The following is a 56,379-nucleotide window of genomic DNA, read 5'->3' as shown; positions in this document are numbered from 1 at the left end:
AATGGTGACGATGCGGGCGCCGAGCGGAATGGCCTCGCCGTGCAGGCCATCGGGATAGCCGCTGCCATCGAACGCTTCATGATGGGCACGGATCAGTCGCGCGACGGGCGCGGCATCACTGCGGCCGGTGGCCAGGAAAATGTGCTCGCCGCGCACCGGGTGCTCGCGCATGATCGCGCGCTCTTCGTCGCTGTGCCGGCGCGGGCTCAGCAGGACCTCGTCGGGGATGCCGATCTTGCCGATGTCGTGGAAGCGCGCGGCCAGGCCGACCTGCGCACAGGCGTCCTCATCCAGGTCGCAGTGCAGGGCAAGATGCTGCGCAAGAAGGCCCACGCGGTCACAGTGGTGGCGGGTATAGGCATCACGCATCTGCAGCGACATCGACAGGGCGTCGATCAGGCAGGCCTGCGCGTGCAGGAGGTCGGGAGGTCTGGGCTGGGGCATCGGAACTGGCGGCGCGGCGAAGCTGCGCAGAAAACGGAAAGGCCCGCGAGAGCGGGCCGGGGCGGCGCATAGGGTACCCGCATCGGTGTCACGCGGGGGGCATCGACGGTCCCGCGTGGGGCTGTGCGTTCAGTCGCATGCAGCATTTGGCCCCGGCCGCATCGCAACCGGGGCTGCGCGGATCAGCCGGTGGTCTGCAGGTGGATGCGATGGGCTTTGGCGAAGGCGTCCTGCGCGTCGCTCAGGGTCTGCATGTCTTCGTCCATTCTGGTCACGGCCTCGTCCAGCGTCTGCAGCAGCGGGGTGACCTGTTCTTCGCTGTAGCCATCGGGCAGGGCGGCCAGCTGTTCCATCACGGCGAACATGTGTTCGGTGCTCTTCAGGGAATCGAGCAGGTTCTGGTGCAGTGCGTCGGCGTCCTTGCCATGGGTGAACTGCTGGACGAAGACCAGCCGGTCGGCGATTTCCTTGTGCGCGTTCTTCAGGCCGAAGCGATGCTGCTGCATGCTCTTGCCGTCCTGCAGCGACGCATGGAAGGACTCGCCGTTCGGGCCGTTGGTCCATTGCTCGACCATGCTGACCGTGCCGTTCCAGCTGGCGACATTCTCATGCAGGTAATCGCGGTTGCTCATGCCGCTGTGGCAGGCCGCAAGCAGGCCCAGGCTGGTGGCGAGCAGAAGGGGGGCGAAACGATTCACGGCAACACTCCTTGTCGCGGGCGCAGGAAACGGAAAGAGTGCCGGTCTGCCGCCCGCGGCGGACCGGCACCCTGCAGATCGATCAGCGCAGGGCCAGGGTCAACAGCAGTGCCCGCGCGGCATTGAAGCGGTCTTCGGGCAGCGGCAGCGGATGCTTGACGCGCAGCTTGTCCGGACCGTCCATGGCATAGAGGTTCGGTTGTTTCTGGATCAGCTGGATCACCGCCATCGGATCGATGTTCGGCTTGGATTCGAACACGATGCGGCCACCGTTCTCGCCCAGGTCCAGCTTGCGGATGCCCAGCGAGCTGGCCTGCAGCTTCAGCTCGGCAATGGCGAACAGGTTCTTGGCCGCATCCGGCAGCAGGCCGAAGCGGTCGATCATCTCCACCTGCAGTTCGCGCAGCGCATCGCTGTCGCGCGCGCTGGAAATGCGCTTGTACAGCGTCAGGCGGGTGTGCACGTCCGGCAGGTAGTCGTCCGGAATCAGCGCCGGCACGTGCAGCTCGACCTCGGCGCCCCGCGCTTCTTCGCCGGCATCGATGTCGGGCAGATGGCCCTGCTTGATGCTGCGCACTGCGCGTTCCAGCAGCTCGGTGTACAGGCTGAAGCCCACTTCGGCCATCTGCCCGCTCTGGTCCTCGCCCAGCAGTTCGCCGGCGCCGCGGATTTCCAGATCGTGGGTGGCCAGGGTGAAGCCGGCGCCCAGTTCGTCCATCGAGGCGATCGCTTCCAGGCGCTTTTCCGCATCCGGCGTGATCGAACGACGGTCGGGCACGACCAGGTAGGCATAGGCGCGGTGGTGCGATCGACCGACGCGGCCACGCAGCTGGTGCAGCTGGGCCAGGCCGAAGCGGTCGGCACGGTTGATGATGATGGTGTTGGCGTTGGGGATGTCGATGCCCGATTCGATGATCGTGGTCGACAGCAGCACGTTGAAGCGCTGCTTCTGGAAGTCCAGCATCACCTTTTCCAGCTCGCGCTCGGGCATCTGCCCATGGGCGATGCCGATGCGCGCTTCGGGCACCAGCTCGGACAGCTCGCGCTGCATGCGGCCGATGCTTTCCACGTCGTTGTGCAGGAAATACAGCTGGCCACCGCGTGCCAGCTCGCGCTGGAAGGCTTCGCGCAGCAGCGCGTTGTCCCACTGGGTGATGAAGGTCTGCACCGCCAGCCGGTTCGGCGGCGGGGTGGCGATGATCGACAGGTCGCGCAGGCCGGCCATGGCCATGTTCAGCGTACGCGGAATCGGCGTAGCGGTCAGGGTCAGCAGGTGCACGTTGGCGCGCAGTGCCTTCAGCGCCTCCTTCTGGCGCACGCCGAAGCGCTGCTCCTCGTCGACGACGACCATGCCCAGGTCCTTGAACTTCACGTCCGGCTGCAGCAGGCGATGGGTACCGACGATGACGTCGATGGTGCCGGCGGCGACCTTTTCCAGCTCGGCCTTGATCTCCTTGGTGCTCTTGAAGCGCGACAGCACCTCGACCTTCATCGGATAGTCGGCGAAGCGGTCGCGGAAATTGCGGTAATGCTGTTCGGCCAGCAGCGTGGTCGGCACCAGCACCGCCACCTGCTTGCCAGCGCTGGCGGCAGCAAATGCGGCACGCACGGCAACTTCGGTCTTGCCGAAGCCCACGTCGCCGCAGACCACGCGGTCCATCGGCTGGCTGCTGGCCAGGTCACGCAGGGTGGCGTCGATGGCGGCCAGCTGGTCCGGGGTTTCCTCGAACGGGAAACCGGCGGCGAACGGCTCGTACATCGCGCGGTCCACCTGCAGTGCCAGTCCGGCACGCGCCTGGCGGCGGGCCTGGATCTCCAGCAGTTCGGCGGCCACATCGCGCACCTTCTCGGCGGCCTTGCGCTTGGCCTTGCTCCACTGCTCGCCACCCAGTGAATGCAGTGGCGCGGTTTCGGCGGAGGCGCCGGAATAGCGGCTGATCAGGTGCAGCTGTGCGACCGGCACGTACAGGCGGTCGCCCTTGGCGTACTCGATTTCGAGGAACTCGCCGGGCATGCCGCCGACGTCCATCGCGATCAGTCCGCGGTAGCGGCCGACGCCATGGTCCTCGTGCACAATCGGCGCGCCTTCGGTCAGTTCGCCCAGATCGCGGATGATTGCTTCCGGCTCTCGTCCGGCGCGGCGCGTGCGACGGGTGCTGCCGGCGCGCTCGGGGAACAGCTGGCGTTCGGTCAGCACCGCGATGTGCGGCGCATCCAGGGCGAAGCCGTCTTCCAGCGGCGCCACGGCAATGGCGAAGCGTTCGTCGCTGGCCAGGAAGGACAGCAGGTCGGCCACCACCGGTGGCTTCAGCTCGGCGGCCTGCAGCACTTCCAGCAGGGCCTCGCGACGGCCCGGCGAATCGGCGGCGATCAGCACCCGGCCAGGGTAATGGCCAAGGAAGGATTTCAGCGCGTCACCGGCCGGTGCTTCGCGCGCGGCCACCGGCAGCGGCGGCAACGGCTGGTCGCCCAGCGCATGCGCCTCGGCGATGCGGGCGTGATCGGCGGCCCAAACCTCGATGCGCGGTGCGTCGTTCAAACGCTCGCGCAGCAGGTCCGGCGACAGGTACAGCGCCGACGGTGGCAGCAGCGGCCGTTCAACGTCATGGCGGCGTTGCTCGTAGCGCTCGCCGGTCTGCGTCCAGAACGTCTCTGCCGCTTCAGCGGCGCCCACGCAGACGACCGGCAGGCTGCCGGCAGGCAGGTAGTCGAACAGGGTGGCGGTGCGCTCGAAGAACAGCGGCAGGTAGTACTCGATGCCGGCCGGGGCCAGGCCCGATTTCAGGTCCTGGTACAGCGAGCTGCGTCGGGTATCGACGTCGAAGCGCTCGCGCAGGGTCGCCAGCACCCGGGCGATGCTGGCGTCGTCCATCGGTACTTCGCGGCCGGGCAGCATGTGCACCGCCTCGACCTTGTCCAGCGAGCGCTGGCTTTCCGGATCGAACGCACGGATCGAATCGATGTCCTCGTCCAGCAGTTCCACCCGCAGCGGCTCGTCGGCGCCCATCGGGTAGACGTCAAGCAGGCCGCCACGCACGGCGAAATCACCCGGGTCCATCACCTGCGGCACGTTGCGGTAGCCGGCGCTTTCCAGGCGACGCTTCTCCGCTTCCAGGTCCAGGCGCTGGCCGACTTCAAGATTGAAGCTGCCGCCGATGACATAGCTGCGGGGAGCCAGCTGCTGCAGCAGGGTCTGCACCGGCACCACCACCAGGCCGCGCTTCAGCGTGGGCAGGCGGTGCAGGGCCGACAGGCGCTGCGAAATGATGTCCGGGTGCGGGCTGAAGCGATCGTAGGGCAGCGTCTCCCAGTCCGGGAACGCCACCACCGGCAGGCTCGGGTCGCCTCCCAGCAGGGTATGCAGATCCGCTTCGATCTGGTTGGCACCGTGGTTGTCACGGGCCACCACCAGCAGCGGTGCGTCATGCGTGCGCGCTGCCTGGGCCAGATACCAGGCCAGGGCAGTGGGCGAGGCGGGGGCGCGCCACCAGGCGCGAAGCTGGCCGGCACGTGGCAGCGGCGGGGCGGGGTATTGAGTACGCGACATGAACCGCGGATTTTAGCAGAAGCCCCCGCCTGGCCCATGATCGTTACGTGACCGGGGCAGCGCCGGGCCATGCCCGGCGAGCGCAGCGGCCGGATCAACATCGCCGGGCAGGGCCCGGCGCTGCCGTCAGTTGTCCAGTTCCAGCACCATCCGCACCAGGCCTTCGGCCCCGTTCGGATGGGGGACCGGCTTGAAGCCCAGCGAGGCGGCCAGCTGCTTCATCGGCTCGTTCTCGGCGGCGACATCGCCATACAGGCGATCCAGGTACTTGCCGCGGCCCCATTTCACCAGCTTGCGCATCAGCTGGCGGCCCAGGCCCTGGCCGATCAGGAAGCGGCTGATCAGGATCGCGTACTCGGCTTCGCGGGTACCGGGGATGATCGAGGCACGGGCCACCGCGCCGACCACGGCCTCACCGGCCGGCAGCGACTCGGCGGCGACCAGGGTGATCTCGGTCTTCGGGTTGGGATGGGTCAGGCGCTGGGTGGTTTCCGGTGACAGCTCGGTCACCGATTGCAGGAAACGGTCGCGGATTTCTTCCGGCCCGAACAGGCTGAAGGCGGCCTGCAGCGGCGCGCCATCTTCGGGGCGGATGGGGCGGATCAGCAGCTCGTGGCCGCTGGGAGCCTTGAAGATCTCATGCCAGGGCGGCATGCGGTTGCGAGTGGCCATACCGGGTGATTCCTTGGTGGTCCATCGATTGTGTCATCACCGGGGCTGCATTCCGTGAACGAAAGGCTCACGGTCGTACAGCCTCGTGAAGGCCCCTATTCGGCCGTCTTCAGCCAGTCCAGGCGGGTGCTGGCACCGGGCTCGCCCAGATGCTGGCGCAGGGCCGGCAGGGCCGGGCCGACCACGCGGTCGAACTGCCAGGGGGCATTGAGCACCAGCATGCCGCTGCCGTTGAGGCGCAGCGGGGAGTCGTCCGGGCGGACCAGGAACTCGATGGTCATCGCCGACTTCACCGGCAGTGCGGTGGCCTTGCGCAGGAAATGCAGGATGGTGCGGCGCTGCTTGATCGGGAACCAGACCGCACAGGTGGCCTGCGGCCAGCGCGCCAAGGTCTCGGCCAGCGCGGCAAGGATCGCCTGGTACTCGGCGTCCTGGGCTTCGTAGGGCGGGTCGATCAGGACCAGACCGCGGCCGATCTTGGCACCGTTGGACTTGGGCGGCAGCAGCGAGCGCAGCAGCGCATAGCCGTCACCGGGGTGCACGCCGACGCGGCTGTCATGGGCGAACAGGGTCTTCAGCGAAGCGGCCTCATCCTCCTGCAGCTCGCACACCGCCATGCGGTCCTGCGGGCGCATGGCCTGCGCGCTGAGCAGCGGCGAGCCGGGGTAGGCGATCATCGCGCCGACCGGATTGTCGGCCTGCACCGCCTTGAGGTAGCGCTCGACCACCTCCGGCAGCTTGGGCTGGGCCATCAGCCGCATGACCCCGGATTCGACTTCCAGGGTCTTGCGGCTTTCTTCGCTGGCCAGCAGGTAACGGCCGGCACCGCCGTGGGTGTCGAGCACGAAGAACGGGCTGTCCTTGCGCTTGAAGCTGTCGATCAGGGCCAGCTGCACGATGTGCTTGAGGACATCGGCGTGGTTGCCGGCGTGGAAGGCGTGGCGATAGTTCATGGGCGGCAGTGTACGGGGCAAGGGCCGCAGCGGCTATGCTGCGCGCCATGACAGCCCCTGTTACCCATGTCCTGGTGGTCGAAGACGAAGCGGCCATCGCCGAAACCGTGCTCTATGCGCTGCGCAGCGAAGGCTACGCCGCCAGCCATTGCCTGCTGGGCGGGCAGGCGCTGCAGCAGCTGCAGGCCGGCGATATCGACCTGGTGGTGCTGGATGTCGGCCTGCCGGACCTCAGTGGTTTCGAGGTCTGCCGCCGGCTGCGGGCCCTGCCGGGGCCGGTGGCGCAGGTGCCGGTGATCTTCCTGACCGCCCGCAACGACGAACTCGACCGCGTACTGGGCCTGGAGCTGGGGGCGGACGACTACATGGCCAAGCCGTTCTCGCCGCGCGAGCTGGTGGCGCGGGTGCGTGCCCGGCTGCGGCGTGCCACGCCCGCTGCGGTGGCGCCGTCCGTCGAGAGCGGCTGGCAGGAACACGGTGCCTTCGCCATCGATCGCGATGGCCGCCGCATCCGCTTCCAGGGCCATGCGCTGGACCTGACCCGCTACGAATATGCGTTGCTGGAGGCGCTGCTGCAGCGCCCCGGCGCGATCCTCAGCCGTGCCCAGTTGATGGACCGTGGCTGGGACAGCGCCGCCGACAGCGCCGACCGCACCGTCGACACCCACGTCAAGACACTGCGCGCCAAGCTGCGTGCGGCCGGCGCCAGCGGTGAACCGATCCGCACCCATCGCGGCCTCGGCTACGCCCTGGAGGTCTGACGCGTGCGTCTGGTCCTGAAACTGTTCCTGGGCTTCTTCCTGATCGTTGGCATCGCCGCGTTCTTCGTGATGCGCGTGTTCGTCAACGAAGTGAAGCCGGGCGTGCGCCAGGCGATGGAATCGACCCTGGTGGATGCGGCCAACGTGCTGGCGGAAATGGCCGCCGCCGACGTCAAGGCCGGCACCATCCGCAACGGCACCTTCACCCGCAACCTGGCCAAGGCCCGGCAGCGCGACCTGAAGGCGATGGTCTGGCGCTTCCCCAAGCGTGCGCTGGACTACCGGGTGACGATCACCGACGCCAAGGGCATCGTGATCTACGATTCGCTGGGCCGCGACGTGGGCCGCGACAATTCGCGCTGGAACGATGTCTACCGCACCCTGCGCGGCGAATACGGTGCGCGCTCCAGCCCGGAAACGCCGGGCGATGACAGCAACACGGTGATGCACGTGGCCGCGCCGGTGTACGACCCGGCCGATGGCAGCACGCTGATCGGCGTGCTCAGCCTGGCCCAGCCCAACCGCAGCATCGATCCGTTCATCGCCGCCAGCCAGCGCGCCATCATCGAGCGCGGTGCGTGGCTGATCGGTCTGTCGGCGCTGGTGGGCGTGCTGGTGACGATGTGGCTGACCAACGGCCTGGGCCAGCTCAGCCGCTATGCGCGCGCGGTCAGCGCCGGTGAACCGGTGCCGCCGCCGAAGCGGCGCAGCGACGAGATCGGCGATCTTGGCCAGGCGCTGGAGACCATGCGGCGCAAGCTGGAAGGCAAAGCGTACGTCGAGCAGTACGTGCAATCGCTGACCCACGAGATGAAAAGCCCGTTGGCGGCGATCCGCGGTGCCGCCGAACTGCTGCAGGAGCCGATGGCCGACGCCGACCGTGCGCATTTCGCACGCAGCATCGTCGACCAGCAGGAACGGCTGACCGAAACCATCGACAAGCTGCTGGCGCTGGCCGAGGTCGAGCAGCACGGCTGGTTGCAGACCCGTGATCCGATCGCCTTGCCGGTGCTGCTGCAGGAAGCCGCGGCGGCGGCGCAGGTACGCGCGCAGGCCGCAGGTGTCCAGCTGCATATCGAGCAGGTGCCCGACCTGCGCGTGCAGGGCGATGGCTATCTGCTGCGGCAAGCGCTGCACAACCTGATCGACAACGCCATTGCGTTCTCGCCGCCCGGGGCACAGGTGCAACTGGATGCCCAACTGGACGGGCAGGGCGTACGCCTGCAGGTTGCCGACCGTGGCGCGGGCATTCCCGACTACGCACGCGAGCGCGTGTTCGAGCGCTTCTATTCGCTGGCCCGACCCGGCACCGGCCGCCGCAGTTCCGGCCTCGGCCTGCCCTTCGTGCAGGAAGTGGTGCGCCTGCATGACGGCCGCGCCAGCCTGCAGCCGCGCGAAGGCGGCGGCACCGTGGCCAGCCTGTGGCTGCCGCTGGCGATACCGGGCCAACGTCTGCGGCGCTGACTTCACACCCACTTCAAATTCGCCACAAACCCTGCTCACCGCAGCCGTCCATCCTGCAGTCCTCTCCAACGAGGACGGACGATGAAATCCCTGAAGATGCTGCTGCGGTTCGCCATTGTCGGCGGCCTGATCCTGCTGCTGCTGATCCCGCTGTTCCTGATCCGCAGCGTCATCACCGAGCGCAGCGCCTATCGCGAAGAGGCCTACTCGCGGGTGGCCGAAAGCCGTGCCGGTACCCAGCGCGTGGTCGGGCCGGTGCGCGTGGTGCCGTGGTCCAAGCGCGAGCAGGTGGAAGTGGTCGATGCGCAGGGCAACAAGAAGACCGAGCTGCAGACCACCCAGGGTTACTGGTTGCAGCCGCCGGCCACCCTGCAGATCAGTGGCGAGCTGCTGCCCAGCCAGCGCTCGGTCGGCCTGTTCAAGGTGCCGGTGTACAGCTGGAATGGCCAGCTCAAGGCGACCTTCAGCGAGGACGACTACCCGGAGCACGATGGCATGACCTATGGCGAGGCCTACATCGCGCTGGGCGTGTCCGATGCCCGTGGCCTGGTTGGTACGCCGAACCTGCGGGTTGATGGGCAGCAGGTCAAGCTGCTGCCGGGCGTGGCCGGCGCATCCGCACTGGGCCGTGGGCTGCATGCACCGATCGCCGGCATCGCCCGCACCGGAGGCACCCTGGCGACCAGCAGCGTGGAACTGGAACTGCAGCTCGATGGCAGCCGCTCGCTGTCGGTGGTGCCGGTGGGCGATGACAACCAGATCGCGCTGCGGTCCAGCTGGCCGCACCCGTCGTTTGCCGGTGCGTTCCTGCCGAACGAGCGGCGTGTGGATGCGCAGGGCTTCGATGCACGCTGGGCCGTGTCCTCGCTGGCATCGGACGCACAGCAGCGACTGCGCGAGGGCGATGACCTGGATGCGCAGGCGGTGCAGGTTTCGCTGGTCGACCCGGTCGATACCTATACCCAGGCCGACCGCGCGTCCAAGTACGGCGTGCTGTTCGTGGTGCTGACCTTCGTTGGTTTCATCCTGTTCGAACTGATCAAGTCGCTGCGCATCCACCCGCTGCAGTACCTGATGGTCGGCCTGGCGCTGGCGATCTTCTTCCTGCTGCTGATCAGCCTGTCCGAGCACATCGCCTTCTGGCAGGCCTACCTGGTTTCCGCGCTGGCCTGCATCAGCCTGCAGGCGGTGTACCTGGCCAATGTGCTGGGTCACTGGAAGCGGGGCCTGGGCTTCGCCGCGATGCTGACGGTGCTGTACGGCGCGCTGTATGGGCTGCTGGTCTCGGAAAACAATGCACTGCTGATGGGCTCGCTGCTGCTGTTCGTGATCCTCGCGCTGGCGATGTGGGTGACCCGTCGGGTTGACTGGTACGCCCTGGCCGAACAGAAGTAAGGAGCACGCCATGGGCTGGCGCCAAGGATTGCAGCAACGGGCACGACAGGGCATTCCCGCGCTGTTGGAGGTGGATGCACTGCTGCAGGCCCATGGGGTACTGGCGGCCTTGCCGGGGGCACGGATCGCGCCCGGCCTGGTCCGCTTCCAGCTGGCCGCCGTCACCTGCGAAGGATTGCAGCGGCGCGGGCTGGACTGGTTGCGGGAGGCGCGGCACGGACGCGGCGCGCTCGCCGGCAAGGTGCCCCGTTACCGGCCATGGAAGGCCGGGGCGGGGGCATTGTCGGAGATCGGCATCGATGGGCTGCCAGCAGACTGGCCGGAACATGCGGCGGTGTTTGGTTGCAGCAGCATCGACCAGCGGCACTGGCTGCTGCTGTTGCCCGAACGCGCGCAGCTGTGGCTGGGGTGGAAGGGGTGACAGCGGAAGGCCCATCCACGCGTGGCCTGGATCTACGGGGCCTCTGGTGGGTGCGGACCTTGGTCCGCACCGCTCTTCGGTGGGAAGGCGCCATCCACGCATGGCGTGGATCTACCAGATGCCCATGACCGATGGGACGGGGGCCGGGCGCCGCGGCTGGCTAGACTCGAGCGGATGATGATCGAGCCGAAGGGCAGGGGTGCGGCGTGTTGACGTGGAGCGGGCTGAAGTGGGGCGTGCTGGCAGTAGCGCTGGCGATGGGTGGCAATGCGGTGGCGCAGCAGCGCGAGCCGGTGGACCTGGACATGGTCGGCAAGATCCGCCAGCAGGCGTTCCACAAGTCGCAGGTGATGGATACCTTCAGCTACCTCACCGAACGCATCGGGCCGCGCCTGACCAATTCGCCGGCGATGGGGCGTGCCAACGCCTGGACCCGCGGCAAGTTCAGCGAATGGAAGCTGGACAATGTCCATGACGAAGCCTTCGACGAATTCGGCCGTGGCTGGGAATTCACCTCGGCCAGCGTCGAGATGCTGGGCGATCGCGTGCAGCCACTGCATGCGCTGCCCAAGGCGTGGACGCCGGGCACCAATGGCCCGGTCGAGGGCGACCTGCTGCAGGTGGACATCAAGAAGCCCGAGGACATCGAGAAATATCGCGGCAAGCTGCGTGGAAAGATCCTGCTGCTGGGCGAGGCACGCGAATACAAGCGCGGCACCGACGCCGATTCGCACCGGCACGACGCCACCTCGCTGGAAGGCCTGCAGGAATTCACCCTGCCCAAGGACAAGGACGTGGCCGCCGACCGCGCCAAGCGGGTCAAGGAATACCAGGAGAAGCAGGCGCTGGCGGCGAAGGTCAACGCATTCTTCGTTGAAGAAGGCGCGCTGGCCTCGATCAGCATCAGCAGCTGGGACAACGGCATCATCCGCGTGGCCGGTGGCGGCTCGCGCAAGGCCGGTGAAGCGGTCGGCATTCCCGAACTGGCGATGATCGCCGAGCACTTCAATCCGCTGGTACGCGCGCTGGAAGCCAAGCAGAGCGTGCGCCTGCGCGTGGATGTAGCCGCACGCTTCACCGACGAGGCCGACCAGCCCGGCTACAACACCCTGGCCGAGATCCGTGGCAGCAGCAGGCCGGACGAGGTGGTGATGATCGGCGCGCACCTGGATTCCTGGCACAGCGGCACCGGCGCGGCCGACAACGCCGCCGGCGTGGCGGTGATGATGGAGGCCATGCGCATTCTCAAGGCCAGCGGCGCCAAGCCCAAGCGCACCATCCGGGTTGCGCTGTGGAGTGGCGAGGAACAGGGACTGATCGGTTCGCAGGCGTACGTGGCCAAGCACTTCGGTCGATTCCCCGAGCCTACCGACCCGGCGCAGAAGGCGCTGCCGGCCTCGCTGCGTGAACCGACCGGTGCCCTGCAGAAGACCCGCGACTACGGCAAGTTCCAGGTCTACTTCAACATGGACAACGGCTCGGGCCGCTTCCGTGGCATCTACGCACAGGAAAACCTGGCGGCGATGCCGATCTTCGAAGCCTGGCTCGCCCCGTTCCATGACGTGGGTGCAACCACCGTGGCCACCCGCAACACCGGCAGCACCGACCACATCAGCTTCGACCGCATCGGCCTGCCGGGCTTCCAGTTCATCCAGGACAAGCTGGACTATTTCAGCAACGTCCACCACAGCCACCTGGACACCTGGGACCACGCCGAACCGGAAGACCTGAAGCAGGCCGCCGCCATCGTCGCCTCCTTCGCCTACCACGCTGCCATGCGCGAGCAGCCGTTCCCGCGCAAGCCCGAGCCCTGAAGAAGGGACGGAGGGGATCAAGTCGTGTTTCCCCTCCGCTGCATCGGCGTTCTCCCGGGAGCGCGGCAATAGTGACTTGCCCCCCTCCGTCCCCTTTTTCCGCAGGGGGCGGAGGGCTGGTAAAATCGGGGGATACCCGTTCCTCGAGCCCTCCATGACCTGCCGCACCCGCTTCGCCCCCAGTCCCACCGGCTACCTGCATATCGGTGGCGCCCGCACCGCGCTGTACTGCTGGCTGGAGGCCCGCCATCGTGGCGGCGAGTTCGTGCTGCGCATCGAGGACACCGACCGTGAACGCAGCACCCAGGGTGCGATCGATGCGATCCTGGAGGCGATGGAGTGGCTGGGCCTGGACTACGACGAAGGCCCGTTCTACCAGACCGAGCGCGTCGCCCGGTACAAGGAAGTGGCCGAGCAGCTGATCGCCGACGGCAAGGCGTACTACGCCTACGAAACCCGCGAAGAGCTGGACGCCATGCGCGAGGCCGCGATGGCCAGGCAGGAAAAGCCGCGCTACAACGGCGCTGCCCGCGAGCAGGGCCTGCCGTACAGGGACGACCCGAACCGCGTCATCCGCTTCAAGAACCCGCTTGAAGGCACGGTGGTGTTCGATGATCTGATCAAGGGCCGGATCGAGATCGCCAACAGCGAGCTGGATGACATGGTCATCTTCCGTCCGGACGGCTACCCCACCTACAACTTCGCGGTGGTGGTGGACGACTGGGACATGAAGATCTCCGAAGTCATCCGTGGCGACGACCACATCAACAACACCCCGCGCCAGATCAACCTGTACGAAGGCATCGGCGCACCGGTGCCGAAGTTCGGCCACATGCCGATGATCCTGGACGAGCAGGGCGCCAAGCTGTCCAAGCGCACCGGCGCGGCCGACGTGATGCAGTACAAGGACGCCGGCTACCTGCCTGATGCGCTGCTGAGCTACCTGGCCCGGCTGGGCTGGTCGCACGGTGACCAGGAACTGTTCAGCCGCCAGGAACTGATCGACCTGTTCGATGTGAAGGACTGCAATTCCAAGGCCTCGCGCCTGGACATGGCCAAGCTGGGCTGGGTCAACCAGCACTTCCTGAAGACCGAGGAGCCGGCCGCGATCGTGCCGCACCTGGTCTATCAGCTGCAGAAGCTGGGCCTGGATGTGGCCGCTGGCCCGGCGCCGGTGGACGTGGTGATCGCCCTGCGCGAGCGCGTGCAGACCCTGAAGGAAATGGCCGAGAAGGCCGTGGTCTGGTACCAGCCGCTGAACGAATACGATGAAGCGGCCGTGGCCAAGCACTTCAAGGCCGGTGCGGAACTGCCGCTGGGCAAGGCCCGCGAGCTGCTGGCGGCCCTGCCGGAGTGGACCGCCGAGGCCGTTGGCGTGGCCCTGCACGATGCAGCCGCCGCGCTGGAAATGGGCATGGGCAAGGTCGCCCAGCCGCTGCGCGTGGCCATCACCGGCACCCAGGTCAGCCCTGACATTTCCCATACCGTGTACCTGGCCGGCCGCGAGCAGGCCTTGAAACGCATCGATGTGGCCATCACCAAGGTAGCAACGGCCTGAGCCCTGCGGCCCACGCCCGAACTGGAGAACGCGCATGTCCGCCAAAACCGCCTGTACGGCCCCGCACCACCATGTCCACGACGCTTCGGATTTCGTGGCGGTGGTCGAGCGTGTCTCGCGCGAGCGCGGGCTGCGCCTTACCCCCATCCGCGCCAACGTGCTCAAGCTGATCGCCGAGGCCGGCAAGCCGGTCAAGGCCTACGAGCTGCTGGAGTGGGTGCGCAACGGCAAGGGTGTGGGCGCTGACGCCCCGCCCACCGTGTACCGCGCGCTCGACTTCCTCATGGCCAATGGCTTCGTGCACAAGCTGGAATCGGTCAATGCCTTCGTGGCCTGCCACCACCCCAGCAGTGCGGCCCATTCGGTGCCGTTCCTGATCTGCAACAGCTGCCACAGCGCGGTGGAACTGGAAGACCGTGAGATCGTGACCCAGCTCGAAAAGCGGGCCAAGGAGCTCGGCTTCCAACCGCAGGCTCAGACATTGGAAGTACACGGACTCTGCGCCCGCTGCGCAGGCTGATGCGAGGGTAGTGCCGGCCGCTGGTCGGCTTCCTCGGGTTTGGGGTCAGATCCCTTTGCCACTGGCAAAGGGATCTGACCCCATTTCATAACAATGCAGCCGAGCATGGAGCATGGCTCGACTCCACCGGGCCGGCGCCCTAGTCCATCGGCTTGGTCGCCGTATCCACCCGCACGATCACCGACATGCCCGGCCGCAACCGCGCCGCGAGCTCCTGGTCCCCGTTGATCGAGATACGCACCGGCAGCCGCTGCACCACCTTGGTGAAATTGCCGCTGGCATTGTCCGGGCGCAGCACGCTGAACTCCGATCCGGTGGCCGGCGCGATCTGCTCCACGCGTCCGCGCAGCACCTGGCCCTGGAACGCATCCACCGAGAACGAGGCGGGCTGCCCGATCTTCATCTGCCAGGTCTGGCCTTCCTTGTAGTTGGCCACCACCCACAATGCGTCGGGCACCAGGAACAGCAGCTGCGAACCGGCGGCTACGTACTGTCCCACGCGCACGCTGGCTTCGCTGATCTGCCCATCGCGCGGCGCATGGATCACCGTATTGGCCAGGTCGATGCGGGCCAGCTCAAGCTGTGCCTGCGCGCTTTCCACCTGCGCTTCCAGGCTCTTGCGCGAGACCTGGGTCGAGACCAGGGTTTCTTCGGCGATGCGGATCTGCGCCTGCGACTGCTGCACGCTGGCCTGCGCCGAGGCCTGGCTGGTGCGGAACTTGTCGCGGTCGTTGATCGACACCAGCTGCTGCGCCGCCAGTTCCTCGTAGCGCTTGGCCTCGTTGCGGGAGCGCTGCAGCTCGGCCTGGCCGGCCGACAGCGTGGCCCGCGCCGCAGCAATCTGCGCGCGGTTCTGCGCCTGCGACTGGTCCGAATTGGCCAGGGCCGCGCGCGCGCTGTCCAACGTGGCCTGCGCCTGCGCCACCCGCTGCGCGTAGATGCGGTCGTCGATGCGCAGCAGCGGCTCGCCCTGCTTCACGTGCTGGAAGTCCTTCACCAGCACGTCGGTCACATAGCCGTTCACCTGCGGCGCCATCACCGTGATCTGACCGCGCACGTAGGCGTTGTCGGTCACCATCACGGTGCTGGTGAACGGCCACAGGTGCCAGGCGCGCAGGATCAGCGCGATGCCCAGCAGGGCCACCACCACCATCACCACCACGCTGCGCGAACTCGGCTTGAGGTACTTCGGCGCGGCGGCGGGCGCGGCAGGCGTCGCCGCCGGTGCCGCATCGGTGGGCGGCGGCGGGGTGACGTTCTCGGCAGCGTCGGTGTCGTCTGGACGGGGCGGGACGGGAGGCATGACGGTGGACTCAGCGCGGTGCCGCGGTCGCAGCCGCAGCGGGGGAGGAAGGATGGCGCTTGCGCCATTGTTTGCGTACGGCGGTACGCAGCGACAGCAGCAGCAACCAGCACAGGAAACCGATTGCCAGCCAGCCGCTCAGGGTGAACACATCGTTGAAGCCACGCACGTTGGCTTCGCGGCGGGTGGTCTGTGCCAGCTGCGCGCTGCCCTGGGCACTGCGCAGCACCGGGTCGGTGATCTGCGCTGCGTACAGCTGCTGCTGTATGCGCAGGCGCTGTGCCACCACCGGGTCGGCTGGATCGAGCTGGCTGGTCAGCGCGCTGGAATACAGCTGCTCTCGATGCAGCTGGAATGTTCCCAGCACGGCCGAGCCGGCCAGTCCGCCCAGCGTCTGCGTGATCGACAATGTCACCAGGAAGGTGATCATGTGGTCCACGCCCTGTTTCAACGCGGCGGAAATGCCGAGCATGATCAGCGGGCCCATGAACATGCCGGCGCCCACCGACGCCAGGAACTGGCTGATGTAGAAGTCGTGCGGGCGATCCAGGCTGGTGCGGTGCTGGTCGAAGAACGCGGCGGCACCCAGCAGCAGGATCGCCATCAGCAGCTGCGCGATCAGGCGCTTCGGGCCGAAGGTCAGTGACGCACCGGCGATGCCGGTGACCACGCCGGCCAGGATCACCACGAACAGCGGCCGCATCTGGTCCGGTCCCATGCCCAGCGTGCGCATCAGGTTGACCACGCCGTAGGACTGTTCAGTGGTCAGGAAGCGGATCAGGAAGGCGCCGACGATGAAGTGCATCACCGGCAGGGTCGACAGCCAACGGATCTGCAGCAGCGGGTTGCGCCGGTAGTGTTCGATGATCAGTGCGGTGGTGGTCAGCACGATGGAGGCGATCAGCGCCCAGCCCAGCCACGGTGTGTTCAACCACCAGCGCGTGTAGCCCTGGGCCAGCACCACCACCAGCAGGGCGACGGCAGGCGCGAGCAGGGCGAAGGTGAGGAAATCCAGCGGTTCGAAGGCCTTGACCTGGATGCCCGGCGGCAGCTTCAGCACGACCACGGCGGCAAACGCGCACAGCGCCAGCCCCGCTTCGAACGAATACAGCTGGTGCCATTGGCCGGTATCGACCAGGCCGGGTGAGACGATCCAGGCAATCGGTACCGCCAGCTGCGACAGGCCGACGCCGATCACCAGCAGGTTGCCGGTGAATCGCCGCGGCAGCGCCTGCAGCATGTACAGCGTCCCCAGCGTCGAACAGGCCGCGCCGGCGAAACCGCTGGCGGCGCGGGTCAGCATGGTGGTCTCGAAACTGCCGACGAACAGGTGCAGCACCGCCAGCGCCGCGTACAGCCCCAGGCCGATCTCGGCAAACAGGCGGATGCCGTATTGCTGTCGGAACTTGAAGGCCAGCAGGTTGGCGGTCACGTTGACCATGGCGTAGGCAGCCACCAGCCAGCTGCCCTGGGTGGGGGTGAGCGCCAGTTGCCCCTGCAGGAAGGGCAGGTTGGCCGTTACCAGCGCATTGCCGAGGCCACCGGTGATGGCCACCAGCAGCGACACCAGTGCATAGGCTGCACGCCGATAAGGCGGGTGCCAGGGCATCGACGCCGAACCAGGCATGGTCGGCTTCTCGTGCTCCTCCCAATCCGGAACCGGCTTGAGGTACGGCTGCACCATCAGCGTTCCCCGCTGGCTGCTCCCTGGAGTCCCCCGCGCAGCAGCTGCAGGGCACGCCCGGCCAGCTGGGCGCGCTCATCGCGGGTCTTGCCGCGCAGGGCCGCGCCCAGCATGCCCGAGATCAGTGAAATATCCGTCTTCTCCAGGTCGGGCCGGCACAGGCCAGCGGCCTTGGCGCGGGCGATGGGGGCTTCCAGCAGGTCGCGCACGGTCTCGCGTGCGGTGCGCATGGCTGGCACGTCCGAATCGACCGCGCGCCAGTAATCGGCCAGTGCCGGCGAATCGACGATGCGCTGGGCCATGCCTTCGAACACCTCGAACAGGGCGTCGTCGCGGTCGCCAAGCTGCTCGACCTGGCGGCGGATGCGGTCGACCGTGCGCTGCAGCAGCGCCTGGATCAGCGCGGTGCGGTCAGGGAAATTCCGATACAGGGTGGCGCGGCCGACTTCGGCACGCTCGACCACCAGGTCCAGCGGCGCGGTGACGCCGTGTTGGCCGAACACATGGTCGGCAGCATCGAGGATGAGGGCTCGGCGGGCAGCGGCATCGGCACGTTGGGTGGTCATGGCTTCATTTTCGGACACAAATGTCCGGATGGCGAGAGACGAATGGCGACGGGATTGTCCGCTTGTTGTCGTACGCACATCTTTGTGACGGATGCGTGAGGGTCGATCGAGGTCATCAAAAAAGACGGGGGGCCAACCTGGCCCCCCGGGAGAGAACGACAGCATGCCGCCGTCAAAGTCAGTAGATCCACACCACGCGTGGATGCACGTCAGTAGATCCACGCCATGCGTGGATGCACGTCAGTAGATCCACGCCATGCGTGGATGCACTTCAGTAGATCCACGCCATGCGTGGATGCACTTCAGTAGATCCACGCCATGCGTGGATGCCTCATCAGAAGAACGCGCGGATCCCGAAGGCGACACCACGACCCGGCAGCGGCGAGTAATCCTTCAGCAGCGAGGTATGCGGACGCACTTCGCGGTTGGTCAGGTTGCTGCCATCCAGGAACAACTCGTAGCTGTTGCTGTCGCTGCGGTCCCAGCGGTAGGCCAGGTGCGCATCGACCAGGGTGTAGCCGTTGCTCGGCTCCTCGTTCTGCGCAACGTCCTTCTGCCGGCTGTAACGCACCGCGCCCACCGAGGCACGCCAGCCATCCTTCGCCCAGCGCAGGTCGGCGCCGATACGGGCCGGGGCGATGCGCGGCAGGTAACCGGTGTTGGCCAGTTCCACGCTGTAGTTGTGGTTGTGGTCACCGTGCGGCACGGCGATGTCCAGGGTGCGGCTGCCGTTGCCGTCCAGCTTGGCCTGCACGTAATCGCCGAACACGCGCAGGTCCCAATCGCCGGCGCCGCCTTCGAACAGGTGCACCAGCGCTTCAGCTTCGGCGCCCTTGAACACCGCGTCCTGCTGGGTCCAGGTGCGCACCGGCAGGCTCTCGGTGATGCCGGTGTCGGCCAGGTAGATGAAGTCCTTGAACCTGGTCTGGTAGATCGCGGCAGAGAAGTCCAGGCGCTCGCTGTGGGTGTGGATGCCCAGTTCGATGCGCTGGCCGCGCTCGGTCTTCAGGTTGGCATCACCGATTTCCAGCGAACGGGTGGCGATGTGCGCACCGGCGGCGTACAGCTCCTCATTGGTCGGTGCACGCTCGGAGCTGTCCACGCCGATGCGCAGGTCGACCGCATCGTTGAGCTTCCAGATACCGGCGGCCGACAGGTTGGTGGCGTCGAACTTGCGGCGGCGGTAGTCGCCGGTCGGGTCCAGCTTGACCTGGTCGTGGCGACCGCCCAGTTCCAGCTTGAACGGGCCGAACTGCTTTTCCTGCAGAACGAACAGGCCGATGTTCTTGGTTCCGGTATCGGGCACGAACGCTTCTTCGCCCTTGGCGCCGAAATCGCTGTTGCCGAACTGCAGGCCGAAGGCGCCGTCCCAGCCGCCGATCTGCTGCTGCACCGCTTCCAGGCGGCCTTCGATGCCGCGGTTGGTGAAGCGGGTGGACGGCGTGCCGGCTTCCAGCTCCACGTGTTCGTAGTCGGTGTAGGCCACGCGCGCGTTGACGTTCTTCAGGAACGATACCGGGTTGTAGATGCCGGCCTTGGTCTCGAAACGGTTCTGCACCATGTCGATGCGCACGTCGTGCTCTTCACCTTCCTCCTCCTCGCCATGGTCGTGGTCGTGATCATGGTCGTGGCCATCGCCGTCGGCATGCACGTGGGCGCCGTTGGGGATGCCGTAGTTGGTGCGGTAGGTGCTGGCCGAGGCGCCGAAGTAGCCGCCTTCGCCCAGCCAGGTGGCGCCGACGCCACCGGCGCGGGTGCGGATGGAACTGTTGTCCAGGCGGCCGCGACGCGGCTCTTCGCCTTCCTCGCCCGCGTGGTCGTGGTCATCGTGGTGGTCTTCCAGGCCGTCGATCACCGCGTAGCCGGGAATGCGGAAATCATCGCCATTGCGCACCAGGCCATCCACGTGCAGCACGACATTGCCGCTCACGCCGTCCAGGCGGAACATGCCGCTGCGTTCGTCGTTGACCGAATTGCCACGCAGCTCGGCACGGCCGCTGAGCGGTCGATCCGGCAGTTCGCGCGCAATGCGCCCATCGACCACGTTCACCGCACCGCCGATCGCGCCGCTGCCGAACAGCAGGGTAGCCGGGCCTTTCAGTACTTCGATCTGGTCGGCCAGGAACGGCTCGATGCTGGTGGCATGGTCGGCGCTGACGGTGGAGGCGTCCATGTTGCCCATGCCGTTGGACAGCACGGCCACGCGCGGACCTTCCTGGCCACGGATGATCGGGCGGCCGACGCCGGGGCCGAAGAAGGTGCTCTGCACGCCGGGCAGCTTGGCGACGGTGTCACCGAGGGTGCCGGCCTTCTGCTCATCGAGGCGCTCACCGGCCAGCACTTCAACCGGGCGCGCCAGCGATTCGGCATCACCCTGCAGTGGCGATGCCGTGACCTGCACTGAGGACAGCTCGGTCAGGTGGCGGTCACGATGCGAATCATCGTCGGAGGCCGCAAAGGCGACGGAGGGCAGCAGCGCAGCAAGCGCCAGGGCCAGGGAATGCGGCTTGAGGCGAGGGTGACGGGAGGGCATGGGCGGTCCTTTGTTACATTGTATCAATCGGGTGGCGCACGAATCCCGTCGGCGGGACAGGGGGAGGGGAACCGTGCGGGTCGGGAAACGATGTTATATTATTCCATAACGATTCGCCGCCCTGCTGGAAGTCATGCCCTTGCCCTCACGCCTGCGCCACCTGCTCGATCGCTTCGGCGCCACCGGTTCGATGCTGTGCGCGGTGCACTGCGCGGTCATTCCGCTGCTGCTGGCCGCTGCCCCCTCGCTTGGCCTGTCCTTCTGGCTCAGCGATGGCGTGGAGAAGGCGCTGGTGGTGTTCGTGACCCTGCTGGGCTTGTTCAGCCTGGTCTGGGGCTATCGGCGGCACGGTGCGCTGCGTGCGCTGGCGTTCCTGATTCCCGGCCTGGTCGCGTTGTGGGCCGGCGTGCTGTACGACCCGCTGCACCACAACGCGGTGCCGCATGCGGTGGTGATGACCCTGGGCGGCCTGCTGGTCGGCATCGCACACCTGGTCAACCTGCGCCTGAACCACGGCCACGTGCATGACGCCAGCTGCGCGCACTAGGCGCTCCGTGGTAGGCTTTCCGATCGTGCGCGGGGGCGCCCAGCAAGGCGGCCCCGCCGAACCCGTGTCAGTACGGGGTAACCAGATTTCACATTTGAGGAGTTGAAGACATGGGTAAGGGTGACCGCAAGACCGCCAAGGGCAAGCGCTACAACGCCAGCTACGGCAACGCCCGTTCGCACACCGCGAGCAAGGTCGCCGTAGGCGCCGCCGCCCCGGTTGCCAAGAAGACCGTGGCCAAGGCTCCGGCGAAGAAGGCTGTGGCCAAGAAGGCAGTGGCCAAGGCCGGCTGATCCGCCGACCGACCGGTCCAAAGAAAAACGCGGCGCTCGGCGCCGCGTTTTTTTTTGACCATGGCCAGGGCATGGCGCCGCGATCAGCGCAGGGTTTTCTGCAGCGTCTGCGCGTTGGCATCGTTGGCCGCTTCCGGCACCTGCAGCAGGTGCGCCAGCAGCGGGTAGACGTCGACATTGTCGAAACCGTCGATCACCAGGCCTTGCCGGAATGAAGGGCCACGGGCGACGAACACCGCGCGCATCGACGGCAACGCGTTGTCGTAGCCATGTGAGCCGCGATCGGCGTGCTCGCGCTTGGCGATCTTCTCGCGCGTCAGCGCGTCCCAGCCTTCATCCATCTGGCAGACGATGGCCGGCACGCGCGGATGGGTGCCGTAATGCCAGCGGGCCGGAAGGTTCTCCTTCTTCCAGCATTCGTAGTGTGCGTGGCGACCGAGCAGGGCACGCTCGGCCTCTGCTTCGCGTCCCACCACCGGCGCGAAGCCGACCGACTGGCCTGCGCTGACGTTGCGCGCGATGGCAGGGTCAACCATCGATTCGAGGGCGATCACCTGGCCCTCCGGCACCGACGCCATGCCGTGATCGGAGACCACGATCACGTTGGTGCTGTCGGCCAGGCCGTGCTGCTGCAGGCCATCGAGCACCTGGCCGATGACCTGGTCGGCATACACGATGGCCTCGGTGTACTGCCTGGATTCGGGGCCAAAGTTGTGGCCGGCCTTGTCCACGTGCTCCATGTACAGCGTGGTCAGGCGCGGCGCATCGGCATCGGTCTGCGACAGCCAGTCGAGCACCGTCTGCGCACGCTGTTCCAGCGGTTCCTTGGCGTCGTAAATGCGCCATTGGCTGGGCCGTGTGCCCTGGATCTCGGCTTCGCTGCCCGGCCATGAGGTGGTGGCGGTGCGCACACCGACCTTCTCGGCACCGACCCAGATCGGTTCGCCGCCCCACCATCCGCTGGTTGTCACCGCAGCGCGGTCGTGCAGCGCGAAGCGACCGAGCGCGGCATCGTCCATGCTGTTGTTGATGATGCCGTGGTGGTCCGGACGCAGGCCGGTGACCAGTGTGTAGTGGTTGGGGAAGGTGAGCGAGGGATAGGAGGGCGTCATCCAGCGCGCACGCACACCACCGTCGATGATCCGCTGAAGGTTCGGGGTTAGGCCGCGATCCAACGCATCGGCGCGCAGGCCGTCGATGGAGATCAGCAGCAGCTTCGGCGGGCTGGCGGGCGGCGTATTCGCCTCCGCAGCAGGTGCAGCGATGGTTGTCGAAGGCGAAGGCGTGGTGGTGCATGCGGCCAGGGGCAGCAGCAGCGCCAGCGTGCAGGTCAGGCGTACGGAAGTCATCCGCCCATGATAATCCGCAGCAATGACGTACCCAAGACACGCCAGCGCGCCTGTGGCGCGCTGGCGTGTCCGCGCATTTCACCTTATCTCCGCGCCTTTGGCGCGCCCCCTTGAACACGCCATCCCGCCGTTGGCGTGCTGGCATGTCCGCGCATTTCACCTTATCCCCGCGCCTTTGGCGCGCCCCCTTGAACAACAAGGGGGCTTCTTCTCCAGACAGATTACGGATGCTTCCATCCACGCATGGCGTGGATCTACCGGAACGAATCAATCCGACACCGCCCGACCACCCACGGATAGCCCGCTTTGGACGTTGATGTTGACGTTGATGTTGACGTTGACGTTGACGTTGCTCTGGCTTGTAGCGGGTGCAGGGCGCAGCCCTGCCTCCAACCCTCATGCAAACAGCGGTGCCTGTCGCTGCTCCAGTCGCAACAACGCCGCTTTGGTTTCCAGGCCGCCACCGAAGCCGGTCAACGTACCGTTGCTGCCGATCACGCGATGGCACGGCAGCACGATCGGCAACGGATTGCGGCCATTGGCCGCGCCGACCGCACGGGTCGCCGTCGGCTGACCCAGCTGCTGCGCCAGCTGCAGGTAGCTCCAGGTCTGGCCGAAGGGAATCAACGCCAGCGCGTGCCAGACGCGCAGTTGGAACGGCGTGCCATGCGGTGCCAGCGCCAGGTCGAAACCGCTGCGCTCACCGTGCAGGTACTGCAGCAACTGTTCGCGCGCCTCCGGCAATGCGCCGGGCGCGTAATGCCAGTGCTCGCGGCCGCGCGCAGGATGGCGGTTTTCCGGGAACAGAACGTGGGCCAGGCCATTCTCATCCCCGGCGATGGTCAGTTCACCGATCGGTGTATCGAAGCGATCGAACAACAGGTTCATGAGGGTTCTCCAACGAAAGTGCCGGACAGGTGCCACAGATGCAGCACGGCATAGGCGCGCCACGGGCGCCATGATTGCGAACGGGCCTCGGTGGCACGTTCGCTGAGGCGCTGGCCCTGTGCGTGGCCCAGCACCTGCTGCAGCACCAGGTCACCGGCGGGGAAGGCATCAGGCTGGCCCAGCCCACGCAGGGCAATGTACTGCGCCGTCCACGGGCCGATGCCGGGCAGGGCCACGCAGCGGGCGACGAATTCCTCCAGTGCCTGCCCCGGCCCGAAGTCCAGCTGGCCGCTGGCGCAGGCTGCGGCGAGGGCGCGCACGGTGGCGGCGCGGCTGCGTGGCAGGCCGATCGATTCCAGCGGCGCGTCGGCCAGTACGTCCGGCGCTGGAAACTGACGGTCGAATTCGGACGGCATGCCGGGCAGGTGCGCACCGTAGGCATCGACCAGCCGGCGCGCGAACGTGGTGGCCGCGGCCACGCTGACCTGCTGGCCCAGCACCGCGCGCACGCCCACCTCGAAGCCGTCCCATCCGCCTGGCACGCGCAGGCCGGGGCGCTCGGCGATGCCGCGCGCCAACAGCGGTTCATCGCCCAGCGCTGCGTGCACCTGCTGCAGGTCGGCGTCCAGGTCGAACACGCGACGCACGCGGCGCACGATGTCCGGAATCAGGCGTGGGTCGACCGCGCCCAGTTGCAAGCGCAGCTCGGGCCGCTTCGGGTCGGCGGTGACGCGCAGCAGAGCGGGGCGCTCGGCTGTGCCCAACACACGCTGGTAACTGTCTTCCCCGATCAGTTCGATGCCGGGCAGGCTGCGCTTGCGCAGGAAGGCCAGCATGCGGGGGAAATCCAGCGGCGGTCGGTAGCCCAGGCGCAGCACCAGCCCGCCATCGTCGGCGGCCAGGGGATGGTGTTGGCGGCGCAGTACGGTAGGCGCCATGCCGCAGCCCTGCAGGAATGCCGTATTGAAGCGGCGCAGGCTGTTGTAACCAGCGGCCAGTGCCACGTCGGTCACCGGCAGCGTGGTTTCGGTCAGCAGCTGCTTGGCCAGCAGCAGGCGATGGGTTGCGTGGATCTGCCCTGGCGTTGCGCCCAGCCGTTCGACGAACAGGCGTTGCAGCTGGCGTGCGCTGAGGCCGATCTTTCCTGCCAGCTCGGCCACCGGCTGGTCCTGCAGGAAGCCGGCATGGATCAGCGCCAGGGCCCGCTGCACGGCCTGTCCGGCCAGCGCCTGTTGTGCAAGCGGGGCGAGCTCGGGGCGACAGCGCAGGCAGGGGCGATAGCCGGCGGACGCAGCGGCCGCTGCCGTGGGGAAATAGGTGATGTTGCGCGGCTTCGGTGGTGGCGCCGGGCACACCGGCCGGCAGTAGATGCCGGTGCTGCGCACGGCGGTGAAGAACACGCCGTCGAAGCGTGCATCACGGGCCAGGCGGGCGCGATCGCAGGCGGCAGTATCGAGGGCGAGTGCGGTATCCATGGCGCCAGTCTAGGCGCCTGCGGGCGGTAGTACTCGCCATATTCGGACATGGATGCTGGAGGGGCCTGGCCGGGCTGCGCCCGGCACCCTCAACGGCAACAGCAACAGCAACGGCAACAGCAACAGCAACAGCAACAGCAACAGCAACAGCGGGCTAGCCGTGGGATGGCGGGGTGGGTCCGGTTGCAGGGGACGCTGCAAGTACGTCCCTGTAAGCTTGGCCGCGGCATCCATGCCGCGGACACCCCTGCAACCGGACCCACCCCGCCTTCGACAGGTTCCCGCTGCTGTTGGTGGGTGTCGACTTTCCGCTGCTACCGGTCGGCGTCGACCTTGGTCGACATGTAGATCCACGCCATGCGTGGATGGGAAGGGGGAAGACACTGGAATGGGAAATGACGGTGCGTGAGGGTCAGAACAGGTTCAGTGGCGGGCGCTGAATGCGCGCCATGGACGGGTAGACTGTGGTTCTTGCCTGTCTGAATCCGGTTGCCCGATGTCCGCCAAACTCCGCTGGTTGCCCCTTTTATTCCTGGCCCTGGCGGGCTGCAGCCAGTTGGAGAACCCGGGCAACGTCACCGCGGCCGACAAGGCCACGCGGGCCCCGGCCAGTGATGGTGAAAACATGGTGTCGATCAATGCCGCCGATGCGCCGCCACCACCGGCACAGGCGCGCAGCCGGGCTGATCGGCCCTGGCCGCAGGCGCAGCTGGAAAACGGCAAGGCCTGGGTCAGCTGCACCACCGATTACGCCGGCGACGGCGGCGATGGTGTTGAGCTGGAAGGACTGCAGCGCGAACAGCTGAAGCAGGCGCTGGCGCCGTGCGCCGAGCGTGGCCTGCTGCGCGTGCGCTACAACGGCAAGATCAACCCCGGGTTTGCCGAGATGATGTGGCGGCTGGCCGTGGTCGCCGACGAGCTGCAGATCCACAAGCGCATCCTGGATCTGGATTCCAGCGGTGGCCAGGTGGAATCGGCCATCGTTGCCGGCGACAGCATCGGCGAATCCGGCTGGACCATCTGGGTGCGCGAGGGCTCGATCTGCCACAGCGCCTGCGTGTTCGTGCTGGCTGCTGGCGACAACCGCCTGTTGACCGGCAAGGTCGGCATCCACCGCATGATGCGCATCAGTTCCAAGGCCACTTCGCGCGCGGAACTCAACCGCGAGCTGCACGAGGTCTATGACAACGTGAAGGATTATCTGCAGCGCAATGGTGTGGCGGTGGGTGTGGCCGACCTGATGATGACTGTGCCCAACCGCAGCCTGCGCCTGCTGACTGCCGAAGAGCTTCGCCAGTACGGCCTGGACGGGACCAACGCCGTGCAGGACGACCTGGAGCGGATCAAGCAGATGCGTACCTGCGGCGACGACTTCGTGCAGCGCAAGGATGCGTTCCTGGTGGCGTTCGACCAGCAGTGCAAGCGCGACGGTGCCGACATGGAATCGATCAACAGCTGTGGCCAGTCGCTGAAGCAGCGTTTCGGCTTCCCCGACCCGGTGTGCCCGGAGGAAAGCCCGCTGTCGGAGATCGACGTGGCTACGCTGCCCCCGGCACCGCCGGAGCAGCCGCCGGTGGCCGAGCAGCTGCCCGCGACATCGGCGGCACCGGGGGCGCAGGCCGAGGCGGGTGCGGTGGAAGGCAGCGTCCAGGCGCGCTGACGGCCCACTCACTGCGCTGGCGTAGACTGCGGTTCTTTCCATCGAACCGGCGGTGTCCATGAAGCGCGTGCTCCTGCTGCTGTCCCTGTTGCCCCTGGCTGCACTGGCGCAAACGCCGGCGCCGGCCACGCCCGCACCGGCCCCGGCTCGCCCCGCGCCGAGCGCACCGACGGCCGCGAAGCCGGCCACTGCTGCCGCGCCCGCGCTGAGCCCGGCCCAGCAGGCGCAGGTGCAGAAACAGGACGCGGAAATGGGCAGTGCCGCATTGAAGGCCGCGCAACTGGTCGACGCCAATCGGGCCGGTGAGTTGTGGGACGGCGCCTCGGCGGTTGCCCGCCGCGCAGTGCCCAAGGCGGCCTTCGTCAGCCAGCTTGCGGCAGACCGCACGCGTCTTGGCGCGCTGGCCGGGCGTGGCCAGCCGACCATCACCCGCGTGAAATACGCTGCAGGTGCTGCCGTGCCCGAGGGCCTGTACATCAACGTCAGCTTCCCGACCCGTTTCGCCAACAGCGCGCAGCCGGTACGCGAGCTGGTGTCGTTCCGCTTCGACGAAGACCAGACCTGGCGCTTGGCCGGCTACAGCCTGCGCGCATCCAGCCCCTGACGGAGATCGACGATGGCCACCGAACTGACGATGCTGGCGTGGGCGATGCTGCTGGGTTTCGTCTACATCTTTGCCGCCTCCACCGTGGTCACCCACGAGCGCGGGATGAAATGGAACGCTTCTGCACGAGACGACTCGTCCAAGCCGCTGAGTCCACTGGCTGGACGACTGCAGCGGGCGCAATCCAACTTCTTCGAGACCTTCCCGTTCTTCGCCGCCGCTGCGATTGCGGTGGTGCTGGCCGGGCGTGGCAGCGACACCACCGCGCTGGCGGCGCAGGTCTACTTCTGGGCACGCGTTGTCTACCTGCCGCTGTACGCAGCCGGCGTGCACTATGTGCGCAGCCTGGTCTGGCTGGTGTCGATCGTGGCGATCCTGGCGATGGTGTTCGCGCTGCTGTGACGCGCAGCTGATCCAGATCAAGGCCGGTCAGGCACGCAGCGCTATGCTGGCCGCGACTGGATCAACGGCAGGAGGCGCGCATGCGCAGGATGGACGTGGTGGTGGTCGGCGCCGGACCGGCCGGGCTGTGCTTTGCGCGCGCGCTGGCCAGCACTGGCCTGCAGGTGGGGCTGGTCGAGGCACAGCCGCGCCAGGCCCTGGCCGAGGCGGCCTTCGACGGCCGCGAAATCGCCCTGACCCATGCCTCGCGGCAAAGCCTGGAACAGCTTGGCCTGTGGCAGCGCCTGCCCGAAGCCGAGGTTGCCGAACTGCGCGACGCGCGGGTGCTGAACGGAGGTTCGCCCTTCGCGCTGACCTTCGCCAGCAGCCAGGTAGATGACCAGCCGCTGGGCTGGCTGGTGCCCAACCATTTGATCCGCCGCGCGGCCTGGCAGGCGGTGCAGGGCCAGGCCGGGCTGGAATTGTTTGATGGCCGCAAGGTGCAGGCGGTACGCGCCGACAGCCAGGGCCACGTGGTGCGCCTGGACGATGGCAGTGAGCTGCATGCGCGGCTGCTGGTATGTGCCGACAGTCGCTTCTCCGGCACCCGCCGCATGCTCGGCATCGGTGCGCAGATGCGTGACTTCGGCAAATCGATGCTGGTCTGCAGGATGCAGGTCGAGCGCGATCATCACCACACGGCGTGGGAGTGGTTCGGCTATGGCCGCACGATGGCGCTGCTGCCGCTCAACGAAGGCCAGGCATCGGCGGTGATCACCCTGCCGCCGCGGCAGATCGAAGCGCTGCTGGCGATGGATGAGATCGCGTTCGGGGAGGCCATCAGCGGCTTCTTCGAACACCGCCTGGGACGCATGCAGCCGGTGGCCACGCCACAGGCCTATCCCCTGGTCGGGGTATATGCGCACCGCTTTGTCGGCGAACGTTCGGCACTGATCGGTGATGCCGCAGTGGGCATGCACCCGGTCACCGCACATGGTTTCAACCTGGGCCTGGCCAGCGCGCAGCGGCTGGCGCAGGGCATCGCCGAGCAGCAGCGACGTGGAGCGGACATCGCCGCGGCCGGCATGCTGGGCCGCTACCAGCGCGGGCATCGGCTGGCGGCGCGGCCGCTGTATGAAGCGACCAATGCGATTGCCAGCCTGTATACCGACGACCGTCGTCCGGCGCGCCTGTTGCGGGCGGCCGGGTTGCGGGTGGCGCAGGGGGTGGCACCGTTCCGGCAGTTGATTGCCGCCCACCTGACCCAGCGCGTGGCCTGACGGCCAAGCGGTGACTTACGCGGCGGCCAGGACGCGGATCTGGCTGTCGTTGAACTCGACCACCTGGCCTGCGCGGATCTTGCAGGCCTTGCGCAGCTCGACCTCGCCATCGACCAGCACCAGGCCTTCGCTGATGACCATCTTGGCTTCGCCGCCGCTGGTGACCAGGTCGGCCAGCTTCAGCAACTGCTTGAGTTCGACGTAATCGCCGTCGAGGTCGAATTCGAGGATCTGCATGGAACGGGTTTCCTGGGGCAGGCGCTGCAGGACAGGGCCCGCGGCGGTAAAATGGGCGCCTATTGTGCGCCACGGCGGGCCGTAACGGCATGCCGTTGGCTTCCTGTACACCTTGTTCAGGCACAGTGCGGTATCATTCCGCTCTGAGCGAGTAAAACCTCAGCTCCAACCGAGCAGCGCCAGGGCACGCGATAAGAAGGGCGCCCAAAGCGCGGAATCCCCCTTTTTTTTCGCCTGCCATGCTCGTGGCAGTGCCTTCGGAGTTCCCCATGTCCCAAGAAACCCAAGCGCAGCTGCAGTTCGCGCAGCTCGGCCTGTCCGATTCTGTCATGCAGGCTGTCACTGCCATCGGCTACGAAACGCCGTCGCCGATCCAGGCTGCCACCATCCCGGCGATGCTGGAAGGCCGCGACGTGCTGGGCCAGGCCCAGACCGGTACCGGCAAGACCGCGGCCTTCGCGCTGCCGGTGCTGTCCAACATCGACCTGCAGCAGATCAAGCCGCAGGCCCTGGTGCTGGCCCCGACCCGCGAGCTGGCCATCCAGGTTGCCGAGGCGTTCCAGTCCTATTCCTCCAAGATCCCCGGTTTCCGCGTGCTGCCGGTGTACGGCGGCCAGCCGTACGGCCAGCAGCTGACGGCCCTGCGCCGCGGCGTGCACATCGTGGTCGGTACCCCCGGCCGCGTCATCGACCATCTGAACCGCAGCACGCTGGACCTGTCCGAGCTGAAGACGCTGGTGCTGGACGAAGCCGATGAAATGCTGCGCATGGGCTTCATCGACGACGTCGAAGCGGTGCTGAAGAAGCTGCCGGAGAAGCGCCAGGTGGCGCTGTTCTCGGCCACCATGCCGCCGGCCATCCGCCGTATCGCGCAAACCTACCTGAAGGACCCGGTCGAAGTCACCATCGCGACCAAGACCACCACCTCGGCCAACATCCGCCAGCGTTACTGGTGGGTGAGCGGCATGCACAAGCTGGACGCGCTGACCCGCATCCTCGAAGTCGAGCCGTTCGACGCGATGATCGTCTTCGCGCGCACCAAGGCCGGCACCGAAGAACTGGCCAGCAAGCTGCAGGCCCGTGGCCTGGCCGCTGCCGCCATCAACGGTGACATGCAGCAGGCCCAGCGTGAGCGCACCATCGCCATGCTGAAGGAAGGCAAGCTGGACATCCTGGTCGCCACCGACGTGGCCGCTCGTGGCCTGGACGTGGAACGCATCAGCCACGTGCTGAACTACGACATCCCGTACGACACCGAAAGCTACGTTCACCGCATCGGCCGTACCGGCCGTGCCGGCCGCAGCGGTGAAGCAATCCTGTTCGCCACCCCGCGCGAAAAGGGCATGCTGCGCCAGATCGAGCGTGCGACCCGCCAGCCGATCGAAGAAATGCAGCTGCCGAGCGTGGAAGCGGTCAACGACAACCGCATCAACAAGTTCACCTCGCGCATCACCGAAACGCTGGGCCAGGGCGGCCTGGACTTCTACCGCCAGCTGCTGGAGCGTTTCGAGTCCGAACAGAACGTACCGGCCATCGAAGTGGCCGCCGCACTGGCGAAGATGATGCAGGGCGATACCCCTTTCCTGCTGCAGCCGCCGGTGCGTGCACCGCGCGAAGAGCGTGCGCCGCGCGAGCGTTTCGAGCGCACTGAGCGCCCGGAACGTGGCGACCGCAACGAGCGCGGCCCGCGCTTCGAGCGTGGCCCGCGTCGTGACGATGCCGAGGGTGGCTTCGAGCAGCGCCCGCGCCGTGACGTGCCGCCGCGCGGTGCACCGGAGCAGGGCATGGAGACCTACCGCATTTCGGTCGGCCACCAGCATGGCGTGAAGCCGGCCAACATCGTCGGCGCCATCGCCAATGAAGCCGGCCTGGAAAGCCGCTTCATCGGTCGTATCGACATCCACGACGACTTCTCGCTGCTGGATCTGCCGGCACAGATGCCGTCGGACGTGCTGACCCACCTGCAGAAGGTCTGGGTGTCCGGCCAGCAGCTGCAGATGCGCCCGTTGGCCGCCGGTGAAGAGGTCAATCCGGCGCCGCGTCCGTTCAAGCCGCGCTTCGACAAGCGTGGTCCGGGCGGTCCGGGTGGCCCGGGAGCTCCGCGTCGCAGCGGTCCGGGTGGCCCCGGCGGCGACCGCGACAGCCGTCCGCCGCGTCGTGATGGCTTCAACAAGCCACGTGGCCCGCGCAGCTTCTAAGCCGCGCTGAAGTAGACGAACAACGCCAGCCTCCGGGCTGGCGTTGTTGTTTGCATGGCGCCAGGGCGGCCCGGCCGCCGCTGCCGATCACCGGCCGGGTCCGGTTTCGCATGGCCCACACATCTGCGGTTCTAGGCTGGCGCGGTTCCGTAGGAGATTGTCACCGCAGCACATTCGGGGGATCCAGGATGGGTAGAAGTGGCATGGACCAACAGCGTCGACGGGTACCGATGACCCGCGGGCTGGGACTGCGATTTGCGCTGTTGACGGGCATGGCGATCGGCTTGGTCGCGCTGTCGGCTGTGATCCAGGAGCTGCAGGCGGCATCGACCGCATGGATCGCAGGGCAGGGCTACTGGTCGCGGGGGCAGCAGGACGCCACCGCAGCGCTCAGCCGTTACCTGGCGCGTGGCCATCTGCAGGATCTGCAGGATGCCCAGACGGCACTGCAGGTTCCGTTGGGTGACCTGCAGGCCCGCAAGGCGCTGGAGCAACCCGAACCGGACGAGGCGAAAGCCCGCGCCGGTTTTCTGCGTGGGGGCAATGCCCGCGCCGACATTCCGCGGCTGATCTTCTCGTTCCGCCATGCGCGCAACGTCGGAGCCTTCCGCGAAGCCACCTGGTTGTGGCGGCAGACCGACGCAAACCTGCTGGCCATGCAGTCGCTGGCGGAGGAACTGCAACGGCGCCATGGCTCGGGACCGCTGGACGAGGCGACCGTGGATGACTACCTGCATCGGCTGCGTGGCATCGACCACCAGCTGCGCGGTCAGGCGCAGGCGTTCTCGCAGGCACTGCTGCGCATGGCCCGCGCGGTGCGCATCGCGACCCTGGCCGTGGGCGGCCTGTCGGTCCTGCTGATCAGCCTGATGGCGGTGGCTCTGGCGCGCCGGGTGGGCAAGGACCTGACCGAGCATGAGAGCCGCTTCCGGGCTGCCTTCTACCAAGCCAACGTCGGCATGCTCAAGCTGGATGCCGGCGGCCGGGTGGTGGAGGCCAACCAGGCGATGGCCGACATTCTCGACCATCGTCGGGACGTGCTGCTGCAGATGTCGCTGGCCGAGCTGCTGATGGAGGGCGAGCTGGTGATCGATGAGAGTGGCCACATCGACTGGGAGCGCCAGCTGCGACCGGGCGAGCTGCGCTTCCGGCGCCGCGATGGCAGCCTGGTGTGGGGGCGCTGGAGTGGTACCGGCGTGCGCACTGCCAGCGGCCGCCTCTCGGTGTTCGCCATCGTCGAGGATGTCAGCCAGAACCATGCCCTGGCACGTGAGATAGAGCACCACGCCAGCCATGACCCCCTGACCGGCCTGATCAATCGTCGGGAGATCGAGCGCCTGCTGGAAAAATCGCTGCTGCAGGTCCGCTCCGACGGTGGAACCCATGCCCTGGGCTACATCAACCTGGACCACTTCAAGCTGGTCAACGACAGCTTCGGCCACGCGGCCGGCGACCAGATGCTGCGCAGTTTCGCCGAGTACCTGGTCGGCGCGGTGCGCGATGGCGACTGGGTCGGCCGCCTGGGGGCGGACGAGTTCGCGGTGTTCCTTGCCCGCGCCAACCAGGATGAAGCCAAGCGTGTGCTGCAGCGGTTGATCCGCAACCTGGGCCAGGCCACGTTCCCGGTCAGCGAGGGCAGTCCCCAGTTGAGCTGCAGTGTCGGCGTGGTCGAAGTGACAGCCGAGGCGCCGGACGTGAACTGGTTGATGAGCGCGGCCGACAGCGCGTGCTATGCGGCCAAGCAGGCCGGTCGCAACCGCGTGCATTGCTTCAACGAGAACCGGCTGGCGCTGGAGGAGCGACGGCTGGAGGCCGAACGCCTGCAGGGCGTCAGTCGCGCCATGGCCGAGAACCGGATGCTGTTGTATGCGCAGCGCATCGCCAAAGTGGGTGATCCGTCCTACCTGCACTACGAGGTGCTGGTGCGCATGCGTGACAGTGACGGCGTGCTGCACCTGCCGGGCCAGTTCATGCCTGCGGTGGAGCGCTACGGCATGGCGGTGGTGCTGGACCGGCACGTGCTCGGCCTGCTGTTCCGCCACCTGCAGGTGTGCCCGGCGCACGTACGGCAGCTGGGCCTGTGCAACGTCAATGTATCGGCCCAGTCGATCGCCGAGCCGGGATTCCTTGCCTTCGTCTGTGACCTGCTGGAGCGCAACCGCGCGCTGGCGTCCAAGCTCTGTTTCGAGATCACCGAAACCGCGGCCATCGGTAACCTGAGCCAGGCGCGTGCCTTCATCGACGCGGTCAAGGCGCGCGGCTGCCGGGTGGCGCTGGACGATTTCGGCTCGGGCCTGTCCTCGTTCGGTTATCTGCGGCAGCTGTCGGCGGACATGCTGAAGATCGATGGGGCGTTCGTGCGCGACATGGACACCGATCCGGTCAGCCGTGCCAGCGTGCGCGCGATCAGCGAGCTGGGCCGCGAACTGCAGATGGAGGTGGTGGCCGAGTGGGTGGAGACCACCGAAATTGCCGAGGCGCTGGCCGGGATGGGCGTGCAGGGGCTGCAGGGTTATGCCATCGAACGGCCGCAGCCGTTGGAACGGCTGACCCTGGCTGACCTGCGACCGATGCGGTTGGCCGGTACGCAGGGGCCATCGGCTGTCGGCTGAAGGTGCTGCGGCCGGGCTGCGCCCGGCACCCTCAACCTCAACAGCAACAGCAACAGCAACAGCAACAGCAACAGCAACAGCAACAGCTGCATTCCGTGGGATGGCGGGGTGGGTCCGGTTGCGGGGGACGCCGCAAGTACGTCCCTGTAGGCTCGGTCGCGCCATCCATGGCGCTCACGCCCCCGCAACCGGACCCACCCCGCCTTCGACAGATTCCGGCTGCTGTTGGTGGGTGTCGACCTTGGTCGACACGTAGATCCACGCCATGCGTGGATGACATCCAATCCATTCATTGATTTCGAAACGGTATGAACATCCATCCACGCACGGCGTGGATCTACCAGATGGCGGGACACTGTCAGGGGTGGGGCGGTATGGGCAGGCAGGACCGTTGGCGCCATGGGCCCGAGGCATGCCCTCGGGCGGGTTGGGCAGGACGCCCAACCCCGGTCTTGCCGTGTGCGCAGGACGGCGCACACGAGCAAGGCGCCATCGAGCCCCCATGGATGGGTTTACGGCGTGTCCTGCCTGCCCATACCGCCCCGCCCAGCTCGGTAGCCCGCAGTTGCTGTTGCTGTTGAGGTTGCCGGCCAGCGGCCGGCACTACAGCGGGTGCCGGGCGGCAGCCCGGCCAATACCCCCGCCACTTTGGTCTACACATCGGTGGTGCATTCCGCTGCGATAATGCCGCCAGGGGCGACGCGCAGTGGGCGCGGACGTAAGCAGGAACAGGACGTGGCGTGGGCGGCAGGCAGGTGCGTTTGGAAACAGGGGCGGTGCTTGTCCTGCTGCTGGTGTGGTTGGCGTTGCCGTGGCTGGGCCATGCGCGCAGCGTCGACGCTGGCCGCGATTACCTTCTGGTCGGCACCGCGACAGCCGAACCTACGCCCCATCGCGCGTGCACGCCGGAGATGCTGGCCGGGCCGCGCCAGCAGACACGGGTGAATGCACCGCCAGAAGGCTGGTCCGGCGAGCCGCAGGCGCTGGATGTCTTCAACATCTTTGCCGGCGAAGTGCGGCTGCAGCACGGTGATCGCGAGATCTGCGGCAACATGCAGGATGCCCGCACCCGCGATTCGCGCTTTCGTGCGGGCATCGGCATGGTGGCGGTACCCGCTGCCGGCAGCCACGAGCCCTTCCTGGTTTCCTGGCAGACGCCGCTGAAGGCGCGCTGGGTTCCCACATTGCAGCTGGGTGCGCCCAGCCCGGTGCAGCAGAACGACACTGCCCGGCTGCTGGTGCGCGCCGCATGCATCGCCGTGGCAATCGCGCTGGCGCTTTCCGCGCTGATGGCCTACCTGACCACCCGCGACCGCAGCTTCCTGATGTATATCGGTGCCACCCTGGTGCTGGTGCTGTGGCAGTCGATCCTTGGCGGCCTCAGCGGCTATCCCGAGCCCTGGCTGCGCGTCGGCGGGCGCGGTGACTGGTGGCTGCTGGCGCTGACTGCAGCGACCCAGGCACTGGTGTTGCCGGCGCTGTGGCGCCTGAACGGCGGTGACCGCGTGCTGCCACGTTCGCGCGCGGGCCAGCAACTGGTGTTGTGGTCCCTGCTCACGCTGGCGGCACTGGTGCCGTGGTTGCAGCGCGATGGACTGGTCGTGGTCGCACAGGTCCTGCAGTGGAGCTTCATTGCCGGCTGTGCGCTGTCGTTGGCGATGGGCATCTGGGCCCGGTTGCGCGGCGATGTCTGGTCGCTGGCCGGACTGGCCGCACTGGCGCCGATGCTGGTGCTGATCGTGGCCGACGCCGCCAGCGCGCATTGGTTGATGGAATACCGGGTGGAGGCCCTGCAGCTGGCGGTCACCTGGCTGCTGATGATGGCGGCCTATGCGCTCAACCTGCGCCTGGGCCGGCTGCGCCAGCAGCGCGATGAAATGCGCCAGCTCGCCGAGACCGATATGCTGACCGGCCTGCCCAACCGCCGTGCCGGCCTGCAGCAGCTGGCCCAGCATCTGCAGGGCGGCGAGCGTGAGAGGGGGCCGCTGGTGATCGGCTTCCTCGATATCGATCTGTTCAAGGACATCAATGATCGCCATGGCCACGAGATCGGCGACCAGGTGCTGGTGGCCGTGGCCCGCGCGCTTCGCGCCGCTGTCCGCAGCGAGGACCAGGTGGTGCGGATGGGGGGCGAGGAGTTCCTGCTGCTGTTGCCGGGCATGCCGCGTGAGGTTGCGGCCACCCGCATGGAACGCCTGCGCCAGCGCATCACCGAGACCTGCCGGGACCTGCAGGTGCCCGCTCTGGAGGTGACCGCGAGCATCGGCATGGCACAGTGGCGACCGGCCGAAGATGACCTGGCCGCGCTGCTGCGGCGCGCCGACCACGCCATGTACGTAGCCAAGCGCAGTGGCCGCAACCGGGTGTTTGATGGCGAAACCGAAGATCCGTTGACCACGGCATGAGGCGGGAAGGGCGGTGATGCCGGATAATGGGGCGATGACCAGCCGACTCAACAAATACATCGCCGACACCGGCTTCTGCTCCCGACGCGAGGCCGATCGCCTGATCGCCGCCCGCCGGGTCACCGTCAATGGCCATGCCGCCGGCACCGGCGCGGTGGTCGGCGAGGATGACAAGGTGCTGGTCGACGGCCAGCCCCTGCGCGTGCGCACTGCCCGCAAGCCCGGCGCCCGCCGCCACGTGTACATCGTGCTGAACAAGCCGGTGGGCGTGACTTGCACCACCGAAAGCACGGTGAAGGGCAACATCGTCGACTTCGTCGGCCATGAACAGCGCATCTTCCCGATCGGCCGCCTGGACAAGGAGTCCGAAGGCCTGATCCTGATGACCAGCAACGGCGACATCGTCAACCAGATCCTGCGCGCCGAGAACGGCCACCAGAAGGAATACCTGGTGGCGGTTAACAAGCCGGTCACCGACGAATTCCTGCGCGCGATGGCCCGTGGCGTGCGCATCCATGACCAGATGACGCTGCCGTGCAAGACCTCGCGGATCGCCAAGTTCGGTTTCCGCATCATCCTGCAGCAGGGCCTGAACCGGCAGATCCGGCTGATGGCGGCCGAGTTCGGCTACCGCGTGACCCAGCTGCGCCGCGTACGTATCGACAACATCAAGATCGGTGCACTGAAGCCGGGCCAGTGGCGCAACCTGACCGAGCAGGAGCTTCACGGCCTGTTGCCGCAGCAGCAGGACTGGTAAGCAACGACCAGTAGTGCCGGCCGCTGGCCGGCAACTGCACGGTGCTGGCAATGAACATCAGGGAGCCGACCAACGGCCGGCACTACCGGAATGCAGATTGGCCGCCCGCATCCGCTAGACTTTGCGGCGCCCTGCCGGAACGTGACGCTGCATGATCAAGCCCGACAAGCCCGCCAACGAAGCGCTGCGCCTGGAGGCGCTGTACCGCTACCGGATCCTCGATTCCGAGCGCGAACGCTCGTTCGATGACCTGGTGGCCATCGCCAAGGCGGTGTGTGGCACGACCATGGCGGCCGTGACCCTGATCGACGTCGAGCGCCAGTGGTTCAAGTCGATGCAGGGCATCGCCGCGACCGAGAACCTGCGCAGCGAGTCGATGTGCGGCCACGCGATCCTGCAGCCGCAAGAAATCATGGTGGTTGAGGATGCATTGCAGGACGTCCGCTTCCACGACAATCCGGTGGTGACCGGCGACCCGCATGTGCGCTTCTATGCCGGTGCGCCGTTGATCAGCAGCGACGGCCTGCCGCTGGGAACCCTGTGCGTGTTCGACGCGCGGCCGCAGCAGCTGGCGACCGACAAGGCCGAAGCGCTGGCCGCGCTGTCGCGGCAGGTGATGGTGGTGATGGAGCTGCGCCGTTTCGCCCTGGATATCCAGCGGCACATGCTTGAGCGCAACGATTACGAACGCCTGTTGTCCGAGTATCACGATGTGCTGCTGGCCCAGAATGCCGATCTGGCCGAACAGAGCCGTACCGACGCCCTGACCGGCCTGCCCAACCGGCGGGCACTGGCAGCGGCGCTGGACGAGGCGGTGATTGCCGTCGATGGCCGCGACCGGCAGACCTGCGTGGCCCTGCTGGACATCGATCATTTCAAGCACATCAATGATTTCCAGGGCCACGCGACCGGCGACCGGGTGCTGGCCGAACTGGGGGCGCTGCTGCGCTCGCACTTCGCCGGTGGGGGGCTGGCCGCGCGCTATGGCGGCGAGGAATTCGTGGCACTGATGCCGGACGCGGACCTGCGTACCGCCGAACTGCAATGCGAGTTCCTGCGGGTAGCCGTGTCCAACCTGCCGCTGGGCTTCCCGGTGACCATCAGCATCGGTGTGGCACAGCACCAGCCCGGTGAAACGTCTGACCAGACCCTGGCCCGTGCCGATGCCGCGCTGTACCGGGCCAAGGGCGCCGGCCGCAACCGGGTGGAAGTGGCGCCCTGACCGCCCGCGCGGCTGCGGTGGATCCACGCGATGCGTGGATGGCCCGGGCCTTTGCGTGCAGTCGCAGCCATTGCGATACCCGTACGGCACCCTCAACGTCTCACCGCAAGGACGTCGACCATGCTGCAGACCCTGGCCATCGCCAATTACCGATCGCTGCATGCGCTGGTGCTGCCGATGCAGCGGCTCAACGTGGTCACCGGCGACAACGGCAGTGGCAAATCCAGCCTGTACCGCGCGCTGCGCCTGCTGGCGGAAACCGCGCAGGGCGGTGTTGCAGCGGTACTGGCGCGGGAGGGTGGATTGGGCTCGGCGCTGTGGGCCGGTCCGGAAAAGATCGACCGCCGCGTGCTGTCCGGTGAGATCCCGCTGCAGGGCGGGCCGCGCCAGGAATCGGTGGGGCTCAAGCTGGGCTTCGCCACCGATGAATTCGGCTACGCCATCGACCTCGGATATCCGCCACCGAGCCGATCAGCTTTCGCGCTGGACCCGCAGATCAAGGCTGAAGCGATCTGGGCAGGGCCGTTCCTGCGCAGCGCCAATCTGCTGGTCGACCGCCGCGGTGCGCTGGTGCGGCAGCGGCACGCACGCGGCTGGGACCTGGTGGATGATCGTCTTTCACTGTTCGACAGCCTGTTCACCCAGGTGGGCGATCCGCAGCGCATGCCGGAAGCCATCACCTTGCGCGAGTACATCCGCCGTTGGCGCTTCTACGACCACTTCCGCAGCGATGCCGATGCACCGGCGCGACAACCGGCGATGGCGACCCGCACCCCGGTGCTGCACCACGACGGCCGCGACCTCGCCGCCGCCTGGGTGACGATCCTCGAAATCGGCGATCCGCAGGCGCTGGCACGGACGATCGAGGATGCATTTCCGGGAGCGACGGTCAGCTTCGAGGAACTGGATGGCCGACTCGCGCTGCGCTTCCACCAGCCCGGTCTGCTGCGGCCACTGTCGATGGCCGAGCTGTCCGACGGCACGCTGCGGTTCCTGTTGCTGGCCGCGGCCCTGCACACGCCACGGCCGCCGCCGCTGCTGGTGCTCAACGAGCCGGAGACCAGCCTGCATCCGGACCTGCTGCCGGCGCTTGCACGGTTGATCATCGCCGCCAGTGCACGCAGCCAGGTCTGGGTGGTATCGCACGCCACGCGCTTGATTGCCGCGCTGGAACAGGCACCGCAGTGCCATTCAATGCACCTGCACAAGGAACACGGGCGTACGCTGCTGAGCGGGCAGGGCCTGCTGGATGCACCGGCCTGGCATTGGCCGCAGCGCTGAGACGGGTGCCGGGAAGATCCACGCAATGCGCGGACGCGCTCAATCGGCGATGTTGCGCGCTTCGGATGTTCCGAGGATTTCCGGATGCTGCACGCGCTTGCGGCGGTTGAGCAGCGGATGCAGGAACACGGCACCGACGATGATCGCCACGCCCAGATAGAACCACGGGGTGACTTCGTGCTGCTCGCGCAGCAGCACCACGGCCAGCAACACGGCGTAGACCGGTTCCAGGTTGGTGACCAGCTGCACGGTGTAGGCGCTGAGGTGGCGCAGCGCGACCAGGGCCAGGGCGAACGGCAGCAGCGTGCAGACACCGGCCAGCACCAGCAGCAGGATGCCGTCGTGCAGGTCGGGAACGATCCACAACGGGCTGGCCAGCGCTGGCAGCAGGTACGGCATCAGCGGTGCCAGCAGGGTGAGGGTGAGCGTGCCCGCGCCAAGTTCCAGCGCGGTGACCGTCAGCGGATCGGCATGGCTGACCATGCGCTTGTTGAGCGAGCCGAACACTGCCACCAGCAGGGCCGAGAGCGCACCGATCAACACGCCCAGGCGCATGCCGTCGGGCACGCCACCCACCACCAGCGCCACACCGGGCAGCACCGCCAGGCCGAAGGCCAGTTCGCGCAGCTGGAAGGGACGCTTGGCCACCCAGGGCTCGATGATCGAGGTGAACACCGGTGCCAGGGCGATGCAGGTGGCGGCAACCGAGGCATTGGCCAGCTTCACCGCGCCGTAGAAGGTCAGCCAGTGCAGGGCCACCAGCGCGCCGATACCGGCATAGCCGGCGACCAGCCGCAGCGGCAACGTGCGCAACCCGCGCCAGACCCGCGGCAGCAACGCCAGCATCGCCACCACCAGCAGCATCCGCCACCACACCAGCGGCAGCGCCGGCAGGGTGATCAACTTGCCGAGGATGGCGGTGACGCCCCACAGCAGGACACAGAAGTGGATCTGCCAAAGCGCTTTGCGGGTGTCGGGTGTGCTCATCGGCGTATTGTGAGGCAAGCCGCATCGGCGGGCGATGCCTGTGGCATGCTCGCGGCGTTGCCACGAGGGAGCCGTGCATGCCTGCTGCCCGTTTTCTTCTGCTGCGCGGCTGGGCGCTGTTGACCGCGCTGGTCGCGGCAGCATCGCTGCTGCTGCAGTTTGCCCTGCTGATGCGCGGCATCGGCGCCAGCCTGGGACCCGGCGTGGCGAGCCTGCGCTTCTTCAGCTACTTCACCATCCTCAGCAATCTGGCCGTGTGCCTGGGCTGCCTCTGGCTCTGCAGCGGCCGCGCACTGCGACCTACGGTAGCCGCCACCCTGGCACTGTGCATCGGCGTGACCGGCCTGATCTATCTGCTGGTGCTGCAGGGGCTGTGGCAGCCAACTGGCCTGCAATGGTGGGCCGATGCCGGCTTGCACTACGTGGTGCCGCTGCTGTATCTGGCCGGTTGGGCGGGGCTGCTGCCACATGGTGGCCTGCGCTGGCGTGCGTTGGGTGTGGTCCTGCTGGTGCCGCTGGCCTACCTGGGCTGGGCGATGCTCACGGCCTCGTGGCTGGGCAGCGCACCGTATCCGTTCCTGGAAGTACAGCGGATCGGTTCGCGTGCATTCGGCCTCAGCGTGCTGCGCGTCGGCGGGGTGTTCGTGCTGGGCTGGACACTGCTGTGGGCAGTGGACCGCTGGCGCCGTCGATGACCCGCTGCAGTGCCATCGCCGCCGCCGGATTGCGCACCTTGCCGGCGCCGATGCACAGCAGGTAGACCTCGCGCGGCGCGGCCGGGGACGGTGCGGCCAGGCAGGGCAGGTCGTCCACCGCCTCACCCCGGGCCCAGCACCGCGCGCGCGTGGCCCAGCGCTGCTGCATCGGCTGGGGAAGACCTTCGGCCAGTCGGGCCTGGCTGCGTTTGATCCGTGCATAGACGAAGCCCGCGGTGATGTCGCCATGCAATGGCGATTCGTCGCTGTCTTCGATCACCAGGGCCACGCCATGCCGGCGCGCCGCTTGCACCAGTTCCGGCCCATGGACGCTGGCGTTGCGCACCTCCAACGCATGCTGCAACCCCGTTCCATCCAGCTGCCTGGGCAGCTGTGCCATGAAGGCATCCAGTGCCGCGGCATCGGCCGGGTGCTGCGGGTCGAACTGCCAGAGCAACGGGCCCAGCCGGTCGCCCAGCGCGAGGGCCGCCTGCAGGAACGCGCTCGCCGCCTCGATCGTGGACGACAGGTCGCGACGCTGCACCAGATGACGCGGGGCCTTCATCGAGAACCGGAAACCTTCCGGCGTCTGCGCTGCCCATTGCGCGCACTGGGCCGCTGTCGGGGTGCGGTAGAAGGTGCCGTTGATCTCGATGCAGCGCAACGCACGACTGGCATAGGCCAGCTCTTCGCGCTGGATCAGCCCTGGCGGATAGAAGGCGCCACCACGCCATTGCGGGAACACCCAGCCGCCGATACCGCAGCGGACCGGCGCTGCAGACGCTTGCCGTGCCGTCATTGCGTGTGTTCCGCCCGCCACGGATCGTAACTGCCGAACCACCACAGGTAGCCTTCCGGGTCGGCGCAGGCATAGCCACGTCCACCGTAGGCCTGGTCGGCAATGTCGATGACGATGCGCGCACCGGCAGCCGTGGCCCGGGCATAGTGGGCGTCGACATCGGTGACGATCACGCAGGGACTCTGGGTCTGCCGGCCGCCGACTTCATCGGGCATCACCGCCAGCTTGGCCCATTCGCCGCTGTTGCTGGCAGATCCGAGCATGATCATGCCCTGGCCGAACACCAGCTGCGCGTGATGCACTGTATCGCCGTCGGCATGCACGGCCTGCGCGTGGAAACCGAACGCGCGCTGCAGCCAGTCGATGGCCGCCAGCGCATCGCGGTAGCGCAGGCACGGAATGATGGTGGAGCCGTTGTTGCTCTGGCCGTTCGCACCCATGGCACCCCTCCTATGGCACAGGGCAGGCTGCACCCGGGGCCGTTACCATCGCGCGAAACCCCGGTGACGGCCTGCACATGGCCGCTACCCCTGTTCGGAGATGGTGCTGGATGAAAACCTGGATCGGAGGAGCCGTGCTGCTTGCGTGCACGACCATGGCCACTGCGGCGACCCCGCAGCAGCTGCAGGACCTGGATGCGACCGTGGAGCGCGTGCGCGCGCAGTTCGACGTGCCCGGCATCGCCGTGGCCGTGGTCAAGGACGGGCAGGTGGTGCTGGAACGCGGCTGGGGCGTGCGTGAGCTGGGCAAGCCGGCGCCGGTCGAGGCCGATACCCTGTTCGCCATCGCCTCCAACACCAAGGCCTTCACTGCCACCTCGCTGAATCTGCTGGCCGAGGACGGCAAGCTGAAGATGGACGACAAGGTGATCGACCACCTGCCATCGTTCCGCATGTCCGATCCGTTCGTGACCGGGCAGATGACGATCCGCGACCTGCTTTCCCACCGCAGTGGCCTGAGCCTGGGCGCAGGCGACCTGCTGTTCTGGCCGACCACCTCCTACAGCAACGCCGAAGTCGTGCAGCGCCTCGGCCAGGTGCCGCTGAAGGGCGGTTTCCGCGAGCGCTATGCCTACGACAACATCCTGTATGCAGTCGCCCAGCAGGTGATCGAGCACGTTTCGGGAATGAGCTACCAGCAGTTCCTGCAGACACGCATCTTCGACAAGGTCGGCATGGCCGGCACGCGCTACAACGCCGATCACCTCAAGGCCGGCGACAATGCTGCGGTCGGCCACGCCAAGTACGATTTCAAGGACCTGCGCACCGTTGCACCGTTGACCTGGTCGAACAATGCCGGTGCCGGTGGCATCTATTCCAGTGCCCACGACATGGCACGCTGGATGCAGGTGCAGCTGGCCGAAGGCAAGCTGGCCGATGGCACTGCGCTGTTCACCGCCAAGAGCCAGCAGCAGATGTGGCAGATGATCACGCCGCAGACGATCCCGGCGCCGAGCGTGCCGGAGCTGGCGCCGGCGCGGGCCAACTTCGCCGGCTATGGCGAGGGCTGGAGCCTGAGCGACTATCGCGGGCAGAAGCTGGTCTGGCACACCGGCGGCTGGCCGGGCATGGTTTCGCGGCTGACCCTGGTGCCGGGCGAGAAGCTGGGCGTGGTGGTGCTGACCAACCAGGAAGTGGGGGCCGCCTTCAATGCGATCACGCTGAGCGTGCTCGATGCCTACCTCGGCGGTGAAAAGCACGACTGGGTGGATGCCTATGCCAAGGGCGTGGCCAAGGGCCAGGACAAGGCCGACGAAGCGTGGGCCAAGCACCAGGCCGAGCGTGACAAGGGCAGCAGGCCGTCGTTGCCGCTGGCCGGGTATGCGGCCACCTACCGCGACCGCTGGTATGGCGACATGGTGGTGACGGCAGAAGGCAAGGGCCTGCGCCTGCGCTTTGCAAAGACCGCGCAGCTGAGCGGCCGTCTGGAGCACTGGCAGCACGACACCTTCATCGTGCGCTGGGACGACCGCTCGCTCAATGCCGATGCGTTCGTCAATTTCAGCCTGGACCCGGACGGAAAAGTGCGCGAGGTGCGCATGCAGCCGATCTCGGACCTGACCGATTTCAGCTTTGATTTCCAGGACCTGCTGTTCACGCCGGTGAAATGACGCCGCCGGGCGCGGCGCTACCGTTTGGCCGAGCGGACGGGTAGCGCCGGACCACGTCCGGCGAGCGCGTAGCGCGGTTGCAGGCGATCCGCCGGGCATGGCCCGGCGCTACGCGGAACCGGTGGTGATCGTCGGCCGGCGTACACACGCGGCGTGGGATACTCCGCCGGCTATCGATGGCGGGGGAATGCGATGTTCCGTTGGTTTGAATCCCTGATTCCGGTGTTTCCGCCCATTGACGGGCGCATGCCGCCGCGCACCGTGGTGCCGTTCTACCTGCACTACCTGCGGCCGGTGTGGCCGGTGCTGCTGGCCACCCTGGTCGCCGGCCTGCTGCTGGCGCTGGTGGAAGTGGCGATGTTCGATTTCCTCGGTCGCATCGTCGACATGGTTGCCGAGCAGCCCGGCGCGGACTTCTTCCAGCGCCATGCCGATACCCTCGGCTGGATGCTGTTCATCACCGTCATCGCGCGCCCGATCCTGGTCGGCCTGCACAACCTGCTGGTCAACCAGGCCATCGTGCCGGGCCTGAGCAATCGATCGCGCTGGCTGATGCACAACTACGTGGTGCGGCAGAGCCTGAGCTTCTTCCAGAACGACTTCGCCGGCAGCATGGCCAACCGGGTGATGCAGACCGGTACCTCGCTGCGCGAGTCGGCGGTGCAGATGGTCGATTCGCTGTGGTACATCGTGGTCTATACCGGCACCGCGCTGTACCTGTTCGCGCAGGCCGACTGGCGGTTGATGGTGCCGCTGATCCTGTGGCTGCTGGCCTACGTGGTGATCATGATCTACTTCGTGCCACGCGCGAAGGAACGGGCCTGGATCGCCTCGGAGGCGCGCTCCAAGGCGATGGGACGCATCGTTGATGGCTACACCAACATTCCCACGCTGAAGCTGTTCGCCCACGGCGGCCGCGAGCAGGCCTATGTCGCCGATTCGATCCAGGAGCTGGCGGTCAAGCACCGCGCGCAGACCCGGATCACCACCGGCATGGACCTGACCATCGCCATCGTCAATGGTTTCCTCATCGCCGGCACCTGTGGCCTGGCACTGTGGCTGTGGAACGGCGGACACATCACCGTCGGCGCGATCACCCTGGCAACCGGCCTGGTGATCCGCATCCACAACATGTCCGGCTGGATCATGTGGACCATCAACGGCATCTTCGAAGACATCGGTACCGTGCAGGATGGCATCACCACCATCGCCCAGCCGCTGACCGTGCAGGACCGCGAGGATGCGGTGCCGCTGCAGGTGACTCGTGGCGGTGTGCACTTCCAGGATGTCCATTTCCATTACGGCAAGAAGGGCGGCGTGATCGCCGGCCTGGACCTGGTGGTGAAGCCGGGCGAGAAGATCGGCCTGGTCGGCCCCTCCGGTGCCGGCAAGTCGACGCTGGTGAACGTACTGCTGCGGCTGTACGACCTGGAAAGCGGTCGCATCCTGATCGATGATCAGGACATCGCCTACGTCACCCAGGAAAGCCTGCGCCAGCAGATCGGCGTGGTCACCCAGGACACCTCGCTGCTGCACCGTTCGATCCGCGACAACCTGCTGTACGGCCGTCCCGATGCGACCGACGCGCAGCTGCGCGCGGCCGTGGCCAAGGCGCGCGCGGAGGCCTTCATCGACACGCTGGTCGACGGCGAAGGGCGTCGTGGCTACGACGCACACGTCGGCGAGCGCGGGGTGAAGCTGTCCGGTGGCCAGCGCCAGCGCATCGCCATTGCCCGTGTGCTGCTGAAGGACGCCCCGATCCTGGTGCTGGACGAGGCGACCTCGGCACTGGACTCGGAAGTGGAAGCGGCCATCCAGGACAACCTGGACGAGCTGATGGGCGGCAAGACGGTGATCGCGATCGCCCATCGCCTGTCGACCATCGCGCGCATGGACCGGCTGGTGGTGATGGACCAGGGCCGCATCGTCGAGACCGGTAGCCATGCCGAGCTGATCGAGGCAGGTGGACTGTACGCGCGGTTGTGGGCACGGCAGACCGGTGGTTTTGTCGCCGCGGAGCAATGACCAACGCCGCACGGTGGATGCGCAACAGTAGATCCACGCCATGCGTGGATGCTGTGCCACACGGATAGAGAAACGGCCCGGGTTTCCCCGGGCCGTTTCCATTCAACTCACACCCGATCCATCACTCGATCGGCTGGTCCAGCATCAGCTGGCGTGCGAAGCGCACCGGCGGTGCGCCGTAGGACAGCATCTGGTCGTGGTAGGCCTTCAGCTTGAACTTGTCACCCAGCTTGTCCTGCATCGCCTTGCGGGTGTCGAAGTGTTCCTGCGCACCGACGAAGTAGGTCGGCAGCTGAGCCGAGGTCAGCTGCGCGCGCACCCACTTGCCCGAGGCTTCGCTTTCCTGCTGGAAGGCGTCGTGGGTCATCAGGTGCATCGCCTTCTCGCGATCCCAGTTGTCCACGTGCACACCCTGGTCGAGGATCGCGTTGGAAATCGTGCGCAGGTAGAACTTCAGCTGCACCAGGTGGAACAGCGGGTCGTTGTTGAGGTACCCCTGCTCCTGCATCATGCGCTCGGTGTAGACCGCCCAGCCTTCGGCAAACAGGCCCGAGCGCAGCACCGCGCGCAGGGTGGAGGGGAACTTGGCCGAATGCCAGCCTTCCAGATAGTGTCCCGGGGTGCCCTCGTGGATGCTGAGCAGGTGGATCATGCGCGAGTTGTATTCGCGCAGGAACGAATCAACCTGCTTGTCGTTCCAGTCGTCCGGAATCGGCGAAACCGCGTAGAAGGTCTTCAGGTTCTTGTCCAGCGGGCCCGGCGAATCGCAATAGGCCACGGCCACGCCACGCTGGAATTCCGGCATCAGGATGATGTCCACCGGCGCGTCGGGCAGGGTCATCAGGTCGTGCTCGCGGACGAACGCAGTGGACTGCTCCAGTGCGGCCTTGGCGTCGTCGACCACCTTGTCGCGCGCCGGCTTGTCAGCGTAGGCCAGCTCCAGCGCGGCCTCGATCGCCTTCTGCTGCTGTTCGTCGGTCGGCTGCGCCGGCATTTCCGGTGCGCCCGGCTTGTCCTTCAGCACGGTCTGCGCGATGCCGTACATGTCCTCGCGCACGCGCTTGAGTTCGGCGCGTGCACGCTCACCGATCTCCTGCCGCGACAGCGAGGAATTCAGCGCGAACTTGAGCTTCTGGTCGTACTTTTCCGCACCGATGCGGAAGTCGCCCTTGGCGTTCGGCACCAGGGTCTTGTCCAGCCAGGTCTGCTGTTCGTCCACTGCCTTCTTCAGGCCGTCGATGGCGGCCTGCAGGCGCTGCTGGTCGGCCTGCGGCAGCTCGCCGATGTGCGGGGTGATGAAGGTATCGACGATGCTGAGGATGCCCTTGTTCTGCTTGGCCACCGTCTCGGCATGGATCTTCGGCACGCGTGCCGGATCCAGGTTTTCGCGGGCCTGGGCGAAGATCGCCGGCAGTTTCTCCATGCGCGCGGTGGCGGCCTTCAGGCGCTCGGGCAACGGCGCGAACTCGCGTGCCATCAGGCCGTAGATCGCGCTGCCGGCAACGCCGTTGTACAGCTGCGGATCCCACTTGCCGGACTGCATGACCTCGGCATTCCAGATTTCCGACTGCAGCTGGTTGCGCAGGATCGCTGCATCCACCTGGTTTTCGCGGCCCAGCTTGGCCACCTCGATCTTGTCGAGCTCGCCCAGCAGGCCCTTGTAGGCGTCCACGGTCTTCTGCTGGCCGGCAGCGCTCAGGTCGTCGATCTCGCTGTCATAGCGGTGGTCGCCGATCTGGGTGGCGCTGACCGGGGACAGCTGCATCCAGGTATCCAGGGCACGCTTGGACAGGTCGGCGAAGGCGGCGTCGACCGCCGCATCTCCGGCCTGCTGGCTGGCGGCCGGGGTGGAACCGCTGGTCGGGGCATCGGCCGGCTGGCAACCGGCGAGGGCGGCGACGAGGGCGAGGGCAAGAAGATGCGGGCGCATCGGCATTCCTGTACGGGGTCAATCCTCGAGCATAGGCCCCCGGGGCTGCTTTGTCCCCGTGCCATAGGATTACCATGGGCGCATACAAGGACTCTCCAGCGGAGCGCGGGACATGGAATACCAGGGAAGCTGCCATTGCGGCAGGATCGCATTCACCGTGCAGGCCGACGCCCCCATCAAGGACGTCATCGACTGCAACTGCTCGATGTGCCGCCGCCGCGGCAGCCTGCTCTGGTTCGCCCCGCGCGAGGCGTTCCAGCTGGGCACCGATATCGCCGACGTGGCGACCTACCAGTTCAACACCCATAACATCGATCACCATCACTGCCGCGAGTGCGGCACCGCGCCGTACAGCGAGGCGGTGGATCCGCGCAGCGGCCTGCCGATGGTGGCGATCAACGTGCGCTGCCTGCCACAGGTGGAGCTGGGTGGATTGTCGATCACCCCGTTCGACGGAGCCTCGCGATGACGGCGCCTCGCGTGTGGACGCGCGTGGTTATCGTGCCGGCATTGCTGCTGGCGCTGGCGGCCTGTGCCAAGAACGGTGAGCGAGCGCAGGAGGCCGGCGCAGTCGCTGCCGATGCCGATGCCGCTGTCGCTTCGCCGGAAGGCGCTTTCCTGGCCTACGAGCACGATGTGCAGGTGCAGCTGGAAGCAGCGCAGATCGCCCCGCGCATCCAGCAGGTCGCACAGGCGTGCCAGAACGCGAAGTTCGGTGAGTGCGCGGTGCTGCAGGTGGATCAGCGCAGTGGCGAACAGCCCAGTGGCGAAGTCAAGGTACGCATCGCGCCGAAGGGCGTGGAATCGCTGATCGGCCTGGCCGGCGAGGGCGGCAAGCTGCAGGCGCGCAACACGCGTGCCGAGGACCTGGCCCAGCAGGTGGCCGACACCGCGCTGACCAAGGCTCGGCTGGAGAAGGAGCACGCGCGGCTGCTGTCCTACCAGGACCGCAGCGATCTGAAGATCGAGGATCTGATGGCGATCACCACGCGCCTGTCGGAGATCGAGGCGGGTGTGGAGCAGGCCAACAAGGACGCCGCCCAGCAGCGCAGGCGCATTGATACCCAGCTGGTGACCATGCACTTCGACACGACGTCCGGCCAGCGCAGCCGCAGCGAGATCGGCGAAGCCCTGAGCGAGTCGGGCAGCATTCTCAGCACCAGCGTGGCATTCCTGATCCGTGCCGCGGCCGCTTTGCTGCCGGTGGGCGTGGTGGCGCTGGTGATGGCCTGGATCGTCCGTGCGCTGATCCGTCGCCGACGCCGCAAGCCCTGATCGAACCGCGCCGCGTATTCGCCGGGCATGGCCCGGCGCTACTGGCACAGACGGCGCATGGCCGGCGTTACCGTGGTGCCTCGAGCATCGGGTAGCGCCGGGCCATGCCCGGCGGACGCTCAGCCTTCGTCGGTCTCGTATTCGACGAACACATCCAGTTCCAGTGCCAGTTCCTGCACCGCATCGCGCACTTTCTGCGCGGTGCTCTCGTTGCCTACTTCCACTTCCAGTTCGTGGGTGCCCGGGCCGATGTCGTCGGACAGCCCGGCCGAGCTGGAGTCATCGTCGTCCATGTGCGGCATCAGGTCGTCGGTCTCTTCGACGTGTTCGATGCCTTCCAGGCCGAGCAGCAGGTCGCTGATCGCGCGGGCATCATCTTCGGTTCCGGTAATTCTCAGTCGCAGCAGGGCCATGGCGGAAGCACGTTGTGGGGTTCGCCTGCAGCCTAGCCAGCGCTGGGCAAAGATCGGGTGAGGGCGCAGTCAGCCGGGTGTGCTCGGGCGGCCCAGCAGGCTGTCCGGCAACGCCGGCACCGGCGTGCGCTCATCCGCTGCCTGGCCCAGCAGCCAGTCGATGAACAGCCGTGCGGCGGGGCTGGGCGGTCGCCCTTCGGCATGCACCACGTAATAGGCATAGCGTGCCTTCAGTGCAGGGCCAGGCAGGCGTACCAGCTCATAGCGCTGCAGGTACGGCTGGGCGACGTGGGTGCGCGCCAGCACCGCGCCCATGCCGTACACCGCCGCGCGCATCGCATCGGTACTGTCGGCAAAGGTGTGCATTGCCGGCAGCGGTGACGGCGGACGCACGCCGGCATGGCGGAACCAATCGCGCCAGCCTTGTGGTGACAGATCGCTCAGCAGCGGCAGCTCGGCGATGCGTGCCGGGTCCTGCAGTACTTCGACTCCCGGCAGCGCGGGGGACGCGACGGGAAACAGGTTGTCGTCCATCAGGTGCTGCGCATGCAGTCCGGGCCATTGGCCCAGTCCGTAGCGGATGCCGACCTCCGGGCCGTTCTCGTCGTAACGGTCCAGGCCACTGCCGGTGTGCAGCTCGATGCGGATGTGTGGATGGGCCTGGGTGAAACGCGGTAGCCGTGGCAGCAGCCAGCAGTACGACAGCGAGCGCAGCGTCGCGATCCGCAGCGGCACGCTGTCCGCGTCCGGCTGCAGATGGTGGGCGACGGCGGCGACATCGGTGAACGCCGCGCTGGCGGCGTCGGCCAACTGCCGGCCTTCGGCGGTCAGGCGTACCCCGCGTGCATGGCGCAGGAACAGGCGCGTGGCCAGCACCTCTTCCAGGCGCCGCACATGGTGGCTGACCGCGCTGGCGGTCAGATGCAGTTCCTGCGCGGCCTGGGCGAAGTTCTGATGGCGCGCAGCGACCGCGAAAACGGCCAGGGCGGGAAGCAGGGAAGGGCGTAGCAGCATGTCCAGCCTCAAACCATATTTGTGGCTGGCAGCGATACTACGCGCTTGTGCAGCGGACGTCTGCGGCTGATCCTGTGTGGCCGGAACAGCGCCACGATGACGAACGGACACAGCACATGAATGCGATACCCCAAGCGACCGAGCGTGATTGGCGCACACCGCTGGAATTGACCCTGCTCGGCGCGATCTGGGGCTGCTCGTTCCTGTTCATGCGGGTGGCGGTGCCTTCATTCGGGCCGTTCGCCCTGGTCGAGGTACGGCTGGTGCTGGGCGCACTGGTGTTGCTGCCGTTCCTGTGGCGCGCACGCGCGCAGTTCCCACCGCGCCGCTGGTTGTGGTTGGCGCCGATCGGCCTGGTCAATTCGGCGTTGCCGTTCGTGCTTTTCGCTTACGCCGCAGAGCGTGCGCCGGCCGCGATCGGTGCGATCTGCAATGCGATGACGGTGCTGTTTGCCGCACTGATCGCCTTCCTGTTCTTCGGCGAGAAGATCGGTGTACGCCGTGCCGGCGCGCTGCTGGTGGGGTTTGCCGGCGTGGTGGTGCTGGCCACGGCCAAGATCTCGGGGCTGAGCATCGGCACGGCCGTACTTGCCGGTGCCGCCGCCTCGCTGCTGTACGGCTTGGGCGTGAACCTGGTGAAGCGGCACATGACCGGTCTGCCCTCGGCTGCGGCCGCCGCTGCCACGTTGTCGTGCGCCTCATTGTGGTTGTTGCCGATGGCGCTCACTCATCTGCCGCAGGGTCCGATCCCAGGCAAGGCATGGGGCGCGGCGATCGCGCTGGGCGTGGTCTGCACCGGATTCGCCTTCCTGATGTTCTATCGCCTGATCGGCCGCATCGGCCCGTCGCGCGCGTCAACGGTGACCTACCTTGTTCCGTTGTTCGGTGCTGCGTTCGCCTGGTTGTTCCTGGGCGAGCCGGTGACGCTGCAGATGCTGATTGCGGGTGCGTTGATTCTCGGTAGCGTGGCGGTGAGTCAGAAGGGCTGAGGGCGCCGACGCACCGTCGTCCGACACACTGGTAGTGCCGGGCGCTGCCCGGCAGCCTTTTCCCGCGCCTGCGGGGAGGCGTCACTTTCTTTGCTCGTGCAAAGAAAGTAACCAAAGAAACACGCCGCCAGGTCGCGAGCCGGTGCTGCGCACCGGTGCCCTGCGCTCCTCGGCCCGTCGAGGGGCGGCGCGCAGAAGTCAGCCGACTAACAGTCGGCTCTACAGGACATCGGCGCCTCTTCGCCCTCGCCGGACCTGCGGTGCTCGGCTCGCTCAAGGCGGACGGGAAGGTCAAGACCAACAGCAAGAGCATCCACGCATGGCGTGGATCTACTGGGTGCAGCTGCGGCCTTTGATCTGGGTCCGCCTTGAGCGAGCCGAGCATCGCAGGGGACCGACGTGCGAAGCACGGCGGCTCGCGACCGGCGGAACGTTTCTTTTGGTTACTTTTCTTTGCGTACAAAGAAAAGTAACGCCTATGAACGGTGAAGCACCTTCAGCACGCGTCACGCGAGGAAAGCATCACCGCACCGGCACCGGAATATTGCACAGGTCGATATGCCCGGCCGGGCGCTTGTAGAAATCATCCACGCGGTTGCGCCGCGCTTCGACCGTATCGGCGAAGGTCTTCGAGTCGGTGCGCAGCACCTGGATCGGCGTGCGCTCAGCCGCGGGTATGTCGCTGACGCGACGGATCGACACGATCGGTGTGCGCAGCTTCGGGTCGGCGTAGAAGCCCATCGGTGCCGGTCCGCGCGGGATCGCGCTGAGCAGTTCCATGCCCTTCAGCACGCGGCCGACCAGGGTGATGTTGCGGTCCAGCTGGCGCGGCGATTGGCCAGTCACCACGTAGAGTTCTGCACCGATGCTGCTGTCTTCCTCGTTGCTGCGGCCCGCACCCAGCATGCCGTAGCAGTGCGCCAGCCAGGCCTTGCCGGCCTGCGGGTCCTGGCCGACCGGGAAGCCGTCGACGAAGCCGGTCTGTGCTGCCCAGCCATCGCGATCCGGCAGCACGCTCACCTTCAAACCGCGGTTGGCACGCTCGAATTCGGCCGGCAGCTTGCGCTGGGCGCTGCCGAACGGCTTGGCCTTGGCTGCATCGTCGGCGTCGGCATCGCCGAACTGCACCACGAAGTTGTCCTGCGAACGGTAGATGCTGGTGCCGTCCCAGAAGTGCTCGCGGGCGAAGGTCTGGATGTTGGCGACATGGCGCGGGGCGAACTGCGGCGCCAGCTCGATGATCACCCGCCCGGCTGGCAGGTCCATGTACAGCAGGTTGGCCGGGTCCGGCGTGCGCCAGTCGCTGGCCGCGGAGGCATCGAGGATCTGCTGCGGGCTGCGGTAGGGCGTGGCTGCGCTGGCCATTGCGGGCAGCAGGCAGGCCAGGGCAAGGGCGGTCAGGGCAAGGCGTCGACGGTGCGGCATGGGATCCCCGGAACATGAACGAGGTCTCGATTCTGCGCGAGAGTGCGTGCCTGCGCCACGGTCGCGTGCTGGCCGTGTCCATGTACGTGCGGCACGATGGTCATTCTCCTTAATGGAAGCAGATGATGTTGATACCGCATCCGGAGGCCCCCGAAGCCGCACTGAGCGCCAGAATCGACCAGATCCTGAAGGCGTTCGTCGATGAAGGGGGGAATCGTGTGCATTGGTTGCAGACGTTGTCGCCACGTGGGCTGTTCGATCTTGATGAGCGTCGGCGCAGTTGGTGGGCTGCCAACGATGATGGCCTGCTCGCCTGCCTGAAAGCCTGTGCAGCGGCGCCGGCTACTGTGCAGACGGCGGCACTGTTCCTTGCGGGCTCGGATGGCAATGGCCGCACGCGTGAGGCCGCGTTGCAGATGATGCGCTCGGTGCCCAGCCATTTGACGTTGTCCTGTGCCTTGCTCCGCTGCAATGACTGGGTGGCTGAAGTGCGTGCGGCGGCGCAGGATTGCGTGATGTCCCTGCTCGGGCAGTGCGCGGTGCAGCACGTACTGGCGGCCTGGCCGGTGGCCGTGCGCCTGCGCCATTCCCAGCGCGTTGACCGGGCGTGGCTCGAGGGCACCCTGTTCGCCTGGTTGTCATCGCCCTCCAGCCGCATAGTGCTTGAAGGACTGCTGGGCCATCCCGACGCACGCACCCGGCTGATGGCCTACGCTGTCGCCCTGCACAGTCATCCGGATCGGGCAGCGTTGCGCGTGCGCGCGATTCTGGACAGTGATCCGCACATCTCGCACTTGGCACTTGCCGATCTTCTGCACCACGGCGAGCCTGCGGATGTCGAGGCGAAGTGCGCGCTGGCATTGTCCGCGCCTGCGAGCGGGGTACGTAGTGCCGCGTTGCGTGCGCTGGTCGAGCGCGAGGTGGCCGGCTTGGATGCGCACATCGAAACCGCGGCATTCGACCGTTCGAGAGGCGTGCGCCGGTTGGCGATGTGGCTGCTCCAGCAGCGGCAGGCCACGCCGGCCATCGCGTTGTGGCGAGACGAGCTCAAGCACCGTCGACGCGCGCGATGGCGCGAAGCATTGGAAGCGCTGGCCGATCACGCCGAGGCAGAGGATATGCCTGCATTGCGCGCCTTGTTGCCCCAGGTATCGGCGCGCCATCAGCGCAACTGCCTGCGCGGCTGGGTGCGGGCCGAGGGCGGTGCCCGTCTGGCATTGCTGCGCGAGGCACTGGAAAAGCCGGGGCGGACCGTGAATGCGTTGCTGGCCAGCGCCACCGTGCTATGGGCGGCAGAGCTGGACCCGCCGCGCCTGCTCGCCTTCTGCCACGACGGTCCTTCGCCGGTGGCACAGGCTGGCCTGCTCGGGCAGCTGACCCGGCTGCCCTTGTGGCAACACCTCGACCTGCTGCTGGATGCGGTACCGCAGCGCGAGGATGAACGTGCCTGGCACCTGCGGCTCGTGCATGGCTGGCTTCGGGTGAGCGGGCAGTACTCGCCGCTCGGGGCCGCCCGTCGGCAGGCCCTGCTCAGCCGGCTTGAAGAGGGCAGGCACGCTTTGCCGCAGAACGTTGCGGCCCAAGTGCGGGCGGCCGTCCATCATGCCTGAAGGCCCCTTTCCGCACGGCAGGATGACTAACGACACATTCGCTATACCGAACTTCGCACTACTGTGGACTTCAACGTAGTGGAGGGCCGGTCATGTCCGAGGACGATGTCCACCTGAAGAAGTTCCAGAAGGAGCTCAGCGCCGGCACCGTGTCGCTGGCCCTGCTCGCAGTGCTGGCCCGCGCCGGTGAGCCGCTGTACGGCTACCTGATCGCCAAGGAGCTGGAACGGGTGGGCGAGGGCGTGCTCAGTGGCAAGCAGAGCGCGCTGTACCCGGTGCTGCGCAACCTGGAGGGCGCCGGCCTGCTGGAGAGCCATGTGGAGCCGTCCAGCAGCGGGCCGCCGCGCCGCTACTACCGCATCAACGCGCGTGGCCGGGAGGTGCTGCAGCAATGGCGCCAGGCCTGGCGCGACACCCGTGATTCCGTCGATTCCGTGTTGGAGGGGGTACCGCAATGAACGACCTGGACCTGGCAGGCAACCGTCTGCCCAGCACCATCCCGCAGTACCTGGCGCAGCTGCGTGCCGCGCTGGACGGTGCCGATCCGGCGATGGTGCAGGACGCCCTGTACGACGCCGAGGAATACCTGCGCTCGGAACTGGCGGCGCAACCCGGCCGCAGCGAAGCCGAGGTCATCGCCGACGTCGCCGGCAGCTACGGCGCACCGGACGAGGTGGCGGAGATCTACCGCGAAACCGAGCTCACGGTGAACCGCGCGTTGCGCACGCCGCGGGCTGACACGGGCCCGGTGCTGCGTGCAGCGGCCGAGGCCAGCGGTGCTGCACCGGCGGCACAGCCCGCAGCGCCCGTGCAACGCTCGCTGCTGGCGCGTTTCTTCGGCGTAGTGACGGACCCGCACACCTACGGCGCGCTGTTCTACATGCTGTTGTCGCTGGCCACCGGCATCTTCTTCTTCACCTGGGTGGTCACCGGTCTGTCGCTGTCGCTGGGGCTGCTGATCCTGATCATCGGCGTCCCACTGACGGTGCTGTTCTTCGGCTCGGTGCGTGGACTGGCGTTGCTGGAAGGGCGGCTGGTGGAAGCGCTGCTGGGCGAGCGCATGCCGCGCCGGCCGCAGTACACCGACCGCAGCCGCAGCTGGCTGCAGCGTATCGGCGACATGTTCACCGATGGCCGCACCTGGCTGACCCTGCTGTACTTCGTGCTGATGCTGCCGCTGGGCATCGTCTACTTCACCATCGCGGTGACCCTGCTGTCGCTATCGCTGGGCTTGATCTGGGCGCCGGTGGCGGCGATCTTCAGCGGCGACATTCCCGGCATCTACATCAACGACGTGAACGTGCTGCCGATGGCAGCCTCGCCGCTGGTGGCGATCGTGGTAGCAGCGGTGGGTGTGTTGCTGCTGCTGCTGACGATGCACCTGGCACGCGGCATCGGCAAGCTGCACGGCATGCTGGCCAAGAACCTGCTGGTGCGCCTGTAAGGCAGCGATTTTTTCTCTGGTGGGTGCCGACCTCGGTCGGCACTTCGCCATGGTAGGTGCCAACCTTGGTTGGCACGAACCATCAGGTGTCAGTACGCTTGAAAGAGCGCCAATCAAGGTTGGCATCTACCGAAAGCACCA

The 56,379-nt window shown here is 67.1% G+C and carries 48 protein-coding genes (1 of these 48 running past the window's edge); 28 read left to right on the top strand and 20 right to left on the bottom strand.

What is annotated here, in order from left to right:
• From AC3WTC_RS04520 to AC3WTC_RS04500, 5 genes are all read right to left on the bottom strand, one after another.
• Positions 1–444, bottom strand: partial view of an HD-GYP domain-containing protein gene (locus tag AC3WTC_RS04520; RefSeq protein WP_025873766.1) — the 5' portion only. It extends 162 nt beyond the left edge of the window; 444 of the gene's 606 nt are visible here — the first part of the coding sequence; its start codon is at positions 442–444; its stop codon lies off the left edge, out of view.
• A gap of 182 nt (positions 445–626) precedes the next feature.
• Positions 627–1,142 (bottom strand): hypothetical protein, encoded by a 516-nt coding sequence (locus tag AC3WTC_RS04515; protein WP_025873765.1) that lies wholly within the window; start codon positions 1,140–1,142, stop codon positions 627–629.
• 82 nt (positions 1,143–1,224) lie between these two features.
• Positions 1,225–4,689 (bottom strand): transcription-repair coupling factor, encoded by a 3,465-nt coding sequence (mfd, locus tag AC3WTC_RS04510; protein WP_033830682.1) that lies wholly within the window; start codon positions 4,687–4,689, stop codon positions 1,225–1,227.
• A gap of 126 nt (positions 4,690–4,815) precedes the next feature.
• Complete coding sequence (locus AC3WTC_RS04505) at positions 4,816–5,361, bottom strand: GNAT family N-acetyltransferase (protein WP_025879325.1); 546 nt, start codon at positions 5,359–5,361, stop codon at positions 4,816–4,818.
• A gap of 95 nt (positions 5,362–5,456) precedes the next feature.
• Positions 5,457–6,314: a 23S rRNA (adenine(2030)-N(6))-methyltransferase RlmJ gene (locus AC3WTC_RS04500; RefSeq protein ID WP_025879326.1), complete on the bottom strand. Its 858-nt coding sequence runs from the start codon at positions 6,312–6,314 to the stop codon at positions 5,457–5,459.
• A gap of 35 nt (positions 6,315–6,349) precedes the next feature.
• On the opposite strand from AC3WTC_RS04500, the gene creB reads away from it, so the two are divergent.
• The 7 genes from creB to AC3WTC_RS04465 all read left to right on the top strand — a co-directional run bounded on the left by creB (position 6,350) and on the right by AC3WTC_RS04465 (position 14,247).
• The gene (gene creB / locus AC3WTC_RS04495) at positions 6,350–7,075 is read left to right on the top strand and encodes a two-component system response regulator CreB (RefSeq protein ID WP_154879723.1); all 726 of its coding nucleotides are present in this window, start codon (positions 6,350–6,352) and stop codon (positions 7,073–7,075) included.
• A 3-nt stretch (positions 7,076–7,078) separates the two neighbouring features.
• On the top strand, positions 7,079–8,539 hold the full coding sequence (gene creC / locus AC3WTC_RS04490; protein ID WP_025879328.1) for a two-component system sensor histidine kinase CreC: 1,461 nt from the start codon (positions 7,079–7,081) through the stop codon (positions 8,537–8,539).
• An 81-nt stretch (positions 8,540–8,620) separates the two neighbouring features.
• Positions 8,621–9,934, top strand: coding sequence for a cell envelope integrity protein CreD (gene creD, locus AC3WTC_RS04485; protein ID WP_492710737.1), 1,314 nt, complete (start codon positions 8,621–8,623; stop codon positions 9,932–9,934).
• Between the two features lie 10 nt (positions 9,935–9,944).
• Positions 9,945–10,355 (top strand): hypothetical protein, encoded by a 411-nt coding sequence (locus AC3WTC_RS04480; protein WP_080149363.1) that lies wholly within the window; start codon positions 9,945–9,947, stop codon positions 10,353–10,355.
• Between the two features lie 257 nt (positions 10,356–10,612).
• Entirely contained in the window at positions 10,613–12,169 is a 1,557-nt protein-coding gene (locus AC3WTC_RS04475; protein ID WP_051562478.1) for a M28 family metallopeptidase, read from the top strand.
• A 154-nt stretch (positions 12,170–12,323) separates the two neighbouring features.
• The gene (gene gltX, locus AC3WTC_RS04470) at positions 12,324–13,727 is read left to right on the top strand and encodes a glutamate--tRNA ligase (protein WP_033830686.1); all 1,404 of its coding nucleotides are present in this window, start codon (positions 12,324–12,326) and stop codon (positions 13,725–13,727) included.
• 34 nt (positions 13,728–13,761) lie between these two features.
• The gene (locus AC3WTC_RS04465) at positions 13,762–14,247 is read left to right on the top strand and encodes a Fur family transcriptional regulator (RefSeq protein ID WP_025879333.1); all 486 of its coding nucleotides are present in this window, start codon (positions 13,762–13,764) and stop codon (positions 14,245–14,247) included.
• A gap of 139 nt (positions 14,248–14,386) precedes the next feature.
• Here AC3WTC_RS04465 and AC3WTC_RS04460 read toward each other — a convergent pair whose 3' ends face one another.
• From AC3WTC_RS04460 to AC3WTC_RS04445, 4 genes are all read right to left on the bottom strand, one after another.
• A complete protein-coding gene (locus AC3WTC_RS04460; protein ID WP_032976052.1) occupies positions 14,387–15,550 on the bottom strand; it encodes an HlyD family secretion protein in 1,164 nt (387 codons plus the stop codon).
• Positions 15,551–15,560: 10 nt separating this feature from the next.
• Positions 15,561–17,234: an MFS transporter gene (locus AC3WTC_RS04455; protein ID WP_025879335.1), complete on the bottom strand. Its 1,674-nt coding sequence runs from the start codon at positions 17,232–17,234 to the stop codon at positions 15,561–15,563.
• Positions 17,234–17,800 (bottom strand): TetR/AcrR family transcriptional regulator, encoded by a 567-nt coding sequence (locus tag AC3WTC_RS04450; RefSeq protein ID WP_025879336.1) that lies wholly within the window; start codon positions 17,798–17,800, stop codon positions 17,234–17,236. The genes AC3WTC_RS04455 and AC3WTC_RS04450 overlap by 1 nt, the downstream gene beginning before the upstream one ends.
• Positions 17,801–18,134: 334 nt before the next feature.
• Positions 18,135–20,333: a TonB-dependent receptor gene (locus AC3WTC_RS04445; protein WP_492710733.1), complete on the bottom strand. Its 2,199-nt coding sequence runs from the start codon at positions 20,331–20,333 to the stop codon at positions 18,135–18,137.
• Positions 20,334–20,466: 133 nt separating this feature from the next.
• On the opposite strand from AC3WTC_RS04445, the gene AC3WTC_RS04440 reads away from it, so the two are divergent.
• On the top strand, positions 20,467–20,880 hold the full coding sequence (locus tag AC3WTC_RS04440; protein ID WP_025879338.1) for a MerC domain-containing protein: 414 nt from the start codon (positions 20,467–20,469) through the stop codon (positions 20,878–20,880).
• Between the two features lie 110 nt (positions 20,881–20,990).
• Complete coding sequence (locus tag AC3WTC_RS04435; RefSeq protein ID WP_025879339.1) at positions 20,991–21,173, top strand: 30S ribosomal protein THX; 183 nt, start codon at positions 20,991–20,993, stop codon at positions 21,171–21,173.
• 83 nt (positions 21,174–21,256) lie between these two features.
• Here the strand turns inward: AC3WTC_RS04435 and AC3WTC_RS04430 are convergent, their stop codons facing one another.
• From AC3WTC_RS04430 to AC3WTC_RS04420, 3 genes are all read right to left on the bottom strand, one after another.
• Positions 21,257–22,522 (bottom strand): alkaline phosphatase family protein, encoded by a 1,266-nt coding sequence (locus AC3WTC_RS04430; protein WP_492710731.1) that lies wholly within the window; start codon positions 22,520–22,522, stop codon positions 21,257–21,259.
• Positions 22,523–22,918: 396 nt separating this feature from the next.
• Positions 22,919–23,410: a methylated-DNA--[protein]-cysteine S-methyltransferase gene (locus tag AC3WTC_RS04425; protein WP_025877732.1), complete on the bottom strand. Its 492-nt coding sequence runs from the start codon at positions 23,408–23,410 to the stop codon at positions 22,919–22,921.
• Positions 23,407–24,885 carry a DNA-3-methyladenine glycosylase 2 family protein gene (locus AC3WTC_RS04420; RefSeq protein WP_025877730.1) on the bottom strand — a complete coding sequence of 493 codons (1,479 nt, stop codon included), beginning with the start codon at positions 24,883–24,885 and terminating at the stop codon, positions 23,407–23,409. Before AC3WTC_RS04420 ends, AC3WTC_RS04425 begins: the two co-directional genes overlap by 4 nt.
• Positions 24,886–25,381: 496 nt before the next feature.
• Between AC3WTC_RS04420 and AC3WTC_RS04415 the strand changes: the two genes are divergently transcribed.
• The 4 genes from AC3WTC_RS04415 to ubiM all read left to right on the top strand — a co-directional run bounded on the left by AC3WTC_RS04415 (position 25,382) and on the right by ubiM (position 28,810).
• Entirely contained in the window at positions 25,382–26,545 is a 1,164-nt protein-coding gene (locus AC3WTC_RS04415; RefSeq protein WP_492710728.1) for a COG3904 family protein, read from the top strand.
• 58 nt (positions 26,546–26,603) lie between these two features.
• Positions 26,604–27,149 (top strand): DUF4019 domain-containing protein, encoded by a 546-nt coding sequence (locus tag AC3WTC_RS04410; RefSeq protein ID WP_032975755.1) that lies wholly within the window; start codon positions 26,604–26,606, stop codon positions 27,147–27,149.
• Between the two features lie 12 nt (positions 27,150–27,161).
• Entirely contained in the window at positions 27,162–27,551 is a 390-nt protein-coding gene (locus AC3WTC_RS04405; protein WP_492710726.1) for an MAPEG family protein, read from the top strand.
• Between the two features lie 80 nt (positions 27,552–27,631).
• Positions 27,632–28,810 carry a 5-demethoxyubiquinol-8 5-hydroxylase UbiM gene (ubiM, locus tag AC3WTC_RS04400; RefSeq protein WP_492710724.1) on the top strand — a complete coding sequence of 393 codons (1,179 nt, stop codon included), beginning with the start codon at positions 27,632–27,634 and terminating at the stop codon, positions 28,808–28,810.
• A 15-nt stretch (positions 28,811–28,825) separates the two neighbouring features.
• Here ubiM and AC3WTC_RS04395 read toward each other — a convergent pair whose 3' ends face one another.
• Positions 28,826–29,047, bottom strand: a complete 222-nt coding sequence (locus AC3WTC_RS04395; RefSeq protein WP_025877723.1) for an RNA-binding S4 domain-containing protein — start codon at positions 29,045–29,047, stop codon at positions 28,826–28,828.
• 269 nt (positions 29,048–29,316) lie between these two features.
• Here AC3WTC_RS04395 and AC3WTC_RS04390 point away from each other — a divergent pair, with 269 nt between their 5' ends.
• From AC3WTC_RS04390 to AC3WTC_RS04365, 6 genes are all read left to right on the top strand, one after another.
• Positions 29,317–31,245 carry a DEAD/DEAH box helicase gene (locus AC3WTC_RS04390; RefSeq protein WP_025877722.1) on the top strand — a complete coding sequence of 643 codons (1,929 nt, stop codon included), beginning with the start codon at positions 29,317–29,319 and terminating at the stop codon, positions 31,243–31,245.
• 188 nt (positions 31,246–31,433) lie between these two features.
• Entirely contained in the window at positions 31,434–33,857 is a 2,424-nt protein-coding gene (locus AC3WTC_RS04385) for a putative bifunctional diguanylate cyclase/phosphodiesterase (RefSeq protein WP_100436014.1), read from the top strand.
• A gap of 740 nt (positions 33,858–34,597) precedes the next feature.
• On the top strand, positions 34,598–36,262 hold the full coding sequence (locus AC3WTC_RS04380; protein ID WP_492710721.1) for a sensor domain-containing diguanylate cyclase: 1,665 nt from the start codon (positions 34,598–34,600) through the stop codon (positions 36,260–36,262).
• A 34-nt stretch (positions 36,263–36,296) separates the two neighbouring features.
• Positions 36,297–37,019: a pseudouridine synthase gene (locus AC3WTC_RS04375; protein WP_033830696.1), complete on the top strand. Its 723-nt coding sequence runs from the start codon at positions 36,297–36,299 to the stop codon at positions 37,017–37,019.
• Between the two features lie 151 nt (positions 37,020–37,170).
• Complete coding sequence (locus tag AC3WTC_RS04370) at positions 37,171–38,241, top strand: GGDEF domain-containing protein (protein WP_059063565.1); 1,071 nt, start codon at positions 37,171–37,173, stop codon at positions 38,239–38,241.
• A 120-nt stretch (positions 38,242–38,361) separates the two neighbouring features.
• Complete coding sequence (locus tag AC3WTC_RS04365; RefSeq protein ID WP_223482164.1) at positions 38,362–39,522, top strand: AAA family ATPase; 1,161 nt, start codon at positions 38,362–38,364, stop codon at positions 39,520–39,522.
• 39 nt (positions 39,523–39,561) lie between these two features.
• Here the strand turns inward: AC3WTC_RS04365 and AC3WTC_RS04360 are convergent, their stop codons facing one another.
• Positions 39,562–40,509: a DMT family transporter gene (locus AC3WTC_RS04360; RefSeq protein WP_025877711.1), complete on the bottom strand. Its 948-nt coding sequence runs from the start codon at positions 40,507–40,509 to the stop codon at positions 39,562–39,564.
• 77 nt (positions 40,510–40,586) lie between these two features.
• Between AC3WTC_RS04360 and AC3WTC_RS04355 the strand changes: the two genes are divergently transcribed.
• Positions 40,587–41,204 (top strand): Pr6Pr family membrane protein, encoded by a 618-nt coding sequence (locus tag AC3WTC_RS04355; RefSeq protein ID WP_223482165.1) that lies wholly within the window; start codon positions 40,587–40,589, stop codon positions 41,202–41,204.
• On the opposite strand, the gene AC3WTC_RS04350 is transcribed toward AC3WTC_RS04355, so the two are convergent.
• Together AC3WTC_RS04350 and AC3WTC_RS04345 are read right to left on the bottom strand one after the other, a co-directional pair.
• Positions 41,125–42,003 carry a DUF72 domain-containing protein gene (locus tag AC3WTC_RS04350; RefSeq protein WP_279208518.1) on the bottom strand — a complete coding sequence of 293 codons (879 nt, stop codon included), beginning with the start codon at positions 42,001–42,003 and terminating at the stop codon, positions 41,125–41,127. The genes AC3WTC_RS04355 and AC3WTC_RS04350 overlap by 80 nt on opposite strands.
• Positions 42,000–42,443 (bottom strand): VOC family protein, encoded by a 444-nt coding sequence (locus AC3WTC_RS04345; RefSeq protein WP_025877706.1) that lies wholly within the window; start codon positions 42,441–42,443, stop codon positions 42,000–42,002. The genes AC3WTC_RS04350 and AC3WTC_RS04345 overlap by 4 nt, the downstream gene beginning before the upstream one ends.
• A gap of 110 nt (positions 42,444–42,553) precedes the next feature.
• On the opposite strand from AC3WTC_RS04345, the gene AC3WTC_RS04340 reads away from it, so the two are divergent.
• Both AC3WTC_RS04340 and smrA read left to right on the top strand, forming a co-directional pair.
• The gene (locus AC3WTC_RS04340; RefSeq protein ID WP_492710716.1) at positions 42,554–44,113 is read left to right on the top strand and encodes a serine hydrolase; all 1,560 of its coding nucleotides are present in this window, start codon (positions 42,554–42,556) and stop codon (positions 44,111–44,113) included.
• Positions 44,114–44,305: 192 nt separating this feature from the next.
• Positions 44,306–46,138, top strand: coding sequence for a multidrug efflux ABC transporter SmrA (smrA, locus tag AC3WTC_RS04335; RefSeq protein WP_025877703.1), 1,833 nt, complete (start codon positions 44,306–44,308; stop codon positions 46,136–46,138).
• Between the two features lie 121 nt (positions 46,139–46,259).
• Here the strand turns inward: smrA and AC3WTC_RS04330 are convergent, their stop codons facing one another.
• The gene (locus tag AC3WTC_RS04330) at positions 46,260–48,068 is read right to left on the bottom strand and encodes a DUF885 domain-containing protein (protein ID WP_313283163.1); all 1,809 of its coding nucleotides are present in this window, start codon (positions 48,066–48,068) and stop codon (positions 46,260–46,262) included.
• A gap of 112 nt (positions 48,069–48,180) precedes the next feature.
• Here AC3WTC_RS04330 and AC3WTC_RS04325 point away from each other — a divergent pair, with 112 nt between their 5' ends.
• The gene (locus AC3WTC_RS04325; RefSeq protein WP_492710713.1) at positions 48,181–48,537 is read left to right on the top strand and encodes a GFA family protein; all 357 of its coding nucleotides are present in this window, start codon (positions 48,181–48,183) and stop codon (positions 48,535–48,537) included.
• On the top strand, positions 48,534–49,343 hold the full coding sequence (locus tag AC3WTC_RS04320; RefSeq protein WP_263930164.1) for a DUF4349 domain-containing protein: 810 nt from the start codon (positions 48,534–48,536) through the stop codon (positions 49,341–49,343). The genes AC3WTC_RS04325 and AC3WTC_RS04320 overlap by 4 nt, the downstream gene beginning before the upstream one ends.
• Before the next feature lie 119 nt (positions 49,344–49,462).
• On the opposite strand, the gene AC3WTC_RS04315 is transcribed toward AC3WTC_RS04320, so the two are convergent.
• Entirely contained in the window at positions 49,463–49,756 is a 294-nt protein-coding gene (locus AC3WTC_RS04315) for a hypothetical protein (RefSeq protein WP_025877698.1), read from the bottom strand.
• A 69-nt stretch (positions 49,757–49,825) separates the two neighbouring features.
• Complete coding sequence (locus AC3WTC_RS04310) at positions 49,826–50,770, bottom strand: LysR substrate-binding domain-containing protein (RefSeq protein WP_049466285.1); 945 nt, start codon at positions 50,768–50,770, stop codon at positions 49,826–49,828.
• A 116-nt stretch (positions 50,771–50,886) separates the two neighbouring features.
• Between AC3WTC_RS04310 and AC3WTC_RS04305 the strand changes: the two genes are divergently transcribed.
• Positions 50,887–51,759 carry a DMT family transporter gene (locus AC3WTC_RS04305; RefSeq protein ID WP_025877696.1) on the top strand — a complete coding sequence of 291 codons (873 nt, stop codon included), beginning with the start codon at positions 50,887–50,889 and terminating at the stop codon, positions 51,757–51,759.
• 522 nt (positions 51,760–52,281) lie between these two features.
• On the opposite strand, the gene AC3WTC_RS04300 is transcribed toward AC3WTC_RS04305, so the two are convergent.
• The gene (locus AC3WTC_RS04300; RefSeq protein ID WP_492710709.1) at positions 52,282–53,184 is read right to left on the bottom strand and encodes a peptidylprolyl isomerase; all 903 of its coding nucleotides are present in this window, start codon (positions 53,182–53,184) and stop codon (positions 52,282–52,284) included.
• 515 nt (positions 53,185–53,699) lie between these two features.
• On the opposite strand from AC3WTC_RS04300, the gene AC3WTC_RS04295 reads away from it, so the two are divergent.
• From AC3WTC_RS04295 to AC3WTC_RS04285, 3 genes are all read left to right on the top strand, one after another.
• The gene (locus AC3WTC_RS04295; RefSeq protein WP_133119328.1) at positions 53,700–54,794 is read left to right on the top strand and encodes a hypothetical protein; all 1,095 of its coding nucleotides are present in this window, start codon (positions 53,700–53,702) and stop codon (positions 54,792–54,794) included.
• A 92-nt stretch (positions 54,795–54,886) separates the two neighbouring features.
• Positions 54,887–55,252 (top strand): PadR family transcriptional regulator, encoded by a 366-nt coding sequence (locus tag AC3WTC_RS04290; RefSeq protein ID WP_032975774.1) that lies wholly within the window; start codon positions 54,887–54,889, stop codon positions 55,250–55,252.
• Entirely contained in the window at positions 55,249–56,238 is a 990-nt protein-coding gene (locus AC3WTC_RS04285) for a sensor domain-containing protein (protein ID WP_025877692.1), read from the top strand. The genes AC3WTC_RS04290 and AC3WTC_RS04285 overlap by 4 nt, the downstream gene beginning before the upstream one ends.
• The last annotated feature ends 141 nt before the right edge of the window (positions 56,239–56,379 follow it).

The organism is Stenotrophomonas sp. FW305-C-20-S1 (assembly GCF_058783335.1).
This window is presented reverse-complemented; position numbering and strand designations above follow the sequence as displayed.

Coding starts and splice junctions, on each gene's coding strand:
- mfd (WP_033830682.1), bottom strand. CDS start 4,689: ATGTCGCGTACTCAATACCCCGCCCCGCCGCTGCCACGTGCCGGCCAG.
- AC3WTC_RS04505 (WP_025879325.1), bottom strand. CDS start 5,361: ATGGCCACTCGCAACCGCATGCCGCCCTGGCATGAGATCTTCAAGGCT.
- AC3WTC_RS04500 (WP_025879326.1), bottom strand. CDS start 6,314: ATGAACTATCGCCACGCCTTCCACGCCGGCAACCACGCCGATGTCCTC.
- creB (WP_154879723.1), top strand. CDS start 6,350: ATGCTGCGCGCCATGACAGCCCCTGTTACCCATGTCCTGGTGGTCGAA.
- creD (WP_492710737.1), top strand. CDS start 8,621: ATGAAATCCCTGAAGATGCTGCTGCGGTTCGCCATTGTCGGCGGCCTG.
- AC3WTC_RS04480 (WP_080149363.1), top strand. CDS start 9,945: ATGGGCTGGCGCCAAGGATTGCAGCAACGGGCACGACAGGGCATTCCC.
- AC3WTC_RS04475 (WP_051562478.1), top strand. CDS start 10,613: ATGGGTGGCAATGCGGTGGCGCAGCAGCGCGAGCCGGTGGACCTGGAC.
- gltX (WP_033830686.1), top strand. CDS start 12,324: ATGACCTGCCGCACCCGCTTCGCCCCCAGTCCCACCGGCTACCTGCAT.
- AC3WTC_RS04465 (WP_025879333.1), top strand. CDS start 13,762: ATGTCCGCCAAAACCGCCTGTACGGCCCCGCACCACCATGTCCACGAC.
- AC3WTC_RS04460 (WP_032976052.1), bottom strand. CDS start 15,550: ATGCCTCCCGTCCCGCCCCGTCCAGACGACACCGACGCTGCCGAGAAC.
- AC3WTC_RS04455 (WP_025879335.1), bottom strand. CDS start 17,234: ATGGTGCAGCCGTACCTCAAGCCGGTTCCGGATTGGGAGGAGCACGAG.
- AC3WTC_RS04450 (WP_025879336.1), bottom strand. CDS start 17,800: ATGACCACCCAACGTGCCGATGCCGCTGCCCGCCGAGCCCTCATCCTC.
- AC3WTC_RS04445 (WP_492710733.1), bottom strand. CDS start 20,333: ATGCCCTCCCGTCACCCTCGCCTCAAGCCGCATTCCCTGGCCCTGGCG.
- AC3WTC_RS04440 (WP_025879338.1), top strand. CDS start 20,467: ATGCCCTTGCCCTCACGCCTGCGCCACCTGCTCGATCGCTTCGGCGCC.
- AC3WTC_RS04435 (WP_025879339.1), top strand. CDS start 20,991: ATGGGTAAGGGTGACCGCAAGACCGCCAAGGGCAAGCGCTACAACGCC.
- AC3WTC_RS04430 (WP_492710731.1), bottom strand. CDS start 22,522: ATGACTTCCGTACGCCTGACCTGCACGCTGGCGCTGCTGCTGCCCCTG.
- AC3WTC_RS04425 (WP_025877732.1), bottom strand. CDS start 23,410: ATGAACCTGTTGTTCGATCGCTTCGATACACCGATCGGTGAACTGACC.
- AC3WTC_RS04420 (WP_025877730.1), bottom strand. CDS start 24,885: ATGGATACCGCACTCGCCCTCGATACTGCCGCCTGCGATCGCGCCCGC.
- AC3WTC_RS04415 (WP_492710728.1), top strand. CDS start 25,382: ATGTCCGCCAAACTCCGCTGGTTGCCCCTTTTATTCCTGGCCCTGGCG.
- AC3WTC_RS04410 (WP_032975755.1), top strand. CDS start 26,604: ATGAAGCGCGTGCTCCTGCTGCTGTCCCTGTTGCCCCTGGCTGCACTG.
- AC3WTC_RS04405 (WP_492710726.1), top strand. CDS start 27,162: ATGGCCACCGAACTGACGATGCTGGCGTGGGCGATGCTGCTGGGTTTC.
- ubiM (WP_492710724.1), top strand. CDS start 27,632: ATGCGCAGGATGGACGTGGTGGTGGTCGGCGCCGGACCGGCCGGGCTG.
- AC3WTC_RS04395 (WP_025877723.1), bottom strand. CDS start 29,047: ATGCAGATCCTCGAATTCGACCTCGACGGCGATTACGTCGAACTCAAG.
- AC3WTC_RS04390 (WP_025877722.1), top strand. CDS start 29,317: ATGTCCCAAGAAACCCAAGCGCAGCTGCAGTTCGCGCAGCTCGGCCTG.
- AC3WTC_RS04385 (WP_100436014.1), top strand. CDS start 31,434: ATGGGTAGAAGTGGCATGGACCAACAGCGTCGACGGGTACCGATGACC.
- AC3WTC_RS04375 (WP_033830696.1), top strand. CDS start 36,297: ATGACCAGCCGACTCAACAAATACATCGCCGACACCGGCTTCTGCTCC.
- AC3WTC_RS04370 (WP_059063565.1), top strand. CDS start 37,171: ATGATCAAGCCCGACAAGCCCGCCAACGAAGCGCTGCGCCTGGAGGCG.
- AC3WTC_RS04365 (WP_223482164.1), top strand. CDS start 38,362: ATGCTGCAGACCCTGGCCATCGCCAATTACCGATCGCTGCATGCGCTG.
- AC3WTC_RS04360 (WP_025877711.1), bottom strand. CDS start 40,509: ATGAGCACACCCGACACCCGCAAAGCGCTTTGGCAGATCCACTTCTGT.
- AC3WTC_RS04355 (WP_223482165.1), top strand. CDS start 40,587: ATGCCTGCTGCCCGTTTTCTTCTGCTGCGCGGCTGGGCGCTGTTGACC.
- AC3WTC_RS04350 (WP_279208518.1), bottom strand. CDS start 42,003: ATGACGGCACGGCAAGCGTCTGCAGCGCCGGTCCGCTGCGGTATCGGC.
- AC3WTC_RS04345 (WP_025877706.1), bottom strand. CDS start 42,443: ATGGGTGCGAACGGCCAGAGCAACAACGGCTCCACCATCATTCCGTGC.
- AC3WTC_RS04340 (WP_492710716.1), top strand. CDS start 42,554: ATGAAAACCTGGATCGGAGGAGCCGTGCTGCTTGCGTGCACGACCATG.
- smrA (WP_025877703.1), top strand. CDS start 44,306: ATGTTCCGTTGGTTTGAATCCCTGATTCCGGTGTTTCCGCCCATTGAC.
- AC3WTC_RS04330 (WP_313283163.1), bottom strand. CDS start 48,068: ATGCGCCCGCATCTTCTTGCCCTCGCCCTCGTCGCCGCCCTCGCCGGT.
- AC3WTC_RS04325 (WP_492710713.1), top strand. CDS start 48,181: ATGGAATACCAGGGAAGCTGCCATTGCGGCAGGATCGCATTCACCGTG.
- AC3WTC_RS04320 (WP_263930164.1), top strand. CDS start 48,534: ATGACGGCGCCTCGCGTGTGGACGCGCGTGGTTATCGTGCCGGCATTG.
- AC3WTC_RS04315 (WP_025877698.1), bottom strand. CDS start 49,756: ATGGCCCTGCTGCGACTGAGAATTACCGGAACCGAAGATGATGCCCGC.
- AC3WTC_RS04310 (WP_049466285.1), bottom strand. CDS start 50,770: ATGCTGCTACGCCCTTCCCTGCTTCCCGCCCTGGCCGTTTTCGCGGTC.
- AC3WTC_RS04305 (WP_025877696.1), top strand. CDS start 50,887: ATGAATGCGATACCCCAAGCGACCGAGCGTGATTGGCGCACACCGCTG.
- AC3WTC_RS04300 (WP_492710709.1), bottom strand. CDS start 53,184: ATGCCGCACCGTCGACGCCTTGCCCTGACCGCCCTTGCCCTGGCCTGC.
- AC3WTC_RS04295 (WP_133119328.1), top strand. CDS start 53,700: ATGTCCCTGCTCGGGCAGTGCGCGGTGCAGCACGTACTGGCGGCCTGG.
- AC3WTC_RS04290 (WP_032975774.1), top strand. CDS start 54,887: ATGTCCGAGGACGATGTCCACCTGAAGAAGTTCCAGAAGGAGCTCAGC.
- AC3WTC_RS04285 (WP_025877692.1), top strand. CDS start 55,249: ATGAACGACCTGGACCTGGCAGGCAACCGTCTGCCCAGCACCATCCCG.